Raw genomic sequence first — 54,919 nt, forward strand, 5'->3', positions numbered from 1 at the left:
GACTTCGTGCAGGTGCCGATCGAGGCCGCCATGGCGCGCAACAGCGAGGCGATCAAGCGCGTGACGTCGGCCGCGCAGCAGCTCGTCAACGCCGGGTTCGCGCCGAGCATCGAGTCGGCGACCAGGCTCGCCACGGCCGCCGGGGTCGACTTGTCCAAGGCGCTCGATGAGAACGGCACGATCTCGGCGTCGGCGGCCGCTCGGATCGCGACCTATTCGGCGTCGGTGGCCACGGCCAAAGACACGACGATCGTGCTCGCCGACGCCTGGTCGCGCGCCAAAGATGAGGCGCTCGGGCTGACGCTGCAGACGCAGGCGCTGCAGGAAGCGTTCGACCGGTTCCTGAACCCCTCGCTCGCGGTGCTCGATGCGACGAACCGGCTCAAGGAAGTGCAGAACGAGATTAACGCGGCGTTCAAGAAGGGGAACCTCACCAGCCTGCAGCGGCAGCAGTTCCTGTCGAAAGAGGTCACGGCGCTGCGCGACAAGCTCGTCGCCGAGCAGCGCGCCAAGGGCAGCACGGCCGAGACCACGGCCGAGACGCTCAAGCTGCTGCCCGCCCTGTCGCGTTTGGCCGGCAACAGCAAGGCGGGGCAGGCCGCCGTGTTCGCCCTGGCGCGCAGCCTCGATGGTGCCCGTGAGGACGCCAAGGGGGCTATCACGGTCGTCGATCGGCTCGGCAACCGGATCAAGGTGTTGCCCAATGGCAAGGTCATCAAGTTGAAGGCCGTCGCCGACACCTCGCCCGCCGAGTCGGCCGTTCAGCGGCTGATCAAGAACAGCAGCGGCAAGGTCATCGACGTTTTCGTACGCGTCAACGGCGGCCTGCAGGCCCACGCCGGGGCAACAGGCGGGCGATTCGATGCCGTGCGCGGGTTCCAGCGGTTCGCGGGTGGCGGCGGCATCTCGGGCCGACTCAGCGGGCCGGGAACGGGCACGTCCGACTCGATCCTCGCGCGCCTGTCGAACGGAGAGTTCGTCGTCAACGCCGCGGCCACCAAGCGGCACGAGCGGCTGCTACAGGCGATCAACAGCAATCGTTTCGCCTCGGGCGGGCTGGTCGGCGCGCTCCCCCGGTTCGCGCTCGGCGGGCCTGTGCAGCGCGCCCCCAAGGTCGACATCTCCGCTCTGCTCGGGGCGGCCCTGGCGGCCGGCCTGACGGGAAACCGGCGGGCCCTGGCCGCCGAGCTGGAGCGGCAGCGCAAGAACCTCGAAAAGCGGATCTTGGCGATCGCGCAGACCGTCGGCGTCGGGTTCGTCAAGAACATCACCGGCAGCCCATCGGAGATCGGCCGCGCGTTCACGTCCCTCGAAAGGCAGATCAGCAGGGCGTTCTCGGGGATCAAGACGAAGGTCGACGATCTGCTGATCAAGCGGCTTGAGGTCCTGAACGGGCGCCTGTCGACGCTGGCCAAGCAGCGCGACAAGATCACGGCGGCGATCGAGAATGCGCAGCAGCTCGCCACCTCGACGACCGACCAGGCGCGCACGTTCGCCGGCCTGTCGGGGTTCAGCGACGACGAGCGGGCGAGCGGGGCCTCGATCGAGAAGACGCTGCGCGACCGGCTCGCCAAGATCCGCCAATTCGCCCGCGACATTCAGGCCCTGGCCGGGCGGGGCCTGTCCAAGAGCCTGCTGCGGCAGATCATCGAGGGCGGGCCCGAGGAGGGCGGCGCCCTGGCGGCGACGCTGCGGAAGACGTCCAAGACCGCGCTGTTCCAGATCAACAAGACGCAGGCGCAGATCGACGCCGCGACGCGCAACCTCGGCCGCGACTCGGCCGACCTGCTGTTCGACGCCGGGCGGCAGGCGTCCAAGGGGTTCCTGACCGGGCTGCAGGCCGACCGCAAGAAGATCATCGCTTTGATGACCGAGATCGCCGAGTCGGTGTCGCTGACCGTCCGCAAGACCCTGAAGATCAAGAGCCCGTCACGGGTGCTCGACAAGGACGCCGAGAACACGATGCTCGGCTACATCCGGGGCCTGCAGCGGCTGCGCGCCCGAGTGCAGGCCGAGATCGCCGACACCGTACGGCCCGACCGGCAGGTCGAACGGGCGGCCGCGCTGCTGCCGCCGCGCGCCTCGGCCCTGACCGGCGGCCGCGGCGCGGCAGCCACGACCGGCACGGCGCGCTCGACCACGATCAACCAGACGAACAACATCAACAACGTCACGGACCCGCGCGCCGTGGTCGACATCATCGAGGGCCGCCTCGTCGCGGCCCTCCGATAGAGGGGGGCCGGCCATGGCCGCGCACGACTATCTCTGCCTGGCGGGCGTCGAGATCGCCAACTCCTGCCGGGCGACCAACTACGCCCGGCAGGGCCTCAAGCCGCACACGATGACCGTGAACGACTGCTGCTGCCCGGACCTGGCCGCGATGCTCGGCGACCAGGATTACCGGCGCCCGGACCTCGACGCGAACGTGCCGTGGGTTGACCCGGCCGAGCCCGAGTCGTATGAGTTCGGCGGGCTGCTCGTCAGCAGCATCACGGGTCTCGACGTGGCGCCGGTCGAGCGCAGCCGTACCGACCGGCTCGGCGACGGCGCGCTGATCGGCCGCCGCCGCCTCGGCCCGCGCACGATCGTCGTCCGCGGCCTGCTGCTCGGGTCGACGTGCTGCGGCATCGACTACGGCCTGCGCTGGCTCGCCTCGGCCCTCGACGGATCGCTCGCGTGCGGCACGAGCACGTGCGGCGGCGACGACCTGACATACCTCGCCTGCTGCCCCGAGGCGTGCGAGGACAGCCCGGAGTTCGAGACGTATCAGGAATGCCTGACGCCGCACCTGCGCACCCTGCGCGAGGTCGCCCTGATCGACGGCCCGAACGTCGTGTCGGAGATCGGCGGCGGCTGCAACTGCTGTACCGAGTGCCCGGCGAAAGAGGTCGAGTTCACGCTGCTCGCCGGGCGGCCGCACGCGCTGCGCCAACCGGTCACGGTGGCCACTGAACAGACGTGGGACCCCCTGGCCGTCACTCCGTGTATCGAGTGGTCGACCGACCCCGACTGCTTGAGTGAGGCCGAGGAGTGCGAGGCGCAGGAGGCGACGCCGTGCCCCCTCGACCCGGCCTGCCCGCCGGCCGTGGTGCCCGAGATCCCGATGCCGTCCAACCCGTGCAACTGCGATCCCCTCGCCGGGCGCAGCCGGTTGTGTATCGAGGTGCCCGCGGGGACGGCGCCGATCTGGGCTGACGCCGTCCCGATCATCGTGATCAAGGCGGGCCCGAACGGGCCCCTGCGCAGCGTGCGTATCCGCATGTACGCCAACCCGCTGAACCGGACGATCGAGCAGCTCGGCGAGTGCGGGTTCTGCGCCGAGGTCAACGTGTCGTTCGTTCCCGCCTCGGCGACGTACACCCTCGACGGGACGACCCGGCGCTCGATCGTGGCCTGCCCCGGCCGGGCCGAGACCTCGGGCGGCAGCGTGACGTTCGGGCCGCAGGGCGGGCCGCTGATCTGGCCGGTCCTTGAGTGCGGCATCCCGTACCTTGTCTGCGTCGAGGCCGACGCCGACACCATCACCGGGGCGACGGTCGCCCTGCAGACCGTCGTCAGGGAGCGCTGACCATGGCCGAACTCGGATGCCCCGACGGCTACACCGTGGCGTTGTTCGACCGCGGCGGCCGCGCGCAGCAGGGCGAGCTGTTCAACGCGGCGTCGCTCACCTGGTCGCGGGTCCTCGACGACACCAGCGAGGCGCAGGTCGTCGTGCCCTACCAGGGGCCCGACTGCTGCGATCTGCTCGGCGAGGCGTGGCCGTGGTGCAACGAGATCGGGCTGTACCGCGACGAGCTGCTCGTGTGGCAGGGCCCGATCGAGACGATCGTGTACGGCCGCGAGCAGACGACGATCACCGCCAAAGACATCACGGCGTGGCTGTCGCACCGCGTGATCCGCACGCTGATCGACTACTCGGCGACCGGGCTCGGGGCGGCCGACCTGACGACGATCGCCGAGACGCTCGTGCGCCAGGCCCTCGCGGTCGACGACCCCAACATCGAGCAATACCTGCTCTTGGTGATGAGCGGGGTCACGGGCGAGCGCAAGTACCCGGCCAACGGCTCGTACGTGTACGACGAACTCGCCGAGTTGGCGCGCACCGGGATCGACTTCACGACGATCGGGCGGCGGCTGATCATCGCGGGCGAGGTGCCGATCGCCCGGCTGTCAGGCCTGATCGACGAGCATTTCGCGGGCGAGCTGCAGGTCGTGAAAGACGGCCGGCTGTCGGCGACGGCCGCCGTGGTGGTGGGCAAGAACGTCACCGGAACCGCGGGCGGGGTCGGGACGTGCGGCCTGCTCGAAACGCTGGCCACCGAGCAGGAGATCCTCGACCAGCCCTCGGCGACGGCCGAGGCCGAGTCGATCGTGCAGGCCGGGACGTTCCCGATCACGCTGCAGGTGCCCGACGGGTCGCTGCTCGACCCGTCTGCGCCGGTCGGGATCAACGAGCTGATACCCGGCGTGATCATCCCGGTGACGTCGTCCGAGACGTGTTACGAACTGGCCGCCGATCTGCGGTTGAAGCGCCTGCAGGTGTCGTTCGACACCGAGGGCGAGCGCGTCGCCGTCTCCCTCGTTCCCGTCGGCGTAGAAGGGTAGGGCCCATGCCCAAGAGGACGATCAAGCCGCAGACCGACCGCGAGGTGATCCGTGATCTCGACGACCGGCTGCGGCGTCTGGAGACCAGGCCGTACGTGCAGGTCGGCGTGCCGCCGAACGCATTCGTGCTGCAGGTAGACGACGCCGGGCAGCTCGTCGCGACGTCGTCGGCGGGCACGGTGACCGTCCTGGCGCTACCCTGACACTGTGGGAAGGCCTTCAGCCCGTGGAGCGACAGACTGTAAGTAACCCGATCGCAAAGGATGATCTTGCTACGCTTTGGTACATGGAGCCTGACGGAGCGTTGCGGCTTGAGAACTCGCGAGTTGTGCACCTCGCGGGGACGAGCACCGATCACCGCGGCGACGAGCTGCCCGCCGCGGCCTGTCACGTCGGCGTCGCCGGGTGGGACGCCCGGCGCATGCACGCCTCGAACGCGCCGGTCACCTGTTGCCGCTGCCTGCGCCTACTCGCCGCCCGGCAGATCCCCGCGAGGATCGCTCAGACGGCCCTGTTCTAGCGATCAGCTCGTCGTACACCTCGCATGAGCAGCCGGCCGGGCAGCGTTCGTCGTCGCGCTCGCGGTTCGCGTGCACCAGCAGCAGGGCTAGGACCCCGGCCGACAGGACGACGACGGCCCATAGGCCGATCATGAGCGCGTGCACGCCTCGATCGTAGGGCCGCCCCGTACCCTGAACGGTGAATGCCGCTGGTGAGGGGGCCGGGCTGAACCCACGATCATGGGGGATGCCGTGGCGCGCTGCGGATGCTCTAACACGTGTTCGTGCTCGGTGACCGCCGGGCCGGGCGTAACGGTGACCGGCGTCGGGTCGACGACCGACCCGTATGTCGTCTCGGCCTCGGCCGGGGCGTTCAACGCGAGCGATACCTCGACCGTCGACCACACGCTGACCGGCTCGGGCACGCTCGCCGATCCGTACATCCTGACCTCGACCGTCAAGGTCTCACCGACGGCCGTCGGGAACCTGATCACGACCCTCGGTGACGGCCTGGCCGTCACGTGCGAGAGCGTGCAGGACTGCGTCGGGCAGGCCCTCGACGACGGCCTGATCTATGACGACGCCGCGAATCAGATGCGCGTGCGCCTGTCGACGGACGCCGGGAATCAAACGATCTTCGGGACGGACGGCGGCGTCTACACGGCCGCCGGGGGCGGCGGCGGCGGCCTGACCTCGGTCGCCACGACCGATACGAACTGCATCGACTTCAGCGGGAACGGCACGGTCGTTCAGCCGTTGTCGGCCGTGCCGATCATCGCGCCCGTGGCCGGGAACCTGTTGTCGTGTGCGGCTGGGGGCCTGCGGGCGCTGCTGACGGTCGGCGCGTGCGGCCTGACCGGCACCGGGGCCGTGGGCAGCCCGCTCGCGGTCAACACGGGCGCGTGGCCGTACCCCTGCAGCGTCGATACGTTCGGCGGGGTCGTGGCCTGTGACGCGACGGGCCGCCTGCGGTCCGAGCCCCGTGGCATGGCAAGCTTTTTCAGCTTCACCGAGGCCCGTGCCTACGCTGATTTGGCCGTGCCTGCCGGTTTCGATCAGCCGGGCGACTCGTTCGCCACGGCGACCGCCAACCCGGACACCTGCCGTTCGGCCCTCGTGGTGGTCGAGCGCGAGGCTGACGTCGATTTCATCCTGCCCGCGACGGCCGGCGCGGCCTACGGGCACAGCACCGACGAGACGTATTACACCCGCAATACGGGCACCACGACGATCAACGACGCCCACGTGCAGACGACCAAGGCGTTCGCCCTGGGCGCCATGGCCGCGCCTGGCGCGGCGATCCCGCTCACGTTCGACGTGACCCTCGGCCGGGGCACCGGCGGCGCGACCTACAACCGGATTCAGGTGTTCATCCGAGCCCTGATGATCAGCCTGTGAGCAGGGGGGAACCGATGGGGAAGACCAAGGCCGCGCACGCCGAGCTGACCGACGAGCAGCGGGCGCAGATCGAGTACGACGAGGCCGTCGCCGCGGCCGCGCTGCGCGGCGCGAAGGCACCCGGCGAGGCCACGGTGCACTACGTGCTGTACGAGGACGGCTCGGCCGGGCGGATCACCACGAGCGGCCTCGGCCTCGGCGAGCTGGCCAAGCCGGGCCGTGAGGTCACGCAGGCCGAGTACGAGACCGCTGTCGCCGAGCTGCACGCCGTGCGCGGCGAGCACCTCGACGAGCTGCAGGCGGCCGACGAGGCCCGGCTGCGCCGCCATTATGAGGCGCTGATCGGTGTCGGCGTGGCCGCCGACGTCGCCGGCGAGATGTCCGGCTACACCCCCGCGGGGGTGTGACATGGCAGTGTGCGTTGACGAGGGGTTTCAGGTCGACGAGCTCGGCCGCCTGTCGCACAAGCTGTGCGGCGACCCGGCCGATACCGCTTGGCCGTACACGTGCGCGTCGTCGGTCGGCAACCCGCTGCGGCTCGACCCGGCGTGCGGCCTGTGGGTGCCGCCCTCGGCGAAAGCGAGCACGACGTTCGCCGATGGGCAGACCTCGACGACGCTGCACACGGTGCCGGTCGCCGACGTCGAGGTCGAGACGGCCGACATCGTGGTGCAGAACCCATCGCCGTGCTTGTCGGCGATCGTGATCAGGTGGGTCAACGTGGATGTGACGTGGCGGCTGCCGCCGGGCACCGACTCGCGCGGTGCCGCCTCGATCGACGGCAACTCGTTCCAGTTGATCGAGAACCCGGCGCCGCCGGGGGCCGAGAACGGTACCGAGATGACCGATGTGCATTGGGAGTTCACGCAGCCCCTGATCGGCGGCGGCACGATTCCGCCCGGCGGGGCGCTGCTGTACTCGGCGTCGATCGCCGTCGGCAACGGTCAGGGCGGCGCGCAGTACGGGCAGATCAGGTGGACCGTGCGGGCACTCGCGCTCGCCATGCCGTGAGAGGGGCGGATGTGGATCACTACTTTCGGCGGCCCGACGGGCAGGTCGTACGACGCAGCCGGGCCGTGGCCGACGGCGAGATCAGCGAGCGGCCGCCGCCCGCGCCGGCGGGTGCTGTGGAGATCTCGGCCGAGGAAGGGATCGCGGCGTTCGCGGCGGCGGCCGAGGGGGTCGAGCAGGTGAGGTCGGCCGACCGCGCCGCGGCGAACGAGGCTCGCTGCGGCGTGTACGACGAGGCCATCGATCTGGGGTTCAGCGAGGCGGCTGCCTCGGCGATCTCCGGGTACCGGCCGGCGTGAACGAGGACCTGCCGGGGCGGCTCGCCGTGCTCGCCGCCCGGCAGGCCGATGACCACGAGCGGGTGAGCGACCACGAGGTGCGGCTGCGCCTGGTCGAGACGGCCGTCGTGTCGCTGTCAGCGCTGCCGCAGATCGTGACGGACCTCGAACAGCGGCAGCGGTCCGACGAGAAGTACCGGTACGCGCTGCCGCTGTCGGCGTTCGGCGCCGGGGCGGGCCTGGTCGCGACGCTCGTCGCGATGTTCGTCAAATAGAGGGGGAACCGTGGTCGACCTGGTCTCGCGCAAGGAATGGGACGCCCGCCCGCCCGAGCTGGTGACCCGGCTGCAGCACGCCCCGGCCGGGGTGAAGGTGCACTATCTCGCCGGCAAGGTCTCGCCGGGCCTGGTCGACGACCACGGCCTGTGCGTCGACCTCGTGCAGGAGGTGCAGCACTGGCACATGGATGACAACGGGTGGAACGACACCGCGTACTCGGGCCTGGTCTGTCCGCACCGGAAAGTGTTCGTCGGTCGCGGGCCGTGGGCGCTGCCCGCGGCCAACGGCGAGGGCCTCAACAGCGAGCACTACGCGCTCGCGTGCCTGCTCGGCGACAAGGGGCTGACGACGCCGCCCGACGGCATGCTGCTCGGCCTGGCCGATGGCATCCGGTGGCTAAGGTGCGAGGGCGGGGCGGGCGACGACATCGCCGGCCACCGCGACGGGTACGACACCGGCTGCCCGGGCGAGCCGCTGTACGCCGTGGTGAAGCGTTGGCGGCGCGAGGGCCTGCCCCTGCTGCCGGGCCCTGTGCGGCCGCCGTCGGTGCCGCCGTTCGCGCGGGTGCTGGCCTATCCGCCGATCATGCGGGGGGCCGACGTGCGGATGTGGCAGGCGCAGATGCGGCACCGGGGGTGGAACATCGCGGTCGACGGCGCGTTCGGGCCGCAGTCGCAGATGATCGCGGCCGAGTTCGCCGAGCGGAAGGGGATTGGTCAGGCGGGCGGGCGGGTGACCTGGCCCGTGTGGGATGCGGCCTGGTCGCTGCCGATCACGTAGGGCCGGCGCATGACGAGGGGGCCCCGACTTCGCGCGTCGGGGCCCCCTCGTCTGCCGCACAGGTGCCCGTGGAAAGTTCACCCTTTCGGCTTAGGCCGGCGGCGAATCTCCGCCTTCCACAGTCCGCGAGCATACCCGGCCGCCGGGTTCCTCGCGTGATGATCCTCATGGGTGTAGCGGTCATCACGCAAACCCTGTAGTGTTCATCATGCACGCCGCGAGTGAGGGGAGGTGGACATGATAAGCGGTGAAATCGACACGACCACGGTGCGGCTGATCGGCCTCGGCGGGATCGTTGACCTGTGGAAACAGCCCCGGCCGACGGTCTATAGCAAGTGGGCCCGCGGCAAGCTGACGGACCCCGATTGGGTCGTCGCGGTGCCCGCCGGCAAGAGCCTGAACGATGGGGTTCCGGTGTGGCTCGCCGGCAGGTTCACCGACGAGCCCGACGTGATCGACGAGAGCGTCGTCGCGAACCTGCCGCGATTGGTCGGCATGGATGAGATCGCTGTCTGCATGGATGTGCAGCGCAGAACGGTCGAGGCCATGCGCAGCAGGGGGCGGCAGGACGTTGCCGCGCCCGAGCCGTACGACCGGATCGGCAAGACGCCCGTATGGTGGGCGGCCGCTTGGAAGGACTTCGCGCGTCTGACCGGCCGGCCGTTCGACCTGAACCGACTGATCAAGCTCGATCGAGAACGCAGAAAGTAAGCATCACACCAGGTCATCCGCGATTCGTCGTGGGTGACTCATAGCCTCGGCTGTCATGGTCACGTTCGAGCGCGACTAGGCACCTAGGCCGCACAAGTCCCGTGGAAAGGATCATCAAGAATGCAGACCCTCAAGACCCGCCCGCCGACGTGCGTCGTGCCCTGGCCGCTGATCTTGGTCGAGGGCGGCGAGAAGTCCGGCAAGAGCTGGATGTTCGCCGAGCTGTCGGCCTCGCCGAGGGTGGGCCGCTGCGTGTGGCTCGACGCCGGGGAAGGCTCGGCCGACGAGTACGGCGACGCGATCACGGGCGAGATCACGTACGAGGTGATCGAGCACAACGGGTCGTGGGCCGAGATCATCGGGCAGGTACAGGCCGCGCACACCGAGGCCAAGCAGGCCCGCGCGGCGGGCAAGCCGCCCGTGTGCCTCGGGATCGACTCCATGACCCTGCTGTGGGAGATGCTCAAGGATTGGGCGGGTGCCCGCGCGGCGCAGTCGGAGTCGAACAAGCGCCGCCTGAAGGCCGACCCGACCGCCGAGATCAAGATCCCTAACCACATCTGGAACGACGTACACGCCCGTTGGCGCAAGCTGATGCGGCTGCTCATGACGTTCGAGGGCATCGCGGTCGTCACCGCGCGGGGCAAGGAAACGATCAAGATCGACAAGGCGACGGGCGAGCCCGTGCCTAAGCAGTTCGATTACAAGGTCGAGGCGCAGAGAAACCTGCAGTTCGACGCGACCGTATGGGTCCGCCTCTCCCGTGACGCGCACCCGCAGATCGTCGGCGCACGGTCCAAGCACCTGCGCATCCGGTACGGCAAGGATGAGGCGCGCGTCGTCGAGGGCATGACCCTCGAACACCTCGTGTTCGAGGGCCTGCGCTGCAGCATGGCCTCGCAGCCGCGCGACCTCGTACAGCTCGGCCGCGAGCGGCTGCCCGAGGAGATCCGCGACGAGGCCCTCGCCACCACCGACCGCGACGACCTGCTCGGCCTGCTCGCCGAGGCGTCGCACCCGCAGTTCGCAGGCGTCGCCGTCGAGAACGAGAACGGCGACGAGGAACTGCTCGTCGACCTGATCACCCGGCACGGCATCGAGGTGACCGGCGGCAAGAAGCCCGCCGCGCAGCAGGGGCGCCCCGCCTCGGCGCGGCCGCCCCTCAACCCCGACAACCGGTTCTACCGGGAGAAGCAGGCCCGCGCCGCGCAGGACGTGCCCGCCGCCCCCGACTCGGCCGGCGGCCCGGCCGACGAGCCCGCCCCCGCCGAGCTGCTCGACCGGCTCGGCGCGGCGCTGACCGCCTGCGGGTCGACATCGGCGCCCGCGCAGCTCGCCGTCGCCGCCGCGCTGGTCGGCCGCAAGCTGCGCCGCCCCGAGGACCTGACCCGCGCCGAGGCGGTCAAGGTCGGCCGCGCCGCGCAGGCGGCCCTCGCCACGGCCAAGACCGAGAGCAAGGCCCCCCGAGACGTCCTGTCCGCCATGGTCGGGCAGGCCCTCAAGCAGCGCCAGGCGGCCCCGGCCGCACAGCCCGCCACGCCCGGAAAGGCAGCCTGACATGACCGTGTGGACTCCCGAGATGGGCCCCGGCGGCTCGGCCGACGACTTCGGGTTCGGCGACCTCGACGACGAGACGGCCGCGCTGCTCGCGGCCGCCGCCGAGCAGGCCCCCGACCAGGAAGAACAGCAGCCCGATTCGGCGGCCGCCGACGAGCCGCAGGGCCCCGCCGAGGCGGCCGCCGAGCAGGAAGACCAGCCCGAGCCCGAGGCGGCCGAGCCGACCCCCGAGGCGCCCGCGCGCACCGCGCCCGACGTCGAGAGCGTGCGCGAGGCGGCCGAGGAGATCGCCATGCTCGACGCCCTCAAGTCGTGGGTTGAAGGCGAACTGAAGATCGCCAAGGCCAAGCACGCCCCCATGCACGCCGACGCTGCCAACGTCGGCGGGTCCAAGACGATCCCGCTCAAGCTCGACGGCGTCAAGATCGGCACGTACAACATCGCCGAGCCGACGATCAAGACCGTTTGGGACGACGAGGCTGTGCTCGCCTACGCCGAGGCCAACAGCCCGCAGAACGTGTACGAGACGGTCGACGGCACCACGGCCGCGCGGTACGACGACGTCGCCGAGTTCATCCGGCTCACGCACCCCGAGCTGATCAAGCGCGAGGTGCGGCCGGCGTTCCTGACCACGCTCGTCGACCAGCTCGACGACGAGTGCCGCCTGCTCGACGAGAAGACGGGCGAGCTGGTCACCCTGGCCAAGCGGCTGCCGGTCGAGTCGGACGGGTCGGGCCGCTGCGGGTGGGTCCGCCCCAAGGGCAAGCCAACCGGACGCGAGCAGCTCATCGCCGCGTGGCGCAGCGGGAAGTTCAAGCCGCGCGGGGCCCTGGCCAACCCGGCCGAACCGGCCCCGGCCGAGTCCGACGCTAAATAATCTGCCGCCTCGGCGGCCGCCGAGCCCGCGCTCTGGCGGCCGCCCCGCTCCTGCAAGCGCTACCCCCGAGGATGTAATCCGGTCATGTCGCTTCCCCCGCCGATGCCTTACTACGGGTCCAAAGGCACTCTGGCGCCCCGCATTGCGGCCCTGCTGCCTGCCCATCAACACTATGTCGAGCCGTATGGCGGCAGCCTCGCGGTACTACTGGCCAAGAAGCCCAGCGAGCAGGAGACGGTCAACGATCTGTCACGCGATCTCATGATCTTCTGGCGGGTCCTTCGCGACCGCCCTGCCGAATTGGCCCGCGTCTGCGCCTTGACCCCGCACAGCCGGGCCGAGCATGACGCTGCCTTCGAGCCCGCTCCTGCCGGCGATGAGATAGAAACCGCACGCCGCGTCTGGATCCGCCTCACCCAAGGCCGCTCCAACGCTCTGTACTGTCGCACGGGTTGGCGCTACCAGGTCGCCGCGAACGGGCTGTCGCTCCCGGGCTACCTCGACGCCTATCGCGACCGGCTCATCCCCGCGGCCGAGCGCCTCGCTGGTGTCTCCCTCGAATGCCTGCCCGCTCTCGATGTCATCGCTCGCTATGGCGCCGATGCCGGTGTCGCGTTCTACGTCGACCCTCCGTATGCGGCCAAAACGCGGAACAGCAGCCACTATCTGCACGAGATGAAGACCGACGACCAGCACCGCGAGCTCGCCCACGCGCTCAACGCCACCGCCGCGGCGGTGCTCCTGTCCGGCTACCACTCCCCGCTCTACGACGAGCTGTACGCCGGCTGGAACGTCCAGGAGATCCGAACCACTAACACCCAGGCCGGCGCCGCCTCGACGAGGGTCGAAGTCCTGTGGTCCAACCGGTCATTCCCGAACGTCGCCCCCTGTCTGTTCGAGCAGATCTAGATCATCCGAGAAGGGGCGCGACTTGCCCGCGTCCCTTCTCGGCATGCCCGCGGGGCCTCGGCGCCATTCCGGACACGATGCCCTTAGATCCCCGCCTTAGATGATGTACACGGAGTAGGGTTCCTGGTCAGGACATCTGATCGCGTTGTCAGCGTTCCCCGCCTGACCGGGGCCGCGATGCGCGGCCAAAGTCCCCCAAACATAAATAAGGCCCCTCACCCGGTGGCGACCGGGTTCGGGGCCAAAGCAGCAGACCAGTCTTGAAGGGACCGGTGGTCTACGTGCCGATTCTACCCTTGGCGTACCCGGCGACACAGGCGTTCGCGGTACACAAATCTGCCCAAGCTAACCCCCAGGTCGCGACCCCCATCAGGGGTGCCCGTGGCTGAGCGCGCCGCCGACGATCGCATCGAGATCAGCCGCCCGAGGAACGGGCGCGACCTGTGGTCGCAGATGTACCACGAGGTCTACGACGACCCCCGCCTCGACCGCAACGCGCACACCGTGTACATGGTGCTGATCCGGTACATCGACTTCACCTCGCGCACGACCCGCGAGGACGAGGTCATGTCGCGCGCCGAGCTGGCCAAGGCGGCGCACATCTCGGTCGACACGTTCGACCGGGGCCTGAACAAGCTGATCGAGTGCGGGTACGTCGAGAAGTTCTGCGAGTACGACCCCGCGACCAAGACGTATGGGAAATCTCGGTACGTAGTGTTCGACGAGCGGGGCACCCGAGAGGCCCGTCAGCGTGAGATCGCGGCAAAGGCCGAGTCATCCGATGACCCCCGAAACAGCAGGTCAGACCTAGCCGCTACCAGCGGCCAGGGGGGTAGCCGCAAAGAGCGGCCAGGGGGTAGCCGCTCACAGCGGCCAGGGCAGACCGGCACAGATCCGGCAGGGGTGGCCGCTCACAGCGGCCAGGGTGGCCGCTCACAGCGGCCAGGGGTGGCCGCTGTGAGCGGTCGTACTACTTCTATAGAGAGAGAAGCTTTTAGAGAGACAGGAGAGAACCCCTCCCCCTCCCCCCTCGCCGCGGACACGACCACGCCGAGCGGGCCGGGGTCCGAGGGGGAGGGGGAGGATTCCCCGATCCTCGAACTCGTGGCAGAGGTTCGCGCCCTGAGAGCCGGATGGGGCACGCGCTCGATCGTCCGAGTCCTGACGCACACCGACATAGCCGAGCGGCCGTGGCCGGTCGTGCGGCGGGCGATGCTCGCCGTCGCCGCCGACCCCGCCTCGCAGGCCCCCGGCCGTCTGCTCGCCGATGGGCCGTGGTGGAACCTGCCCGACCCCGCCGCCTCGTCGACCGCATCGTCGACCGGTTGGTGCGGCGAGTGCCGCGAGTCGACCCGCCGGGTCGAGCACCCCGACACCGGCGCCGACCTCGGCCCGTGCCCTGATTGCCACTACAGCCACAGGGCGGCGTCGTGATCCCGTTCGACCGCGAGCTGTCGCGCTGCAAGTGGCCTGACAACGGGTGCGGCCGCCGCATCTTCTGGACGATCACCGAGAGCGGCGCGCGGCAGGCCCTCGATGCCAAGCCGCACGACGAGGGGTCGGTCGCCGCATATCGCAGCGCGCCGCGCACATGGTCGTCGAGGGTCATCACCAAGGCCGGCGCCCTGCCCCCGTACCCGCACGAGGGCCTGTTCCGGCCGCACGCCGAGACCTGCCCCAAGCTGCGGGCCCGCTCGGCGGCGGCCGCCGAGGCGGCGACGCCCGAGATCCCCGGCCTGTTGCCCGGCGCGATCGTGGTCGACTTCGCGGCCGCGCGCCGCCGGCGAGCTGCGACGGCCAGATCGCGGCCGCCCTGATGTCGCGCCGCGCAAAGAGCCGGGCCCGCCCCCTACTCCCGGGGGGCGGGCCCGTTCTACGTTCCGGACATGGACGACGAGGAGAGGACGGCCCCGCGGCTGCCGTGGTGGGGCCTCATCATGTGCGTGATCTTGGTGGGTCACGTGTGGATGCCGTACGACCGGCCGGGCGAGCGGGTCGAGATCCGGTGCGACGACTGCGGCCGCCTGTGGCGGCGGCGGGCGCGGCGGCGACGGGTCGAGGGCCGGGGGCCGCGCGCCGTGGTGCTCGCCTGGCTGCTCGCCGCCGGACTCGTCGAGTGCTAGCCGAACCGCACGGCCAGGTTGGCGCCCGGCACGAGGCGCGTCAGCACGCCGGTTTCGATCCACTCGACGTCAGCCGCAGACAGGCCGCCGGGCGGCAGCTTGATCAGCGCGACGTCGAACGGCTCGGCGACGGGGGTGTGCAGCGTGACCTCGCGGGCGTACGTGATCGCCTCGTCGGTTCCGAGCCGCTCGCCGATACACGTCATGGCGAGGTCGTGCGCGGCCGTGCGGGTGCGGGCGATGGCAAGAAGTCTCATGCGCTGATCGTCTCGCGCGGGATTGTCGCTCGCGCAGGATTATTGACGCAGCAACAAAAACCTCGAGATGCTGGAGCCCCAACTACAGGGGCCGAGTCCGAGACATCCCCTCTGACCGCTCCGCCCCCGAACGCCCCTGTTTGTATACCCCCTAGGTCAAGCGGGGGTCAGTGCCTTAGATGATTCCGTAACGCTGGGGTTCCCGAAGGTCCTCATGGAGGCGTACCTGGGGCAGTTCTGCGGCTTCCTGGAGCGGCTCGAGAGGGAGCTGGACGTCGAGCTGCGGTTCGAGATCCAGGTCGAGGCGCCGCAGACCGTGCTGTTCCTGCGCGGGGAGCTGGCCGAGTCGTTCGGGGGGCGGCTGGCGGGCGCGCACTTCGGGGTGTTCGACTACACGGCGGCGCTCGGGCTGCCGCCGCACGAGCAGCGGCTCGACCATCCGGCCTGCGACCACGCGCGGCACGTGATGCAGACGGCGTTCGCGGGCACCGGGGTCGAGCTCTCCGACGGATCGCTGGCCGCCGCCCCCGCCTCCGGGTCGGCCGAGGACGTGCACGCGCTGTGGCGGCGGCACGCCGAGCTCGTCAGGCACTCGCTGGGGCACGGGTTCTACCAGGGCTGGGACATGCATCCCTCGCACCTGGTGAGCAGGTTCGCCACGGTTTACGCCTTCCATCTGGCGCGGTACGACTCCTACCGGGACCGGGTGCGGGCCTGGGAGGAGCGGCGCGCGGCCCGGGGCGGCGTCATGGACGAGCCCGCCACGATCAAGACGCTCGCCGCCGCGCTCCGCCGCGCCGACGCGGCGCTCACACTCCCAGACTGAGCCCGCCGCGGCCACCGAGGGCGATCGCCGACGCTGAGGGCGGTCGCGCGCGCTCTGGGCGCGCTGGGGTCAGTCGCGGTCGACGAGGGTGCGCCACTGGCGGACGCGGCGCTGGTCGACTGGCATGGACCAGTTCTCCCGTACGGCCGAGCCCACGTGGAACGCGCGGATGCCGTAGTCCAGCAGCGACGGCACGTAGGCGGGCTTGAGCCCGCCGCCCGCCAGGATGATGGACCCGTCGCCCGCGTCGGCCCGGCTCTTGAGCACCGGCAGCCCGGAGCGCACGCCGGCGGGCGAGCCCGCCGTGAGCACCGTGGCCAGGTTGGGCAGCAGCCGGACCGCACGCCACGACGCCTGGACGTCGGCCGCGTGGTCGACGGCCCGGTGAAAGGTCCACGGCAGCGGCGACGCCGCGTGGATCAGCGCCTCGGTGGCCGCCAGGTCGACGGCGCCCGCGTCGTCGAGGAAACCGAACACGAATCCCGCCGCACCCGCCTGGGCCAGCGCCTTGACGTCGAGGCGGAGCCGGTCGAGCACCTCGGGGCCGGCGGTGAAGGTCGCGTCGCAGCGCAGCATCACCATCTGGGGCAGCGGGCACTCCGCGGCGATCGCGGCGACCGTCTCCGGAGCAGGGGTCAGCCCGTCGGCACCCATGTCGGCGACGACCTCAAGACGGTCGGCTCCGCCCTGCTCAGCGGCCACGGCGTCGCGCACGTTCAGCGCGATCACCTCTAGGAGGGATCCGGTCATGCTGGAGAGGTTATATGGTGCTCTGCCCATTTCCGTGAGCGAAGAGGGATAAAAATCCCCACCGGCCGTGCCCCACTGGGGAGAAGCAGGGCACGGTCGTACCGGCAGGTACCGATCAGGTGCTCAGACGCCGATCAACTCGGCGACCGTGAGGTCGCGGAACGCCGTCGTCGCGGCCTCCTCCGCGGGCCGCTCGAAGAGGGCGCCCGAGGAGCGGTGCGGCAGATCGACCGTACGCAGGTGCCGGAAGCCGCGCCGCCGGTAGTAGTCCTGCAACTGCGGGTTGTTCTTGGCGCAGTCGAGCCGGAGCAACCGCGACCCGGAGGCGTGCGCCATGGAGCCCGCCCAGTCCAGCAGGGCGTCCCCGAGGCCGAAGCCCGACCAGGGCCGGGCGACGGCGAGCTTGTGCACGTACAGGGCGGCGCCCGGGTCGTCGGCCCGGCGCCAGAACTCCGGGTCGGCGTGGTCGTCGATGGCGATCGTGGCGACGGGCGGGGCCTCGTCATCCAGCTCGAGGTACCGGAGCTCGTCGTCCACGAGGTAGAGCACCCGCTCGGCGATGAGTGGCTCGATCCGCTCGGGCCCGAAGCCGCCCCGCGGCCACTGGCGCACTCCACGAGAGTGCAGCCATTCGGCCGTGTCGGCGAGGAGGGTCAGGACGCCCGGGAGATCGGCGGCGTCGGCGCGGCGGAGAGCGAGCGGGTGGAGCAGGGTGTTCGAAAGCACGGTTCAGCCCTTCATGACATCGGGTGTCCATGCGAACACAGAACGTGACTATTGGAGCGCGCGCTGGCTCGCACGGGGGGTTTGAGGCGACATCTATCGAGAAATCGCGCATCAAGGGAGTGCGCAGGACTCCCTTTGCCCAGCGAGGCGGGAGGCTCGTCTTAGGCGGCCGGTGGGATCACCCCCAACCGAGCTCGCTCAGCGGCTGTCGAGCTCGTATCTGATCAAGTGCTTGTCGGCGGGGAGCACCGACACGGCGACACGCACTGGCATGTCGCCGTTGTCGTAACCAACCCGGACGTAAACCATGACCGGTGTGCCGAGCTCCAATTGGAGACGCTCGGCTTCTTCCTGGTTGGGCATGCGCGCCCAGATGTCGTCCACCACCCGCACCTGCTCGTGTCCGAGCTCCTCCAGCACCCGGTTCGCCCCCCGCGGAATATCGCCCGGCCGGGCGATCTCCGTGCTGGCGACCAGGTCACGTGGAAAATAGGAATCATTGGTGTTGTACGGCTGGCCGTCGACGAACCGCAGGCGCCGTCGGACGACGGCCAATTCCCCTTCGGCCAGCTCGAGCCGGCTGGCGATCTCCTCGACCGGAGAGACGGTCAAGACCTCTATGTACTGGCTGGGCGCACGACCTTCCTGCGTCACGGCGAAGGCGAAAGCCTCGCGTAGTTCGCCGGACGGTTGCGGCTCCAGCTCGCGCTGCGGATAGATCAGCAGCGGCCTGCGGTCTCGGACGACCGTGCCACGCCGCGGGGTTCGCGTGACCAACCCTTCGTTGACCAGCTCCCCAAGGGCGAGTCGGACAGTGTTGCGACTCACCCCATGGTCTTCCATGAGCTGTGCCTCGGTCGGCAGCTGCGCCCCGGGTCCGAGTACACCGGAGTAGATGGCTCTCCTCAGCTCCGAGGCCACCAGCTGGTACAGGACCGACCTTGCCACTTTCACCCCTTTTGTTCCAACAATTTAGACGATCTGGTTCTAACAGGCCACAACCCCTTGACCAATGGCCATTGCCAGCCGCATCATCCAATCGTTGGTACAAATCCATCGAAAGGTCGGTGAAGGGGGTGAGGGCCGGTGTTACCGGTCCACGCGGGTACGCCGTACCTGCCCTGGCAAGACCCTCGTGAAGCAACACGTTTACTGCGTTACGCGTTGCTTCGCCAGAGCCTCTGTTACACCTACCAGAGCAATGGGAACGGCTCGACCGAGTTGACGGTGTGGAGCAAGGACGGTTCCTTCATCTGGAATGAGGAAGGCGCCACCGTCTCACATCCCATCGATGACCCCGTCGGTGCGGCCCAACGCATCGTCGACCACTACCGACATCCGGAGTCCTCGAAAGAGGGTCGCTCCCCATGAACTCCGTGTGCGAACACTCGGCCTAGGACTCCATCCCTCGCCGGAGTCCTGGTGTCGCCGCACACGGGGCAGGAAGCGCGTCCTGGCGGGTCCCCCACGCCCGCCAGGGCGCGCATTCCTCCTTTTCCATAACATTTGTGGCGCTTCGCGCCTTTTGCCACCATTCTTTGCGCCCAGCCAGGCCCGCGCCATACACCCAGCCCGGTCGAACCCTGCCCCGGAGGCGGGCGCCCGGCGTGCGTGGCCGGCCGTGGTGAGGAGACGGCCAGACCGGGATTGGCTTTCAGGCCCATTACTACCTATCGTTCCCGACTTGGTGGCGCCGCGAAGGATTTCCCGGGGATGCGTGCTACTCAGCTGGCCGCCAATTGAGCAGTGCCAGGTCATCGCCCATGTCCGCGTACACCCCCAGGACCGCCTGACCGTACTCGGGCTCGCGATCGCCGTCCCACCCGCCGTGAATCAGGCAGCCGGGCACGGCGGCGAGCCTCACCAGCACCACGACGTACGGCTCGGTCGAGCCGGGCATGAACGGCCGGCGGTTGACGATCCAGCTCTCCACCGTGCCCTCCGGCGCGACCGCCTCCCAATGCCACCTCTCGGTACGGCAGGCCGGGCAGAAGGCCCTGGCCGGGAAGCGGGGGGTGTGACAGGTGTCACAGCGCTGGACCGTGAACTCGTGGCCGGCGAGCCGCTCCCACCAGTCCTTGGAGTCCCGATCAGGGGTCGGCCGCACGCCTCGGGGCGGCCTGCCGTACCGGTCAGGCATGGGTCAGCCCTTTCTGAGCAGGAGGGCCGAGGTGGCGGGCAGGATGTAGCCGGGCTGGGCGGTCGACAGAGCCACCTCGGCGCCGGCGACCTGCCGGTCACCCGCGTCCCCGCGTAGCTGGGAGACGGCCTCGGCTATGTGGTTGATGCCGTGCACGTAGCCCTCCGACAGGAAGCCGCCGTGCGTGTTGACCGGGAGCGGGCCGCCGAGGGCTGTCGCGCCGGAAGCGACGTACGGGCCGCCCTCGCCTTTGGCGCAGAAGCCGTAGTCCTCCAACTGGACGATCACCGAGTAGGTGAAGCAGTCGTACAGCTCCGCCACGTCGATGTCGGCCGGGCCGAGTCCGGCCTGGGCGTACAGGCGCGGGGCCAGCGCGGCGGCGGCCGTGGTGGTGGGGTCGGCCCGGCCGCCGGACAGGTGCGAGTCGCCACCGCCCCAGGCCGCGCCCGAGATCAGCACCGGCGGGCGGCGCAGCGAGCGGGCGCGCTCGGCGGTCGTGACGACCAGCGCGCACGCGCCGTCGGTCTCCAGGCAGCAGTCCAGCAGGCGGAACGGCTCGGCGATCCACCTGCTGGCCAGGTAGTCGTCGAGGGTGATGGGGGTGCGCATGAGAGCGCGCGGATTCTTGACGGCATTCGCCCGCTGAGTGACGGCCAGTCGCCCGAAATGCTCCGCTTTAGTGCCGTATTTCTGCATATGGGCTTTTGCGTACATCGCATATTGCTGTGGTGGCGCGAAATAGCCGTATGGCGCTTGATATTGCACCTCGGGGCTCACCGGAAGGCCCCGCCCGGTGCCGCCCATGCGGAACTCCGACCGGGCGTTGATCGCGCGATAACAGACGACGGTCTCGGCCATGCCGGCCGCCACGGCCAGCGCCGCCTGCGCCACGACCGCGTGCGAGACGCTGCCGCCGCCGAACTGGTCGAGGTACCAGGTCGGATCGGCCATGCCGAGCGCGGGGCCCACCAGGGACGGGGCCGCCGAGTCGCCCACGCGATGGGTGGCCAGGCCCTCGACGTCGCCGGGGCCGAGGCCGGCGTCGTCGAGGGCGGCCATGATCGCGCGACAGGCCAGGGTGAGCGTGCTGACCCCCGAGTCCTTGGTGAAGGGCGTGTAACCGACTCCCACCACGGCCGTACGATCCCGGAACTCAAGCAAGCGCTTGGCCATCCTGAAACGCTAGGCCCGACCGTCCACATATGTCAACGGGGAGGTATGCCTGGCACGCCAACCTGCGCCGCATTTCGCTTGACACCTTTTCCGCCGCACGCCTACCGTCCAAGCAAGCGCTTGGTAAGATACGATGCAAGCGGCGATGAGGAGGAGACCATGAGCACACACGCTGCCCGGCTGATCACGCCGGACGGCTGTGGCGGCCCCCCGGCGCCGTACCAGCGCAGGACTCTCAACGGAGCCTCGATGTCGAACGGCCAGTCCCACGAGAGCGGCAACGGCCAGCTCGACAGCCGGAGGTTCAGGTCGGTGCTGGGCAGGTTCGCCACCGGTGTGGTGGCGATCACCGCGCTCGACCCGATGAACCGCGAGCCGTGCGGTCTGGCGGCCAACTCCTTCACCTCGGTGTCGCTCGACCCGCCGCTGGTGGCGTTCTGCGTGGCGCACACCAGCACGAGCTGGCCCAAGGTGCGCGGCGCCAAGGTCATCACCGTGAACGTGCTCGCCGAACACCAGCAGCACGTCTGCGCCCAGCTCGCGAGCAGGGGCGGCGACAAGTTCGCCGGGCTGCGGTGGACCGGTTCGCCCGGCGGCAACCCGGTGATCGAGGGCGCCTTGGCCTGGCTCGACTGCGCGATCGAGGCCGAGCACATGGCGGGCGATCACATGATCGTGGTGGCCCGGGTGCTCCAGCTCGACACGCACGCGGACGGCGGCCCGCTGCTGTTCTTCCGCGGCGGCTACGGCGGCTTCGTTGAGCCCGGCTGATCTCGCCGAGCCAGGAGGCCTGCGTTGAGCCTGCGTGAGGAGGCGCGTGCCTGGCTGGCCGAGAACCTCACCGGTGACTTCGCGCACGCCCGCGGCCTTGGCGGTCCCGGGCGCGAGCACGAGGGCCACGAGGTGCGGCTGGCCTGGGAGCGCCACCTCGGCAAGGCGGGCTGGACCTGCCTGGGCTGGCCCGTCGAGTACGGCGGGCGCGACGCCTCGCTCGCCGACCAGGTGGCCTTCCACGAGGAGTACGCCCTGGCGGACGCCCCCGCCCGCGTGGGCCTCATCGGTGAGGGGCTGATCGGGCCGACGATCCTGGAGTTCGGCACCGAGACGCAGAAAGCCCGGTTCCTGCCACCGATCCAGCGTGGCGACGAGCTGTGGTGCCAGGGCTACTCCGAGCCGGAGGCGGGTTCCGATCTGGCCAACGTCCAGACGAAGGCGTACCTGTCAGGCGACGAGTGGGTCATCACGGGGCAGAAGGTGTGGACGTCGCTGGCCCACGTGTCCGGCTGGTGCTTCGCGCTCTGCCGTACGGAAGCGGGCTCCCAGCGGCACCGTGGCCTGTCGTACCTGCTCGTGCCCATGGACCAGCCCGGCGTCGAGGTGCGGCCGATCGTGCAGATGACCGGGACGTCCGAGTTCAACGAGGTGTTCTTCGACGGGGCCAGGACCGCGGCCGGCAACGTGCTCGGCGCGCCCGGCGACGGGTGGCGCGTCGCGATGGCCACGCTCGGCTACGAGCGGGGCGTCTCCACGCTGGGGCAGCAGATCGGGTTCCGGCGGGAGCTGGCCCGGGTGATCGAGGTCGCCCGGCGCACGGGCGCGGCCGACGATCCGGTGCTGCGCGACCGGCTGGTGCGCTCGTGGCTGGAGCTGGAGATCATGCGGCTCAACGCGCTGCGGGCCGATCCGGGGCCGGTGGCGTCGATCGCCAAGCTGTACTGGTCGGAGTGGCATCGCAGGCTGGGCGAGCTGGCGCAGGCCGTACAGCACAAGTCCGGACTTGTCGCCCGCGACGGCGAGCTCAACGACCTTCAGCGGCTGTATCTGTTCAGCCGGGCGGACACGATCTATGCGGGTTCGAGCGAAATCCAGCGGAACATCATCGCCGAGCGCACCCTTGGACTCCCTCGCTGAACTCCCCCGCCGAACTCCCCCGCCGAACTCCCCCGCTGAAACTCCCCCCGCTGATTGGAGCACGATGGCACTCCCCTATCCGAAGGCGCACGGGCTGCTCGACGGCAAGGTCACGCTGGTCACGGCGGCGGCGGGGGCCGGGATCGGGTACGCGACGGCCAAGCGCTGCGCCGAGGAGGGCGCCACGATCGTCATCTCGGACCGGCATGAGCGCCGCCTGTCCGCCGCGGCCGACTCGCTGACCGAGCTCACCGGCGTCAAGCCGCTGGCGGTGCCGTGCGACGTGACGTCGGAGGCCCAGGTGCTGGCGCTGTTCGACGCGGTAGTGGAGGCGCACGGCCGGCTGGACGTGGTGGTCAACAACGCCGGGCTCGGTGGTACGGCGTCGCTGGCCGAGATGACCGACGACCAGTGGCACACCGTCATCGACGTGACCCTGAACGGCACCATGCGCTGCACCAGGGCCGCGCTGAAGCAGATGATCGCGCAGGGCTCCGGGGTGATCGTGAACAACGCCTCCGTGATCGGCTGGCGGGCACAGCGGGGGCAGTCGCACTACGCGGCGGCCAAGGCCGGGGTGATGGCGCTGACCAGGTGCGTCGCCCTGGAGGTGGCCGAGCACGGCGTGCGGGTCAACGCGGTGGCGCCTTCGCTGGCCGTACACCCGTTCCTGGCGAAGGTGACGAGTGAGGAGCTGCTGGCGGAGCTGGCTGCGGCGGAGGCGTTCAAGCGCTCGGCGGAGCCGTGGGAGGTGGCCAACGTGATCGTCTTCCTGGCCAGCGACTACTCCTCGTACATGACCGGCGAGATCGTCTCCGTCTCCTCGCAGCACCCGTGACCATATCCTGAGAGACAGGATATAGTGCGAGGGTGAATATAACGGAGCCCATGTTCCTGGCGCTCACCGCGCTGGTGGACGAGCCGCGGCACGGCTACGGGATCGTCCAGGAGGTCGATCGGCTGTCCGGCGGGCGGGTGCAGCTCAAGATCGGCTCCCTGTACGGCGTGCTGGACCGGCTGGCCGGGGAAGGGCTGGTGGCGCTCGACCGGGAAGAGGTGGCGCAGGGCCGGTTGCGCCGCTACTACCGGCTGACCGACTCCGGGGCCGGGGCGCTGGAGGAGGAGGCGGGCCGCCTGGCGGCCAACGCCCGCGCGGCGACCGCCCGGCTCCGGGAACGCACCGCCCGCCTGCACCCCGGAACAGCCACCGCCACCACCCTCTCCCGCTTCCTCGCTGAGAACGTCTTGTTCACGCGGCGGTCCCACGGCGGCGCGGTCGCCGATGCCGGAGGTGCCAGGTGAACGAGTTGAACGAGTTGCTCGAACAGCGCTACCGCACCGTCCTGCGGCTGCTCCCCCGTTCGTACCGGGCCGAGCGGGAGGAGGAGATGGTGGCCGCGTTCATGGAGGGCGGCGAGGTGCCCGACGAGGAGAACCCCCGGCCCGGCTGGGGGGAGATCGCCAGCGTGCTCGCCCTCTCGACACGCGTACGGCTCGGCGGAGCGGGCGCGACACCCCGGTTCGTCGCCTGGGGCGCGGCCGTCAGGCTGGTGGCGACACTGGGGCTCGCCTTCCACGCGGCGGCCGGCGCCTTCACCCTCACCTCCCTCGCCTTCACGGCGCCCGGCTCGATGACACGGCCACTCGGCGTGCTCGCGGCGGCTCTCTGGGCGGCGGCGTTCGTGCTGCTGATGCGCGGGCACGTCCGGACGGCCAAGCCGGTGGCGCTCGCGGCCGGCGCGGCAGCCCTGGTCGAGCTCGCCGCCTGGCAGATCGCAGGCGGCCTGTTCGTGCCTCTGGACGTGGTGTCACCGGTCCTGAACGTCGTGGTGCCGCTGGCGGCCCTGTTCGCCGGCTTCCACAGCGACGTCCCGCCAGTGCGGCGAGCGTGGCTACCGACCGTCCTGCCGCTGGCCGCCGGGCTGGTGCTGAGGGCCGTCGTCCTCGCCCTGCTGGCGCCTGCGCTGGGGAAGGTGCCGCTGTTGTGGCCGTGGGTGGACCTGATGGGTCTGGCCACGGTGGCGCTCGTGGCGGCCGGGATCGTCTGCCTCGCGCGCAACCTGCCCGCGTACGTGCCGCTCGCGCTGGCGATCCTCGGGACGCTGATGCTGCCGTCGCGGCTGTCGGTGGTGGACGACAGCTACCTGAGCTCGGGACCGGCAGTGCTGTGGGCGTCCAGCGTGGGCCAGTGCGTGGCGCTGGTCGTCATGGTGGTGCTGCTCGCGGTCGCAGGCTTGCGCGGGTTGCCGGCCACACGACAGAGCCGGGCGACCGTCTGAAGATCGGCGGGGCTCCACCCTGACAGGGAAAGACCAGGGTAGGCGGGCGAGCTGGGAAGACTTAGTGTCCGAGACATGGGCACACGCGCTTCCCACCTGCTAGATGTCCTCATGATGGAGTTCGGCGAGTCGATCAAGCGAGACCCCGCGGCATTCAGGCGGAAATTTCGGAAGATGGCGGCATCCCCTTTTGCGTTCTACCGGGGCAGCGCCTGCCTGTTCTACGCGGACCTCGCCGAAGGATTCGCGGACCAGTCATACCTTGACGAAGCAACCAGCCGCGTATGGATCCACGGCGATCTGCACGCCGAGAACTTCGGCACCTACATGAACGCCTCAGGGGTACTGGTCTTCAACGTCAACGACTTCGACGAGGCGTACGTGGGGCCGTACGTCTGGGACCTCAAGCGGTTCGCCGCGAGCGTGGCGCTGATCGGGTACGCCAAGGCCCTGTCGGACGACGCGATCAGCGGGCTCGTGAGTGACTTCGGGAGCGCGTACCTGGCCGAACTGAGCGGCATCGCACACGGCGGGGACGACGCGATCGGGTCGCTCACGCTCGACACCACCGGCGGCGTGCTGCACCGGGTGCTGCAGACGGCCCGGCTGAGCACGCGGGTGGCGATGCTGGACGTCGAGACCGTGATCGACGACTACGACCGGCGGTTCGCGTTCATGGACGGGCGAGAGCCCGTCGACGCGGCGACGCGGGACGCCGTGCTGGCCGCGTTCGAGGACTACCTGACGACCCTGCCCACGCAGTCGAACCCGGTCGAGCACGTGATCAAGGACGTGGCGCTGCGCAAGGGCGTGGGGATCGGGTCCGCGGGGCTGCCGTCGTACAACCTGCTGCTGGAGGGGCGCTCGCAGGCGCTGGAGAACGACGTCATCCTCTACATGAAGCAGGCGCAGGTGCCCGCGGTGGCTCGCCACATTCCCGACGAGAAGGTCGCGCGTTACTTCCACCACCAGGGGCATCGGACCGCGGAGTCGCAGCGGGCGTTGCAGGCGTACGCCGATCCGTGGCTGGGGTACACGACGCTGAACGGGGTGGGGCAACTGGTGGCGGAGGTCTCGCCGTACTCCGCCGACCTGGGTTGGGACGACGTCAACGAGCCGGCGGAGCTGCGGTCGATCATGCGCGATCTGGGACGGGCCGTGGCGCGCATGCACTCGGTGGCGGACGACGAGTCCAGCCACGACCTGGTGAACTTCTCGACGGAGGAGTCCATCGTGGACGTGGTAAATGGCGACAGACCCGGATTTATAGGGATGCTGGTGGATTTTGCGCACCGTTATGGGGCACAGGCCCGGGAAGACCACCAACGGTTCGTCGACCTCTTCCGCAACGGCCGCCTTCCGGGAGTGTGACTGCCTGGTCCCCGCGGCGTGCGGGTGACCGCCGACGCTCCGGCGCGGTCCCGACGGAAGGAGCATCATGCGGCATCTGGTGGGGTTGCTGCTGGGGACGGAAGAGGACTGGCCGTCGGCGTTCGAGACGGTGCTGCGGCGGCTGGGGCCGGTCAAAGGGGTCGGCGAGTTCGATGTGGAGCGCATCACGATCGAGCCGTTCGACCTGCGCGATCAGCCCCGGCACGATCTGGTGATCGACCGGCTGGCGTACTGGTACTACCACCCGCGCGAGTGGCTCAAGAAGATCGCCATGATGGACGACGTCTATCTGCTGAACAGCCCGTTCACCTTCCAGTCGATGGAGAAGCACGCCGCCTACTGCGCCATGATGCGACTCGGGTTGAAGGTCCCGAAGACGGTGCTCGTGCCGTACAAGAATCCGCCCGACAACACCAAGTACGCCTACACGGCGGCCCGCTACAACCAGCCGTTCGATCTTGACACGGTCGCGGAGGGGATCGGGTATCCGCTGTTCATGAAGCCCTATGACGGCGGGGCGTGGCGCGGGGTGTCGCTGGTGCGCAACCCCGACGAACTCCATCGGGCCTACGACCAGAGCGGCGAGATGCTCATGCATCTGCAGAAGGCGGTCGAGGGGTACGACGCGTTCGCCCGGTCTCTGTCGATCGGGGCGGAGACCATGGTGATGCGGTTCCGGCCCGAAGAGCCGATGCACGCACGGTACGTCGTGGACCACGAGTTCCTCGCCCCGAGTGTGGGCGAGGAGGTGGTCACGATCGGCCGGCTGGTGAACGCGTTCTTCCGATGGGAGTTCAACTCCTGCGAGACGCTGGTCAAGGGCGCGGAGGTGCACCCGATCGACTACGCCAACGCCTGCCCGGATGTCGCGCTGACGAGCCTGCACTACTACTTCCCCTGGGCGATCAAGGCGCTGGTCCGGTGGAGTGTGTTCTGCGTGGGCACCGGGCGGCGGCCCCGGCTCGATCTGGACACGCGGGAGTATTTCGCGGTCACCGGGTCGTACGAGGAGCGGCTGGCGGCCTATCGGCGGCTGGCCGACGACTACTTCGAGACCGACCGCTACCAGGACTTCTGCGACAGCCGGCTGCGCCACCTCGATGAGATCGTGCTGGATTGGGTGGCGGGGCCGGACTTCGACCGGCTGCTCGTCGACACGGTGACGGCCACGTATCCCGCGCACGAGAGAGACCGCTTCGTGGAGCATTTCCGCGGTCTGCTCGGGTTGTGGGTGAAGGACTCCGGCTGAGCGGCGGCGCTGGCTACCGACCAGTTGGTATGGCATGCTTCCGGAACATGACGCTGTTCTCGGTAGAAGGCAAGACCGTCGTCGTCACCGGTGGGTCCCGGGGCATCGGGCGCATGATCGCGACCGGATTCGTCGAGGCCGGGGCGACCGTGTACATCTCCGCCCGCAAAGCGGCCGCGGTGGAGCAGACCGCCAAGGAGCTGGGATGTGTCGCCGTACCGGCTGATCTGTCCACGCCCGAGGGAGTGGACACGCTGGTGGCGGCGGTGGACGGGCCGCTGGACGTGCTGGTGAACAACGCGGGCGCGGCCTGGGGCGCGCCGCTGGAGGAGTATCCGGAGCACGCCTTCGACAAGCTCTGGAACATCAACGTCAAAGGAGTCTTCTTCCTGACCCAGCGGTTCCTGCCGCAGTTGCGGGCGGCGGCCCGCGCGGAGGACCCGGCGCGGGTGATCAACATCGGGTCGATCGACGGGATCAGGGTGCCGTCGGTGGAGAACTACGCCTACTCGGCGTCGAAGGCCGGCGTGCACATGCTGACCCGGCACCTGGCCAGGCAACTGGCGCGCGAGCACATCACGGTGAACGCGATCGCGCCGGGGCCATTCGAGTCGAAGATGATGGCGTTCGCGCTGGATGACCCGGCCATCCGGGAGACCGTCGCGTCCAGTGTGCCGCTGGGGCGCATCGGCCGCCCCGACGACATGGCCGGGGCGGCGATCTATCTGTCCTCGCGCGCCGGCGCCTACCTCACGGGGGCCGTCATTCCGGTTGACGGCGGCATTTCCTGCTAGTCCCGCACAGCCTGCAACGTACTGGGGGATCTCAGAGCAGCTCGCGCAGCGCGGTGGCGAGGTTGGCGGCAGCGCGGGGCTCGTAGCGCAGGTAGAGGTACGGCTCCGTGAGCTCGACCTCCATGACCACCGGGCTGCCGTCGGGGAGCCGGACCAGGTCGATCCTGGCGTATAGAAGGGCCTGGGGGATGGCGGCAAGCACCTTCTTGGCAAGTTCGACCTGGTCCGGGGCCGGTGTGCGCGGATCCGCCCTAACCTGGTCCGCGCCCGTCTTTCCCGGGGTGAGCATGGGAGTGCGCCGGACCGCATGGCTGAACCGGCGGTTGAAGTACAGCAGCGAGGTCTCGCCCTCCGACTCGACCATGTCGAGGTAGGGCTGGACCATGGGGACGCGCCCGGCGGCTGCCAGCGCGGCGGCGTGCGCCTCGGCCTGGCTCCGGTCGGTGGTCCTGATCGTGTCTCGGGCACCCGCCGAGATGGCGGGCTTGACGACGTACTCCTTCCAGTGCGGCATACGCTCCGGAGACCAGTGGGTCGGCACGATGGGCACCCCCAGCTCCCGGAGATAGGTCTTGTCGGTATTGGATTCGAGCACGGCGGCCGGGTTGAGCAGCTTGGTCTCGCGCTCCACACGGCGGGCCCAGGCGAGGAAGTCGGCCCGGCGGTCGAGGTAGTCCCAGACCGACCGGACCACCACCGCGTCGTAGGCGCTCCAGTCGACCGTCGGATCGTCCCATTGCTCGGCACGGCCCTCGATGCCCGCCTCGCGCCACGCGGCCAGAACCCCGTCACGCTCATCATCGTGGTCGTCAGGATTGTCAAACATCGCATACGCACAGATAGGCACCCGGAGATGGTAATGCTCCGCGAGTCAGGCCATTCCTGGCCCGACCTGTCACCTTGACAGCGGATCCACCGCCGGTGCTCATCCTCGGCCTCTAGTCGGAGGTGGTGCTCACGCCTACACCGCTGCGGCCGGTGGCCGTGGCGGCGTTGCCGTTGACGTTGGTGACGTTGGTGCTGGAACCGCTACCGGCGTTTCTGACCTGGACGTTGCCAAAGGTGTTGCCCGACTGCGCGGACGCGGAGTTGGAGCTGCGGGTGTCGGTGTCGGCATGGGCGGGAGCGGCCATCAGGACCGTGCCCGCGGCGACGACGATTCCGGTGGCGCAGAGCTTCTTGATCATTTCGACTTCCTTCCGGAGGATTCTCGTGGGCTCGGGTCTCCGTCGGCCGATGGAGACCGGTGTGCGAGGAAGGGGATCGGGGTCAGTAGAAGATGTACGTCACCGTGGTGCCGCCGTTGGACGCCGTGGTGGCTATGCCGTTGATGTTGTTGACGTTGGTCGCGCTGCCGGCGCCCTCGTTGAGCGCCGCGATGTCGCCGAAGCCGTTTCCGGACTGGGACGAGTAGGTGTTGCCGCTCCAGTTGTCGGTCCAGCCGTCTGCCTGAGCGGGTGCGGCCGGCAGGGTGACGCCGACGGCCGCCGCCATCACGGCACCGGTGACACGCAACTTCTTGATCACTTCAGTGACTTTCTTTGACGTTGTGGGATCAAAGCCAAAGCGATCATATACGAAGCGTAGTAGTTATGTAGCTGTAGGTAATCAGAATATTCTTCTGGCCCATTCCTGCTGACAGTTGATGTCAGTTGTCCGCTCGTAGCATCCCCGCATGATTTATGAGTTCCGGAACTACACGCTGCGTCCCGGCCGACGCGACACGTTGATCGAGCTGTTCGAACGGGAGTTCATCGAGGGGCAGGAGGCAGCCGGGATGGGGGTGGTCGGCCAGTTCCGGGATCTGGACGATCCGAACATGTATCCGTGGATGCGGAAATTTCCGGATATGGAGGCTCGGCGAGCGGCGCTCACGGCCTTCTACGACGGCCCCATCTGGAAGGCCAACCGGGACTCGGCCAACGCGACGATGCTCGACTCCGACAACGTGCTGCTGCTACGCCCGGCACCCGTCCCCTCCTCCGGCTCTTCCGCCGACCCCTCCCCCGGGCCCGCACCCGGCCCCTCCCACGGGCCCGCGCCGCGGCACGCTCTCCGGCCCGCTCCTGATCCCTTTCCGGGTACGGCGCGACCGCCCGTCGGTGCCACCGTCCTGCCCGAGTCGCTGTACGTCGCGATGATCTACCACGTCGGGGACGAGTTCGCCGAGTTCTTCGCCCGGGAGGCCGTACCCGTGCTCAAGGAAGCCGGGGTGCCGCCGATGGCGTGCTTCGAGACCGAGCCCGCCGAGAACACCTTCCCCGCGCTCCCCGTACGTACAGGGGAGCAGGTGTTCATATGGTTCGCCCGGTTCGACCGGCCCTCGGAAGAGCGTGACGTGGCGCTGCCCGGACTGGAGTCCCGGCTGACCGCTCCCCCGCAGCGCCTCCGCCTGGCCCCAACGGCCCGGTCAGCACTCCGCTGAGGGGCCATCGGGCCACCGGCTCGCGTTCAGCACCAGCCGCCACCGTCTACGGATGAACTCATGCGCACATAGAACATGTCCGGCTTGTCCATTGAAACCGACAGATCGACGTCCTTGTCGGCGATGGCTTTGGTGAAACAGAACCAGCCCGCGTCCTCCTCCTCGGTCGAGGGCTGCCACCCGTCCCTCACGGCAACCTCGCGGTAGAAATCGAACACGTCGTCCCCCGCGTCGGGAAGGCGATAGACCTGCTCGACATCCACGATCCGGTCATCCACGTCACAGCTCGCCGTCCGCTCGCCTTGTGGTCGGGCGCCGGACGGGCGCTGGGCGAAGATGCCGTGCGCCGCGAGGGACTGGGCCAACCGGTCCTCGCCGCTGCCGCAGCCATGAGAGGCGAAGAACGAAAGGGCGCCCCCACCGATCCCCATGACACCCAGCACGGCGACGAGAACGACGAAGGCCAAGACAGCGGCCAAAGGTTTCATACACACCGCGATTCATTGGAGCGCGCCGTGGGAGACGTATCGGCTCAATGATGTCGGAGGACCGCTTCCCCGCCCGGCCACCACGGTCCGTAGCGGTGGTCGTGTCTGGATTTCGACTCCGGGAAAGGGCTTTTGAGGTGATCTGGCAGGCGGGTATGGGGTGGGCGTGACGCCTGGCGGACCTCGCACCCAAGACGCCCGCGCGCTGAAGACGGGCCTCAGATCGACGACGCCCGGCGGACCTCACTCTGAAGACGGCCGTGCGCCAGGGACGGGCCTCACGCCGTGGACGGCCGAGCACCGCAGACGGGCCTCAGACGCGCGAAGACCCTCATGCCGAAGACGGCCGAGCACCATAGGCGGGTAGTGGGTCGGGGGCCTCTTCGAGGAGCTTCGTGACGGCGTCGCCCACCTCGGCGGGGGACCAGCGGGCGCCGCGATCGGCGCGTGGGCCGTGGGTCCAGCCGGTGGCGAGCGAGATCACTCCGCCCTCCACCTCGAACACCCGCCCTGTCACCGCCTCCGACGCCACCGAGCCGAGCCAGACCACCAGCGGTGACACGTTCGCCGGGTGCATCGGGTCGAAGCCCGACACGGGCGCGGCCATGGTCTCGGCGAAGACCTCCTCGGTCATGCGGGTGCGGGCGGCGGGGGCGATGGCGTTCACCGTCACGCCGTAGCGGCCCAGTTCGGCGGCGGCCACCTGGGTCAGTGCGACGATGCCCGCCTTGGCGGCCGAGTAGTTGGCCTGGCCGACGCTGCCGAGCAGGCCCGCGCCCGACGAGGTGTTGATCACGCGGGCGGCTGCGGGTGCGCCGGACTTGGCTCGTTCGCGCCAGTACGCGCCCGCGTGCCGCAGCGGCAGGAAGTGGCCCTTGAGATGGACCCGGATCACCTCGTCCCAGTCGTCCTCGCCCATGGAGACCAGCATCCGGTCGCGGACGAACCCGGCGTTGTTCACCAGCACGTCGAGCCCGCCGTACGCGCTGACGGCGGTCTTCACCAGCCGGGCCGCGCCGTTCCAGTCGGCCACGTCGTCGCTGCTGGCCACAGCTTGGCCGCCGAGCGCATGGATCTCCTCGGCCACCCAGCGCGGGACCGCCGGATCTGCCGTCGCCGTCGCGGCCGGTGCCCAGGTCGTTGACCACCACACGGGCGCCCTGCCTGGCGAACTCCAGCGCGTGCTCCCTCCCGATGCCCCGCCCGGCGCCGGTCACGATCACGACGCGGCCGTCACAGATTCCCACACGGACCTCCCAGAAGATCAGGCAGAGATATCAGGAAATATCGTCGGAAGCCAGGTTTTGCCAGGCGGGGATCTCCCCGCCTCCGTGCACGTGTACCTGCGCCCCGGTCACGTACCCGGGCGCGGCCAGCCACAGGCAGACCGAGGCCACGTCGGCAGGCGTCGCCATCCGCCCGGCCGGGATGGCGGTCCCCACGTCCTTTCCGCCGTAGTGATCGAGGGAGTCCTCGGTGGCGGCCAGGCCGACGACGACCGTGTTGACCCGTACGCCGGGGGCCCACTCGGCGGCCAGGCAGTTCGCCAGGTGATGGAGTCCCGCCTTGGCCGCACCGTACGCCGAGGTGCCCGGCGAGGGCCGCACGCCGCTGGAGCTGCCGATCATCACCACGGAGCCGCCCGAGGCGGCGAGCAGCGGGTACGCGCGCTGCGCGACGAGCAGCGGGGCGATCAGGTTGAGCTCGACGATGCGCGTGTGCAGGCGCGGTGACGTGCCCTCCAGCGGCGCGTACGGCGACCCGCCCGCGTTGTTGACGACCACGTCGAGCCGGTCGAGCCCGGAGAACAGCCGCTCCAGGTCGTCGGCGTCCCGCACATCGGCCCGCACGAACCGCACCCCGGTGCCCGCCGAGTGGGGAGGGGGACTCGGCGGCGACACCGGGGGCGGAGGTTCGGGATCGTGGCGGGCGCAGACGATCACTTCGGCTCCGGCGGTGGCGAAGGCGGTGGCGATGCCCGCGCCGATCCCCTTGGTCCCACCGGTCACCAGGACGACCTTGCCCGTGTAGTCGTAAGTCACCGTCACGGGTGCTACCGTACCAAGCAAGCGTTAGGTGCAACCAGGGAGCGGGATGGGAATCACGCTGCGGGACGGCCCGATCGCCGAGGTCGTCGTGGACGTCCCACCGGTGAACGCGCTGCCGGCGCGAGCCTGGCACGAGCTGGCCGGAGCCGTGACGGACGCCGGGCAGGACGAGAAGACCAGGGTCGTCGTGCTGCGAGCCGAGGGCCGGGGCTTCAACGCCGGCGTGGACATCAAGGAGATGCAGGCCACAGAGGGCCACACTGCCCTGATAAATGCGAATAAAGGATGCTTTGCGGCGTTCGCGGCCGTCTACGACTGCCCGGTGCCGGTGATCGTCGCCGTGCACGGCCACTGCGTCGGCGGTGGGGTCGGGCTGGTGGGCAATGCGGACATCGTGCTGGCCAGCGAGGACGCCTACTTCGGCCTGCCGGAGGTGGACCGGGGCGCGCTCGGCGCCGCCACCCACCTGGCCCGGCTGGTACCCCAGCATCTGATGCGCGCCATGGTCTACACGTGCCGGAACGTGACGGCCGCCGAGCTGCACGCGTTCGGCTCGGTGCTGGAGGTGGTGCCACGCGACAAGCTGCGGGACGCGGCGCTGGAGGTGGCGGGCCAGATCGCGGACAAGGACCCGTACGTGATCCGCCGCGCCAAGGAGTCGCTCAACGGCATCGACCCCGTGGACGTGAAGCGCTCCTACCGCTTCGAGCAGGGCTTCACGTTCGAGCTGAACCTGATGGGCGCGGGCGACAGGCACCGGGACCGTTTCGTGGAGGGCTCGTGAGTCTCGTGAGCAAGGTCATGTCCGTCGAGGAGGTCGTGGCCGAGGTCGAGAGCGGCATGACGGTCGGCATCGGCGGCTGGGGCTCGCGGCGCAAGCCGATGGCCCTGGTCGGCGGCCTGCTGCGATCGGACGTCCGGGACCTCACCCTCATCTCGTACGGCGGCCCGGACGTCGGCATGCTCTGCGCCGCCGGGAAGGTGCGCAGGGTGGTGGCCCCGTTCGTCACGCTGGACTCCATCCCGCTCGAACCGCACTTCAGGCGGGCCAGGCAGGGCGGCACGATCGAGTTCACCGAGTACGACGAGGGCATGTTCATGTTCGGGCTGCTGGCGGCGGCGCACCGGCTGCCGTTCCTGCCCACGCGGGCCGGGCTCGGCTCCGACGTCATGCGGGTCAACCCGGGCCTGCGCACGATCCGTTCTCCGTACGAGGACGGGGAGGAGCTGGTCGCCGTGCCCGCGCTGACCATGGACGTCGCGCTGGTGCACCTCAACCGGGCGGACCGGCGCGGCAACGCGCAGTATCTGGGCCCCGACCCGTACTTCGACGACCTCTACGCCAAGGCGGCGGCCCGCTGTTACGTGTCGTGCGAGCGGCTGGTGGACACCGCCGACCTGCTGAAGGAGGGGCCGGTGCAGTCGCTGCTGATCAGCCGGTCGATGGTGACCGGCGTGGTCGAGACCCCGGGCGGCGCGGGCTTCACCGCGTGCGAACCCGACTACGGCCGCGACGAGCGGGAGCAGCGGCGGTACGTGGACACGCCGTGGGAGGAGTTCCATGAGCAGGGCTGACGTGTGCGTGGTCGCCTGCGCGGAGGCGTTCAGGGGTGACGGGGAGATCCTCGCGGCGGGGATCGGCGGGGCGGTCACCGTGCTGGCGGCCCGGCTGGCCAGGCTGACGTTCGAGCCCGAGCTGCTCACACATGACGGCGTCTGCCTGCTGACGGGCGACGTGCCCGCGCTGGGCGAGCGGCCCGAGGTGGTGGAGGGCTGGCTGCCGTTCCGCGAGCACCTGTGGCTGGTGCTGAACGGCCGGCGGCACGTGATGCTCGGCGCGAGCCAGATCGACCGCTTCGGCAACTCGAACATCTCCTGCATCGGCGACTGGGCGCGGCCCAAGGCGCAGCTCCTCGGCGTGCGCGGCGCGCCGGGCAACACGCGCTGCGATCCGACGAGCTACTGGATCCCCCGGCACTCCCCCAAGGTGTTCGTGCCTCAGGTGGACCTGGTCAGCGGTCTCGGCACCGACGCAGGGGCGTACGACCTGCGGCGGGTGGTGACGAACCTGGCCGTGCTCGACTTCCGCACGCCGGACGGGTCGATGCGGCTGGCCTCGGTGCATCCGGGGGTGAGCGTCGCGGAGGTGGTCGCGGCGACCGGGTTCGAGCTGGTGATCCCCGGGGACGTACCCGAGACGCGGGAGCCGACCGCCGAGGAGAGCCGGCTGCTGAAGGAGGTGCTCGACCCGCATGGGTCCCGCGAGCGCGAGGTGGCGGCGTGAAGACCGCGCTGACGGAGCTGGTGGGGTGCCGGTATCCGATCGTGCAGACCGGGATGGGGTACGTCGCGGGCGCGCGGCTCGCGGCGGCCACGTCCGAGGCGGGCGGGCTCGGGATCATCGCCGCCGCGACGATGTCCGTCGGTGAGATGGCCGAGGCGATCAACAGCGTGCGGGAACGCACGGACGCCCCCTTCGGGGTCAACATCCGTTCCGATGCCGACGACGCGGCCGAACGGGTCGAGGTGATGATCCGCGCGGGCGTGCGCGTGGCGTCGTTCGCGCTGGCGCCGCGGCGGGAGCTGATCGACCGGTTGAAGGACGCGGGCGTGGTCACGATCCCGTCGGTGGGCGCGCGCCGGCACGCGGAGAAGGTCGCCGCCTGGGGCGTGGACGCGGTGATCGTGCAGGGCGGCGAGGGCGGCGGGCACACCGGGGCGGTCGCGACGACGCTGCTGCTGCCCCAGGTGGTGGACGCGGTGGACATCCCGGTGATCGCCGCGGGCGGCTTCTTCGACGGGCGTGGGCTGGTGGCCGCGCTGGCGTACGGGGCGTGCGGCATCGCGATGGGCACCCGGTTCCTGCTGACGAGCGACTCGCCGGTGCCGGACGAGGTGAAGAAGGTTTACCTGGCGACGGCCGACACGCTGGTCACCACCAAGGTCGACGGTGTGCCGCACCGGGTGCTCAGGACGCCGTTCGTGGAGTCGCTGGAGCGTTCGCGGCTGCTCAGGGCCGTGGTCAACGGGGCCAGGTTCAAGCGGTTGTCGGGGCTGACGTGGGCCCAGATGCTCCGTGAGGGGCGCCGGATGCGGCACGGCCGCGAGTTGACCTGGGCGCAGGTGCTGCAGGCGGCCAACACGCCGGTGCTGCTGCGGGCCGCGATGGTCGAGGGGCGGGCCGACCTGGGGGTGATGGCCTCCGGGCAGGTGGTCGGGGTGCTCGACGACCTGCCGTCCTGCCGGGAGCTGATCGACCGCGTCATGTCCGAGGCGGCGGCCGTACTGGACCGGCTGACGCCACTGTAAAGCGAGCGGCTGACACCACCGTGAAGCGCTCAGAGCACGGTGATGCCGCGGGCGGCCAGGATGGCCGCCGCCTGGGCCTGGTTGATGATCGCTCCCTCGTACGCCCGCAGCTTGGCGTCGTCGGGCTCGCCCAGGTCGGCGCCGCGCAGATCGGCCTTGGCAAACTTGGTCTGGAGCAGCTTGGTCCCGCGCAACCGGCAGTCGCTGAACGTCGCCTCGGTGAAGTCGCAGCCCGACAGGTCGGCGTCGTCGAAGCGGACGCCCTCGATGAACTCCCCGCGCAGCGAGCAGCCGCCGAGGTTGGCCATGGTCAGGTTGGACCGGGAGACCTTGAAGCCGGTGCCCCGCGCCCCGGTGAGCGAGGCGCCGATCATGCGGCACCCGGTGAAGGTCACGTCGGTCACCAGCGCCCCGCCGAACTGCGCGGAGGACAGGTCGACGTCGGTGAACGCCACGTCGATGAGCTCGGCGTCGTTGAACCTGATCCGCATCCCGCCACCGCCCGAGAACACCGCGCTGTCGAGGTCGGCCCGGCGGAAGTCGGCCTGGTCCAGCACGCACGACTCGAAGCGCGCGTAGGCCAGCGGCGCCCGCCGGAGGTCGGCCTCGGTCAGGTCGCAGTTGCGGAAGACGTGGGTCTCGTCCGGGGCAAGCCGGTCGGTCAGCGTGGTGTGGGAGAGGTCCTCGTCTTCGAAGTTCACGGTGTCAAAGGGTACCGGTGATCACCTCGGCGGCGGCCTGTCCGCAGACCCGGGCCGAGCCGTACGTGGCGATGTGCACGGCGCCCAGGTCGGAGCGGGCGGGCAGGCCCATCTCGACCACCACGATGTCGGGACGGGCGCTGAGCAGGTGCCGTAACGCCTCGCTCTGCCAGGGGTGGCGGTGCGCGTCGCGGACCACGACGACGAGGGGGCGTCCGTCGGCGCCGGCGATGAGCCGCTCGATCGCGGCCCCGGTCGCCTCGCCGGCCGTCAGCCGGGTCACGGCGGTGCTGGGCAGCAGCCTGCCCAGCGGCTCGCCGACCCCCCAGGGGGTGCCCTTGTCGATGGCCAGGTTCATCTCGGGGGTCAGCTCCACCACGTGGGGCGCGGCGGTCAGCGGCAGGATGGGGGCGTTCGTGCGGCGGGTGACCCTGATCGCGCGGCGGGCCGCGGTGAGGCCGAGGTAGCCGTCCTCGGGCACCGGGGCGCCGGCGGAGGCGGTCCAGGCGGCCAGCTCGCCGACCCGGCGCGCGGCGTCGGCCAGGCGTTCCTCCGGCAGCAGCCCGTCGTGTACGGCCTGGGCGATGACCTGGCGTACCTCGACGGCGGTCGCCTCGCCGGCGTGCTCCCCGCCGACGCAGATGGCGTCGGCTCCGGCGGCGATCGCCCGTGCGGCGGCGCCCCCGATGCCGTACGGCCCGGAGACGGCGGCCATCTCGATGGCATCGGTGATGATCAGGCCGTCGAAGCCCAGTTCCTCACGGAGCAGCCCCGTGAGGACCTTGGGGCTCAGCGTGGCGGGCAGGACGGCGTCGTAGGCGGGCACCAGCAGGTGGCCCGTCATGACGGCCTTGACGCCCTCCCTGATCGCGGCGCGGAAAGGGCCCAGCGCGGATTCGATCCCGTCGGTGGCGACCATGGGCATGCCGTGGTGGGAGTCCATCGAGGTGTCGCCGTGGCCGGGGAAGTGCTTGGCGCAGGCGGCCACCCCGGCGGACTGCAGGCCGCGGACGAACGCCCGGGTGTGCCGGGCGACCAGGGCGGCGTCGGCGCCGAAGGAGCGCAGGCCGATGACCGGGTTGTCGGGGTTGGAGTTCACGTCGGCCGAGGGGGCGAAGTCGATGGTGATGCCCGCGGCGGCCAGCTCGCCGCCGAGGTCCCTGGCCAGGGCCTCGGTCAGCGTCACGTCGTCCACGACGCCGAGCGCGTGGGCGCCGGGACGGCTGCTGCCGGTGGCGACCTCCAGCCTGGTCACCTCGCCCGACTCCTCGTCGGTGCCGACCAGCACGGCCGGGTTCTCCGCGCGCAGGGCGGCGGTCAGCTCGGCGACCTGGGCCGCTCCCGTGATGTTGCGGGAGAACAGCACCACCCCGGCCAGCCCCTCCCCCAGCCGGCGGCGGACCCAGTCGGGCGGGGTCCGCCCCTCGAATCCGGGCAGGAGTACGGCATCGGCGAGGCGCAGCAGGTCACCGCTCTTGAGCATGACCCGCAATCTAATAGGAAAGTTTCCTATTTGCTAGTGGCGTCTTCGGACGTCATAGGCGTTCGATGATGGTGACGTTCGCCTGGCCGCCTCCCTCGCACATCGTCTGCAGGCCGTACCTGCCGCCGGTCCGCTCCAGTTCGTGCAGCAGCTTCACGGCCAGGACCGCGCCGGTCGCGCCGAGCGGGTGACCGAGCGCGATGGCGCCGCCGTTCGGGTTGACCCTGGCGGGGTCGGCGCCGCTCTCCTTCAGCCAGGCGAGCACGACCGAGGCGAACGCCTCATTGATCTCCACGACGTCGATGTCGCCGATCACCATCCCGGCCTTGCGCAGCGCGTGCTCCGTGGCGGGGATCGGCGCCGAGAGCATCATGATCGGGTCGCCGCCGCGTACCGACAGGTGGTGCACGCGGGCGCGCGGGCGCAGCCCATGATCGTGGACGGCGCGCGGCGACGCGATGAGCAGGGCGGCGGCGCCGTCGGAGATCTGCGAGGCCAGGGCCGCGGTGAGGCGCCCGTCGGCGACCAGGGGCTTGAGCCCGGCCATCCTGGCCGGAGTGGTGTCGCGGCGCGGCCCCTCGTCGGCGGTGACGCCCTCGTAGGGGGTGAGCTGGTCGGCGAAGCGGCCGTCGTCGATGGCGGCGATGGCCCGGCGGTGCGATTCGTAGGCGAACGCCTCCATGTCCTGCCGGGAGATGTCCCACTTGGCGGCGATCTGTTCGGCTCCGGTGAACTGGGAGACCTCCTGCGCTCCGTACCGGGAGAGCCAGCCCTTGGAGCCGCCGAAGGGGGTGTCGTGGCCGAGGGCGCGCCCGGCGAGCATCGCCGAGGAGATGGGGATCATGCTCATGTTCTGTACGCCGCCCGCCACCACGAGATCGCTCGTGCCCGACAGCACGGCCTGGGCGGCGAAGTGCAGCGCCTGCTGGGAGGAACCGCACTGGCGGTCGATCGTGACGCCGGGCACCTCCTCCGGCAGCCCGGCGGCCAGCCAGCAGGTGCGGGCGATGTCTCCGGCCTGCGGTCCGATGGTGTCGACGCAGCCGAACACCACGTCCTCGACGGCCGCCGGATCGGCGCCCGTGCGGGTCATCAGCTCTTCGAGTACGCGCGCGCCGAGGTCGGCGGGGTGGGCCCGGGCGAGGCCGCCGTTCTTGCGCCCGACCGGGGTCCTGACCGCGCCGACGATGTATGCCTCGTTCACTCCCGCATCGTAGCAAGCGCTTGGTCGCATGCGGAACGCCGGGTGAGCTGGGCGGGTTCGGTGAACAAGCGATTGTCTGAGGGCTCATAATGGAAGACGTGACAACGCGAAAGAACTCCGGGCAGAGCACGACCGCCCCGGCGAAGCGTCAGCGCGCGACATCGTCGGGGCCGGCGTCGGAGCGCCGTGACCACCTCGTCAAGCTCGCCGCGGAACTCTTCGCCCGCAAGGGATTCCAGGCCACGACCGTACGCGAGATCGCCGATGAGGCGGGCATCCTCTCGGGAAGTCTCTATCATCATTTCGACTCCAAGGAGACGATCGTCGACGAGGTGCTCTCCACCTTCCTCGACGACCTGGTCGCCCGCTACCGCACGGCGATCGGCTCGGGCGCGGACCCGCGCTCGATCCTGTCGGAGATGGTGCGGATCGGTTTCGGCACGCTGGAGCCGCACCGCGCCGCGATCACCGTGATGCAGAACGACTGGAACTATCTGCGGCAGTTCGAGCGGTTCAACTACCTGGTCAAAGCCGAGGACGAGGTCGAGCAGATCTGGGTCGCGCAGATCAAGGCGGGCCAGGCGGCCGGGCAGTTCCGCGCCGACGTCGACCCGAAGCTCACCTACCGGATGATCCGCGACACGATCTGGGTGGCGGTGCGCTGGTTCCGCCCCGGCGGCCGGCTCAACACGACCGGCCTGGCCGAGCACTACATCACCGTGCTCTTCGACGGCCTGGCCACGGGTGAGCGGACCACTCAGCAGGCATGAGCCTTGGTACGGCGGTGCGAAGAGCACTGCGAGAGGCGGCGGAGCCCGCGAAGGCCGCCACGATGCGGGCGTACATGAAGTCCGACATGCCGTTCCTCGGCGTCCAGGCGGTGCGGAGACGGGCCGCGCTGCGGCGGGTGTTCGCGGAGCACCGCATCGGCACGGCGCCGGAGTGGCGCCGGGCGGTGCTCGACCTGTGGCGTGCGGCCGAATACCGCGAGGAGCGCTATGCGGCGATCGAGCTGACCGGCTATCACCTCTACCGGGAGTTCCAGACGCTCTACACGCTGCCGATGTACGAGGAGATGATCGTCAGCGGCGCCTGGTGGGACCTGGTCGACGAGCTGGCCACGCACCGGATCGGCGGCCTGCTCACCGCGTTCCCCGACTCGATGCGCCCGCTCATGCTGGACTGGGCGCGCGACGGCGACCTGTGGAAACGCCGCACCGCGATCCTGTCCCAGAACAGGTTCAAGGCCCGCACCGACACGGCGCTGCTCTACGCCTGCATCGAGCCGAGCCTGTCGGACAACGACTTCTTCGCCCGCAAGGCGATCGGCTGGGCGCTGCGCGAATACGCCAAGACCAACCCGGCCGAGGTCATCCGCTATGTGCGGACCAAGGGCATCTCGGGTCTGAGCCGCCGCGAGGCGCTGCGCAACCTACCCACTACGTAGTCCAACCTACGTAGTCCACCTACCTGGTCCACAGAGCATCCTGTACGGCCTGCACCAGGGCCATCAGCTCCGGCGTGACGCGCTCCCTCGCCCACGCCAGCGCGTACGTGATGCGCAGGTCACCCGCGTCGAGCGGGACGAACCTCAGATCGTCGCGGCGGATCGTCCTGGCCAGCAGTTGCGGGATCGGCAGCACCCCGGCCCCCGCCGCGACCAGGTCGAGCGCGGCGGCGAAGTCGTCGTCGGCCACCATGCGCGAGCGCCCCGGCAGCCCGGCCCACGCCCGGCTGCCCGGCGTGAGCAGCACCTGCCCGGCGAGGTCACCGGGGACGACCTTGACCCTCGGCTCCAGTGCGTGCCCGAGCGGCACCGCGAGCTGGTCCACGGAGACGTGGAACCTGGCGGCGGTGACGAACCGCGCCGGGGCGGGCGTGGTGAGGATCGCCGCCGACACCTCCCCCCGATCCAGCGCGCCGGACGCCACCCCGCGTCCGGCGACGGTGAGCTCCACGCCGATGGCCGGGGTACGGCCCGCCAGCCGCCGGGCGACCCGGGCCGCCAGCGCACCGACGAGCGGTGGATAAGCGAGATGAATGGTCGGCCGAGCCAGCCGGGCCGCCTCGGCCGCGAACGCGGTGGCGGCGGCCAGCAGCTCGTCGGCGTGCGGGAGCAGGGCCTTGCCCTCGGCGGTGAGCCGCACCGCGCGGGCGGTCCGGTCGAACAGCCTGGTCCCGGTGGCCCGCTCCAACCTGGTGATGGCCTGGCTCATGGCGGGCTGGGACATGCCCAGGTCCGCGGCGGCCACCGAGAAGCTGAGCCGGGCGGCCACGCGGGCGAAGCACTGGACCTCCTTGAGCATAAGCAGCACGAATACAGGATGCACCAGGGATGGCGGGTGTGGTGAATTCTCCGCGTTCGATCACGTCGTTTATGCAGGGAGCAACCTGATGCCGTCATTTCCCCGATCCACCGTGCTCGGATATCCGCGGATCGGCCCGCGAAGGGAGCTGAAGCGGGCGCTGGAGTCGTACTGGGACGGCCGCTCGACCCGCGCGGAGCTGGAGGAGACGGGCGCCGAGCTGCGGGAGCGGACCTGGCGGCGGCTCGCCGAGCTGGGCCTGGCCGGGCTGCCGTCCAACACCTTCTCGCTCTATGACCAGGTGCTGGACACGGCCGTGCTGCTCGGCGCGGTGCCCCGGCGCTACCAGGAGGCCGAGGACCCTTATTTCGCGATGGCCCGAGGCACCGCCGGGCTGGCGCCGCTGCGGATGACGAAGTGGTTCGACACGAACTACCACTACATCGTGCCGGAGGTCGACGCCGAGACCGTGTTCAAGCTCGACGCCGCCAAGCCGCTGGCCGAGCTGCGGCAGGCTCGGGAGCTGGGCTTCGAGACGCGGCCCGTGGTGATAGGTCCGGTGACGTTCCTGCTGCTGGCCGGCGCGCTGGAGCGGCTGGATGAGGTGCTCGGCTGCTACGAGGAGCTGCTGGCGCTCCTGGCGGCCGAGGGCGTGGAGTGGGTGCAGCTCGACGAGCCCGCGCTGGTGGCCGATCGGACGCCTGAGGAGCTGGCCGCCGTCACGGCCGCCTACGAGCGGCTCGGGTCCGCTCCGTCGCGCCCGGGGCTGTTCGTCGCCTCCTACTTCGGCGATCTGGGCGAGGCGCTGCCCGTCCTGGCCGCGACGCCGGTGGAGGCGATCGGGGTGGACCTGGTGCGCGGCGGCGTGGACCGGCTCGCGGCGCTGGCGGGCAAGACCGTGGTGGCGGGCGTGGTGTCCGGGCGGGACGTGTGGCGTACCGCTCCGGGGCGGGCGCTGAGCCTGCTGCGCGCGGTGCGGGAGCACGCGGCGGACGTGGTGGTCAGCACGTCGTGCTCGCTCCTGCACGTGCCGTACGACGTGGCGGGGGAAGACGGGCTCGACCCGGCGTTGCGGGCGCGGCTGGCCTTCGCCGAGCAGAAGGTGGCCGAGGTGGTCGAGCTGGCGCGCGCCGACTTCCGTGGCGCCGAGGCCCCGGCGGCGTCGGTGGCGCTGGCGGACCCGGTCGTGTTCGAGGGGCGCGGGCCCTACGCGGAGCGCGCCGCGGCGCAGGCCGCGCACCTGCGGCTGCCCGCGCTGCCGATCACCACGATCGGGTCGTTCCCGCAGACCGGCGAGCTGCGCGCGGCCCGCGCGGCCGTGGTGGCGGGCACGCTGGACGAGGCCGGCTACGACCGGCGGGTCGAGGCGGAGATCGAGCGGGTCATCCGGCTGCAGGAGCGGCTCGGGCTCGACGTCCTCGTGCACGGCGAGCCCGAGCGCAACGACATGGTCCAATACTTCGCCGAGCACCTCGACGGCTTCGCGGTCACCGGCAACGGCTGGGTCCAGTCGTACGGCTCGCGCTGCACCAGGCCGCCGATCCTGCACGGCGACGTCGGGCGGCCCGCGCCGATCACCGTGCGGTGGGCCCGCCACGCGCAGTCGCTGACGGACAAGCCGGTCAAGGGCATGCTCACCGGACCGGTCACGATCGTCGCCTGGTCGTTCGTCCGTGACGACCTGCCGCTGCGCGACGTCGTGTTCCAGGTGGCCGACGCGGTCAGGGACGAGGTACGCGACCTGGAGGAGGCGGGCGTGCCGATCATCCAGGTGGACGAGCCGGCGCTGCGCGAGCTGCTGCCGCTCAGGCGGGCCTCGCAGGCCGACTACCTGGAGTGGGCCGTGGCCGCTTACCGGAGGGCCACCTCGGGCGCGAGTGACCGCATCCAGATCCACACGCACCTGTGCTATTCGGACGCCGACCAGATACTCGCGGCGATCGACGGGCTGGACGCCGACGTCACCACGATCGAGTCGGCCCGGTCCGGGGCCCGGATCCTGGGGGCGGTGGGGTCCTTCGGGCGCGGGCTCGGGCCCGGCGTCTACGACATCCACTCGCCACGGGTGCCGGGCGAGGCCGAGGTGGAGGGGCTGCTGCGCGAGACGCTGAAGGTGCTGCCCGCCGAGCGGGTCTGGGTGAACCCGGACTGTGGGCTGAAGACCCGTACCTATGAGCAGGTGGAGGCGGCGCTGGCGAACGTGGTCGGCGCGACCAGGCGCCTGCGCGACGAGCTCGACGCCACGTGATCGGCGCTAGGTGATCGGCGCTATGTGATCAGCTGAAGGTCCGGGCGAGGTGGGCCAGGGCGGCGTCGGCGTAGTGGCGCGGGCCGGTGCTCAGGCCGTACGCGAGGTCCTCGATGAGGGCGCATCTGGCGTAGAACAGGGCCCTGGCCCGGTCTGCCTCGTCGAAGTCGCGGTCGTAGTGCGAGACGGTCTGTTCGAAGACCGCGGGACCCAGGTCGCGGTAGATGAGCGCGAAGTCGTGCGCCGGGTCGGTGACGGCGGCGTCGGTCCAGTCGATGACGCCCGTCAGCGTGCTGGTCGCGACGTCGACCAGGAGATGTTCGCCGCCCAGGTCGTTGTGGCAGAAGCGCAGGGAGCGCGGCTCGTCGGGCGGCCTGCCGCGTAAGAACTTCTCCACCAGCGGCCGCTGTTCGTCCGGCACGTGCCGCTCGACGTCGCGGTAGTCGAGCCCGGCGTCCGCCAGCAGGGTGGGCGCCGGGTAGAGGTCGGGCGGCGCCAGCTCGCGCAGCTCTCCCGGCTCGGCGCCGTGCAGGGCGCTGAGCAGGCGGCCCAGCGGGGCGGCCAGCAGCGCGGGGTCCGGCACCGGGTGCAGGTTGACCGGCTCGCCCGGCAGCTTGCGGTAGGCGATCACGCCCTGCTCGTCGTCGGCGAAGACCACCTCGGGCACCGCCACGGTGGCCAGGTCGCGGACCGCGGCCAGCAGCTCGACCTCGCGCCGCGTGGCCACCGGATCGACGGCCCTGCTGCCTCGGACGATCAACTCCCCGTTGACCTCGTACACCTCGTTGTCCAGGCCCTGCCCGGACTCGGTGATGGAGCGCACCTCGATGTCGGGGAGGTGGCGGGCCAGCAACGCGCGGATGTCGCCGATCACACTCCGCAGCTTAGATCCGCCGCGACCGGCGCGCGAGGGGGTATTTACTTGAGCGCTCCCGCGGTCAGCCCCGACTGGATCTGGCGCTGGAAGACCGTGTAGACGACCAGCATGGGCAGGATCGCCAGCGTCAGCGCGGCGAACAGGGCGGACCAGTCCTGGTCGTAGCCGGCGGCCGTCGAGATGTCGGCGATGCCCTGTGTGAGCACCCACTTGTCGCGCTCCTGCAGCAGCACCAGGGGGAGCTGGTACTGGTTCCACTGGCCGAGGATGTTGAAGATCGTGATGCTCACCAGGCCCGGCCTGGCCATGGGCAGCATGATCTGGAAGAAGACGCGGGTGTGCGAGGCGCCGTCGACCATGGCCGCCTCCGCCACCGCCGTGGGCAGCGTACGGAAGAAGGCCGCCAGGAAGAACACGGTGAACGGCATCGAGTAGGCGATGTAGACCAGCACGAGGCCCGCGTGGGTGTTCAGGCCGATGAGCGGGCCGATCAGCGGGACGTTGCCCATGTTCTGCACGACGAAGAACAGCGGCGTCAGCGCCATGTAGACCGGGAAGGCCAGGCCCGACACGAACAGCAGGTAGACGGCCCGGTTGCCGCGAAAGGGATAGCGCGCCAGCACGTACGCGGCCATCGAGCCGACCAGCATCGTGCCGAACACGCTGAAGGTGACCACGATGACGCTGTTGAGCATGTACTGGCCGATGTGCGCCTGCTCCCAGGCCCTGGCGAAGTTGTCCCAGCGCAGGGTGGACGGCAGCGACCAGGCGTCGCCGAAGATCTCGTCCTCGCTCTTGACCGAGGCCAGGAACGTCCACAGGATCGGCACCACCGTGAGCAGGGTCCACAGCAGCAGCGCCACGTGCGACAGGATCGCCATGGGCCCGAGCCGCCTGCGGCTCTCCTGGCGGGCCAGCTTGCGGGAGTTCGCCACCGTCCACGCGGTCGTCGCTGTCATCAGTACTCGATTCGTTCGCGCCGCGTGAGGCGCAGCGAAAGGATCGCGAACCCGACGGTGAAGAAGAACATCACGACGCCCAGGGCCGAGGCGTATCCGAAGCGGAAGTATTGGAAGGCGTTGCGGTAGATCTCGGCCGCCATGACCGTGGTCGACCAGTCGGGGCCGCCGTGCTGGTCGGTCATCACCCACACGATCGCGAACACGTCGAGGGCGATGATGCCGAGATAGACCCAGGCCACCTGGACGGTGTCCCAGAGCAGCGGCAGCGTGATGCGGAAGAACAGGCTCAGCCGCCCGGCGCCGTCGATCTGCGCCGCCTCGAACATGTCGTTCGGGATGGAGGCGAGCCCGGCGGAGAACAGCACCACGTAGAACCCGACCGCCTGCCAGACCATGACGCCGAGCACCGACCAGAACGCGACGTTCGGATCCGACAGGAAGCCGATCGGCCTGGCGCCCAGCGCCATCAGCGGCGCGTTCAGCATGCCGCTGCCGTCCGGCCGGAACACCTGCTGGAACAGCACCGCCACCACCGCGACGGCCAGCACCTGCGGGAAGAAGAACACCACCCGGTAGAACTTGGAACCCCTGATCCCGCCCACGGCCCGCCCGCCGCCGCCCACATTGAGGAGGAAGGCGAAGAACAGCGCGATGACGATCGTGAACAGGGGCAGCAGGACGAGCAGCCCGGCGTTGTGCGTGACCGCCTTCCAGAAGGTCTCATCTCCCAGAAGCCGGCCGAAGTTCTCCAGCCCGATGAAGGTCGGCGTGGCCGTGACGCCGCGCCAGTCCGTCATCGCGATGTAGAACGCCTGGATGTACGGCGAGATCACGTAAACCAGATAGAGGGTCACCGGGGCTGCCAGGAACGCGGTGATGAACAGCCCTCGGCGATACCTGTTGAACAGCATCAGCGCTTGTACTTCTTGATCGAGGAGTCGTTCTTGATCTCGTCGGCCTTCTTCTGCAGGCGCTCCAGGTACTTGTCGGGCGTGAGGCCGCCGGTCATGAGCTGGCCGGTGGCGGCGATGGCCTCGTCCTTGAGCTGGGCGTACCAGGTCTGCCAGCGGTAGTAGACGATGTTCGGGCCGGCGGCGGTGTAGGCCTTGGTCGCGCTCGCGGCGCCCGGCGACAACTGCCGGCCCTCGCCCGCGCCCTTGACCGTCGAGACGGTCTTGACCATCTCGCTGAAGTCGCCCGACGCCTTCTTCGACAGCATGGCGCGCAGGTACTCCATGCCGCCCTGCGGGTTGGCGCCCTTGGCGGGGACGATGAAGTTCTCGCTCGGCTGGCTGTGGAGCGTGCCGTACGGCATCTTGTCGGAGCTGGTGAAGTCGGGGACGGGGAACATGCCGTACTCGAAGTCGGGCGGGGTCGTGGTCTTCTGCTCGTTCTCCAGCCAGGAGCCGGAGGGCAGCATGGCGACCTTGTACTTGTTCTGGGCGGTCTGGGTCTGCACGTGGTCGAGGCCGGCGGTGCCCTCCATGAGGTACTTCGCGCCGATCTCGGCCCAGGCCGTGGCGGAGGTCTTCATGGCCTCGCTCTTCCAGGCGCCGTCCTCGAGGTTGTCGATGTTGACGAGGACCTCGTTGCCGCCGATCTTCGCGGCCATGGTGAGCAGCACTTCGTACAGATATTGCGGGAATTTTCCGGCGTAGGTGAAGGGGGCCATCTTGCCGGACTTTTTGATTGCTTCGTTGAGCTTGAGGAACTCGTCCCAGGTCTTCGGGGGCACCCAGCCGTTGTCCTTGAACGCCTTCTGCGAGTACCAGATGCCGAAGATGTAGTTCACGTAGCCGAGCACGCTGAACGTGCCGTCATAGGTGCCGATGTCGATGACGGCCTGGTCGATGGTGTCCCTGACCTTGGTGCCGGGGTCGTCCCACGAGGGCGCGTCGAGCAGCGGGGTGAGGTCCTGGAGCTGGCCGTCCTGGGCGAGCGCGCCGAAGTCCATGGCGTTGGCGCCCGAGTTGTCGATCACGTCGGGCGGGTTGCCGCCGGCGAACCTCGGCTGGAGGACCTTGGTGATCTCCTTGGTGGCGTTGTGCTTGATCTCCACCTTCGGATACTTCGACTTGAACAGCGGCTGGTGGATGTTCTTGGCGTAGTCCTGGCCGAAACCGCCGTCGAAGATCCACACTTCCAGCGGCTTGCTGTCCGACACGCCGAACGGGTTGGCCGCGCTGGTCGCGACCGGGGCGGCCGACGAGGCCGACGGCTTCGCGGCCGGGGTCGCGCACGCGGCGAGCGCGCCCGCCACGGGGACCAGAGCGGCGCTCCGGAGGAGCTCGCGCCTGGTGAAACGGGGGGTGTTCGGCATTGTCCCTACTCCTGACTGGTCATGCTCCACGTCGGATCCGCCCTGCGTAGCGGCTCTCCAGGGCCTTGTTGTGCTCGTCGCCGCCGGCCACGTTGACCGACAGGTAGATGGGCGGCGTCTCGCCGAGCGCCATGAGCCCGTCCACCGCCTCGGTGACCACCATCTGCGCGAGCAACGCCGAGGTGACCGTCGAGATCGCGCCGTAGCCGCCACCGCCCGGCAGTTCGAGGATCGCGTCCCCGTACGGCGCGCCGTTGTCGAGCACGACGTCGGCCAGGTCGAGCAGCTTGCGGCCCGACGGGTGGCGCGAGGTCATCTGGCTGCTGTGCTTGACCGAGGTCAGCGCGATCAGGGGATGGCCGCGGTCCTTGACGATCGTGGCCAGCTCGACCACGGCGCCGTTGATGCCCGAGCTGGAGATCAGCACGAACACGTCCTGCGGCGCGACGGGCGCCAGCTCATAGATCCGGTGGGCGATCTCCGGATCGCGTTCGAGCTCCGGGGTGAGCACGCTCGGCGGCTGCCCGCCGTACAGGACGAGGTCGCGTGGGGTGAGCCGGTTGCTCGGCACCAGGCCGCCGGCCCGTCCGGCGATCTCCATCGCGATGGCCTCCGAATGCCCGGATCCGAACGCGTTGACCACGCCGCGGGCCCTGAGCGAGGTGACGAGCAGCGCGGCGGCGCGGCGCACCGGCTCCGCCTGCGACTCCACAACCTGGCGTGCCAGCTCCAGGGCCTTCGTTGCGAACGTCATTCAACCTCTCTCCACCCGATGGCTCTCCACGGCACTGATCGTGAGCCCGAACGCCTGGTTCGTACGCTCATAAGTTCGTTGGGCCACCGCCACATACACGACGTCAAGCACGAACAACTGCGAGTGAACAGCCGCCAGCCCCCCGAGCCGGAACGTGGTCTCCCTGCTGGCGGTGGTGAGCACCAGATCGGCCAGCTCGGCCAGCGGCGAGCGGGCGAAGGAGGTGACCGCGACCGTGGTGGCGTCGTGGCTGCCGGCCTCGGCCAGTGCCTCCATGACCTCGCGGGTCCGCCCCCGGTGGCTGATCCCGATCGCGACGTCGCTCGAACCGAGCAGCGCGGCGTCCGACAGCGCGACGTGCGCGTCGCCCGCGCTCCAGCACGGGATGCCGATGCGCCGGAACCGGCCTTCGTACATGGTGGCGACGTTTCCACTGGTGGAGACGCCGACGAGGAGGACCCGCGGCGCGGCGACGATCGCGTCGGCCACCTGGGCGACGATCTCCGAGTCGAGCTGGGCGGCGGTGTCCTGGATGAGCCGGGCGTCGGCCGCGGCCATCACCTCGATCGCCGCGTCGAGCGGGTCGTCGGGCCCGATCTCGTGCCCCACGCCCGCACCCCAGCCCGCCTGCGCGGCCCGGCCGGTCTCGGTGGCCAGCGCCACCCGCAGCTCCGCGTAGCCGGAGAAGCCGAAGGCCCGGCAGAACCTGGTCACGGTCGCGGGCGAGCTGCCCGCGCGCTCGGCCAGCGCGATGATGGTCGACCGGGCCGCCTCGGCGGGATCACCGAGGATCACCTCGCCGACCCGGCGCAACGCCTCCGGCAAACCGGGTAGTTCTGTTTCCACACGCCCGAGGGCACCTGAAGTCACGAATATTCCTTCCGGATACCCGGTCTTCCGCCGAAAATTATTCTTGCTTCTCCGTTGAGTCAAGTCCCACAATCGGACCGTGACCAATTCGCTCGTCATCGGAGTCGACGCCGGGGCCACCTCCACCCGCGTCGCGGTGCACGCACTCGACGGCACCCGCGTCGGTTATGCCAGGGCGGGTGCGGGCAATCCGAGCGCCCACGGCCTGGTCAGTGCGGTGGCCGCGATCGACGACGCGCTCGGCCGGGCGCTGGCCGGGCTGGACGCGTCGTCGGTCGCCGCCTCGCTGTCCGGAGTCTCCGGGGTCGTCGACGCGATGGAGCCGGAGCTGGGCAAGGTGTGGGCGGGGCACGGCATCGCCTCGGGGCCGCGTCTCATGGGCGACGTGGTGATCGCGTATGTCGCGGGCTCGCCCGAGCCGGACGGCTCGCTGCTGCTCTCGGGGACGGGGGCGGTGGCGGCCAGGATCGCCGGCTACGAGCTGGACGCGATCGCCGACGGGCTGGGGTGGTTGCTGGCGGACGCGGGGTCGGGCTTCTGGATCGGGCGCGCGGGCGCCAAGGCTGTCATCGCCGCGCTGGATCGCGGCGCGTCGGGAGGTGTGCTGGTCGAGCTCGTCGTGGAGCACTTCCTGGGGGCTGAGCGCGGACCGACGCCGCGTAAAGAGGCCGATCGGATCGTCCGGCTCGCGCAGTCCGACCACATGCGCCTGGCCGCCCTGTCGGCGCTGGTCAGCCAGGCCGCCGAAGCGGGTGACCCGCTCGCGCTCGGCATCACCCGTCAGGCCGCCGAGCACCTGGTCGCCACGGTCCGGCGGGTGCACCGGTCAGGGCCGGTGGTGCTCGCCGGGAGTGTGCTGACGAGCGAAGGGCCGGTAGGGCAGACCGTACGAGAGCTGCTGGGCGGGGAGACCGTGGCCACGGCGCGGGACACGGCGGGGGCGGCGGCCTGGCTGGCGGCGCGCGACCTGCTGCCCGAGGCCGACCGGCGGGCGCCGCACGCGGCGTTCACGCGCAGCCCTTGACCGCGGAACGACGACAGCCAACCGGCCCGGCGGTTCAGCCCACCAGCAGCGCCGCGCTGCCATAGCTGCCGCCGAAGCCCGTCACCAGTGCCACCTCTCGGCCGCCCCGTACTTCCCGGACGGCCTGTGCCACGTTGTTCAGGCCGTGTACGTAGCCCTCTGACAGCAGGCCGCCGTGCGGGTTGAGCCAGGCGTGCCGGCGTTCCAGGAGGTACGGGCCCAGGTCCTCGCGACGGACCAGGCCGAAGTCCGCCAACTGGCGTGGGACCAGCCATGAATAGGCGTCGTACGGCAGTGCCGTGTCCACGTCGGACGGGCGCATGCCGGACGCCTCCCACAGCATGGGGGCCACGTACTCGGAGAAGATGGCGGTCACGTCCGGGGCCCGGTCCATCGAGGAGCAGCCGGGGCCGCCGCCGCGTACCACGGCCTGGATGCGCGGGCCGCCGAGCACGCCGCTGACCAGCAGCGCGCACGCGCCGTCGGTCTCCTGGCAGCAGTCGACGGTACGGAGTGGCGTGCAGACGTACGGTCTGGCCAGGTAGTCCTCGAACGACAGTGGCTCGCGGCGCAGCGCCCGGGGGTTGGTCTTGGCGTTGTCCCTGGACTGGGCGACGACGGCGTGGAGGTGTTCGGGGCCGAGGCCGGTGTCGTGCAGGTAGCGGGTCGCGGCCAGGGCGAAGAGCGGGATCGGGCCGGCCATGCCGTACGTGAACTGCTCCTGCGGGCCGGTGGAGACGGTGTTCATGCGCTTGCCTGAGCGGCCGTTCAGCGCCCGGTAGATCAGGATATTTCTGGCTAAACCGGCGTGGATCAGCATGGCCGCGTCGCCCAGGATCGAGGCCGCCTGGGTGCCGCCTCCGGCTATGTCGTTGTGCCAGCCCAGGCGGTCGATGTGGAGTGCGCGGGCGACCTGGGTCACGGGGGCCGAGTCGTTCAGGTGGTAGCTCAGCATCGCGTCCACCTCCGCCGGTGAGATGCCCGCGTCGGCGCACGCCGTACGGCAGGCCTCGACCGCCAGGTCCAGCTCGGTGCGGCCGGACTCTCGGGTCAGCGCGGTCATGCCGACACCGGCCACCGCCGCCCTGCCGGCGAAGGGCTGCATGCCCACCTCCTGCCAGGCCCTCACGGACGAATGGACGGACGGGTTCGTTGTCACGGGTGCTGAGTCACTCGCCGGGGCAGGGCGCGATCCACCCCGGCGGGTGACGCATGTGGTGCTCGCCCGACACGCTAACGCGACGGCGGCTCATACACAAGCGCTTGCTCGGCATGAATGCACGGCGGTGTCACCCCGCGGCAACTGAACCCCTTCACAGCAGATAGTCCGTTTTGTAATACGGAGGTGCGATCATCCGATAGCCCATCCCCATCACCCCGAGGTGAGCGATGGATCTACGCCACGTACGCAACGCGATCACCATCGCCCGCGCGGGCAGCCTGCGCCGCGCCTCCGCCGTGCTCCACCTCGCCCAGCCCACCCTGTCCGAGCAGCTCAGGGCGCTGGAGAAGGAGATCGGCGTGGAGTTGTTCACCCGCTCGTCCAGCGGGATGCGGCTCACCGAGGCGGGTGAGGTGTTCCTGGCCCAGGCCACGGTGGCGGTCGACGCCTTCGAACGGGCCGTGACCGCCGCCCGGGGCAAGGGGCAGACGGTACGCCTGGGGGTCGCCGACGGACTGGGGGACGTGGTGGCCCGTCTCCTGTCGCAGGTTCAGGGCGCGCGGTTGCGGGTGGCGCCCATGTGCACGGCCGAGCAGATCATCTCCATCATGGACGGAACCCTTCAGGCCGGGCTGGGGTACGCTCCCGGCTCGCTGCCCAGGGGTGTGGCCCGCATGCTCGTCCAGCGGGCCCCCGTACTCGCGCTGCTCCCCCGCGATCACCGGCTGGCCTCGTCCGGGAGGCTGCGGCTCGCCGATCTGGCGACGGAGCCGCTCGTCATGCCGGAGTCGGACGCGGTGGCGGGCGCGCGCCGGTTCCTTGAGGGGTTCGTCCGGCTCGGCCTGCATCCTCGCCTCGGGCCCGGGGCGGCCACCCACGACGCGGCCGTCGCCCTGGTCGAGTCGGGCGCCGGCTACACGCTCTGCGTGCGCGGCGGTCTGCCCGTGCCGGAACGCCTCATGTTCATCCCCGTCGCCGAAGAGGTCCCGCCCCTTGAGGTGGTGTTCCTCTGGAACCGTCAGGCCGACGTGGACGACCTGGTGCACGCGGCCCGGCATCTCGCGCGATCTGGATAGCGCTATTATCTAGCGATGCGCGTTTCGGAGCTGAGTGTCGAGTCCGGTGTGGCGATCGCGACGATCAAGTACTACCTCCGCGAGGGCCTGCTGCACCAGGGCCGGCAGATCGCGGCCACCAGAGCCGAGTACGACGATTCCCACCTGCGCAGGCTCCGCCTCATCCGGGCGCTGCTCGAGGTGGGCCGGCTGCCCGTCGCCTCCATCAAGAAGGTCATCGAGGCGGTGGACGACGAGTCGCTCTCGGTGCACCTCATGCTCGGCACCGCCCAGTACGCCCTCGGTCCCACCATCGAGCCGGAGCCCGGTGACGAGTGGGAGGCGGCGCGCGGCCAGGTCGACCTGCTCATCGCGGAGCTGGGCTGGGACGTCAGCCCCGATGCCCCCACGCGGGACGAGCTCACCCAGACCATCGTCAGGATGGGCCAGCTCGGCATGTCCACCGACCTGATGGTCTATGCCCAGACGGCCCAGAAGCTGGTGACCGAGGTGGAGATGGACACGGTGCCGTTCGACGGGCCGCGCGAGGCCGCCGTCGAGGCGCTGGTGCTGGGCACGGTCCTGTACGGGAGAGCGTTCGACGCCCTCCGCCGCCTGGCGCACGAGTCGGAGTCGGCGCGCCGGGTCGGCGGCTCGGACGACACCTCCAGAAAAGAACCGAGTGGAAGTGATCAGGCCACATAGGCGACCGGCTCAGTCGGTCACGGCCACCGGGCGTTTCAACAGCCACAGGGCGGACCGCTGCAATAACGTGCGGTGGATCTCGTTCTCGTACGACCTGACGTCGTGCCCCAGCGCGTCGTACACGACCCGCCCGCACCGGCCGCGCCCACACCAATGGCTGCCCGGAGGCCGACGACGCGAGCGGCTGTACGTCCGGCAGCACGTCGAGGTCGCTGTAGACCTCGTCCACCAGGTCGAAGTCGCGCAGCCCGTCCACGATCGGGTGGCCGCCGTGCACGCGTACCCCGGTCCAGCCCAGCGGCGGGTGGTGGGACTTGGGCCAGGTCCAGCAGCCGCCCAGCACGCGCGGCCACCCCTGCCAGTCGTCGAAGCAGATCGACGCCGAGTGCATGCAGAGCAGCCCGCCACCCCGGTCGAGGTGGTCGAGCAGGGTGGTGCGGGCCTGGGCGGGCA

General features: G+C 70.1%; 60 protein-coding genes and 2 pseudogenes (2 of these 62 running past the window's edge). 38 read left to right on the forward strand and 24 right to left on the reverse strand.

Translation table 11 applies throughout. The features are described 5' to 3' along the window. The 18 genes from AB0F17_RS28805 to AB0F17_RS28890 all read left to right on the forward strand — a co-directional run. Nucleotides 1–2,232, forward strand: partial view of a hypothetical protein gene (locus AB0F17_RS28805; protein ID WP_358028853.1) — the 3' portion only. Its footprint begins 1,656 nt before the window's first position; only the last 2,232 of its 3,888 coding nucleotides appear in the window; the start codon falls outside the window, past its left edge; the stop codon is at nucleotides 2,230–2,232. Between the two features lie 13 nt (nucleotides 2,233–2,245). After that, complete coding sequence (locus AB0F17_RS28810; RefSeq protein WP_358028856.1) at nucleotides 2,246–3,568, forward strand: hypothetical protein; 1,323 nt, start codon at nucleotides 2,246–2,248, stop codon at nucleotides 3,566–3,568. A gap of 2 nt (nucleotides 3,569–3,570) precedes the next feature. Next, a complete protein-coding gene (locus AB0F17_RS28815; RefSeq protein ID WP_358028858.1) occupies nucleotides 3,571–4,605 on the forward strand; it encodes a hypothetical protein in 1,035 nt (344 codons plus the stop codon). Between the two features lie 5 nt (nucleotides 4,606–4,610). After that, a complete protein-coding gene (locus AB0F17_RS28820) occupies nucleotides 4,611–4,808 on the forward strand; it encodes a hypothetical protein (RefSeq protein ID WP_358028860.1) in 198 nt (65 codons plus the stop codon). An 83-nt stretch (nucleotides 4,809–4,891) separates the two neighbouring features. Beyond that, a complete protein-coding gene (locus tag AB0F17_RS28825; protein WP_358028862.1) occupies nucleotides 4,892–5,125 on the forward strand; it encodes a hypothetical protein in 234 nt (77 codons plus the stop codon). A 295-nt stretch (nucleotides 5,126–5,420) separates the two neighbouring features. Then, nucleotides 5,421–6,503: a hypothetical protein gene (locus AB0F17_RS28830; protein ID WP_358028865.1), complete on the forward strand. Its 1,083-nt coding sequence runs from the start codon at nucleotides 5,421–5,423 to the stop codon at nucleotides 6,501–6,503. A gap of 14 nt (nucleotides 6,504–6,517) precedes the next feature. Next, nucleotides 6,518–6,910 carry a hypothetical protein gene (locus tag AB0F17_RS28835; protein WP_358028867.1) on the forward strand — a complete coding sequence of 131 codons (393 nt, stop codon included), beginning with the start codon at nucleotides 6,518–6,520 and terminating at the stop codon, nucleotides 6,908–6,910. Nucleotide 6,911: 1 nt separating this feature from the next. Beyond that, complete coding sequence (locus AB0F17_RS28840) at nucleotides 6,912–7,514, forward strand: hypothetical protein (RefSeq protein WP_358028869.1); 603 nt, start codon at nucleotides 6,912–6,914, stop codon at nucleotides 7,512–7,514. A gap of 11 nt (nucleotides 7,515–7,525) precedes the next feature. Then, nucleotides 7,526–7,813 carry a hypothetical protein gene (locus AB0F17_RS28845; RefSeq protein WP_358028871.1) on the forward strand — a complete coding sequence of 96 codons (288 nt, stop codon included), beginning with the start codon at nucleotides 7,526–7,528 and terminating at the stop codon, nucleotides 7,811–7,813. Beyond that, on the forward strand, nucleotides 7,810–8,067 hold the full coding sequence (locus tag AB0F17_RS28850; RefSeq protein ID WP_358028873.1) for a hypothetical protein: 258 nt from the start codon (nucleotides 7,810–7,812) through the stop codon (nucleotides 8,065–8,067). The genes AB0F17_RS28845 and AB0F17_RS28850 overlap by 4 nt, the downstream gene beginning before the upstream one ends. 10 nt (nucleotides 8,068–8,077) lie before the next feature. Further along, complete coding sequence (locus AB0F17_RS28855) at nucleotides 8,078–8,851, forward strand: N-acetylmuramoyl-L-alanine amidase (RefSeq protein WP_358028875.1); 774 nt, start codon at nucleotides 8,078–8,080, stop codon at nucleotides 8,849–8,851. Nucleotides 8,852–9,082: 231 nt separating this feature from the next. Then, nucleotides 9,083–9,562: a hypothetical protein gene (locus AB0F17_RS28860; RefSeq protein ID WP_358028878.1), complete on the forward strand. Its 480-nt coding sequence runs from the start codon at nucleotides 9,083–9,085 to the stop codon at nucleotides 9,560–9,562. Nucleotides 9,563–9,682: 120 nt separating this feature from the next. Next, a complete protein-coding gene (locus tag AB0F17_RS28865; RefSeq protein ID WP_358028881.1) occupies nucleotides 9,683–11,119 on the forward strand; it encodes a hypothetical protein in 1,437 nt (478 codons plus the stop codon). A 1-nt stretch (nucleotide 11,120) separates the two neighbouring features. Next, on the forward strand, nucleotides 11,121–11,996 hold the full coding sequence (locus AB0F17_RS28870; protein WP_358028884.1) for a hypothetical protein: 876 nt from the start codon (nucleotides 11,121–11,123) through the stop codon (nucleotides 11,994–11,996). 84 nt (nucleotides 11,997–12,080) lie between these two features. Further along, nucleotides 12,081–12,905 (forward strand): DNA adenine methylase, encoded by an 825-nt coding sequence (locus AB0F17_RS28875; RefSeq protein ID WP_358028887.1) that lies wholly within the window; start codon nucleotides 12,081–12,083, stop codon nucleotides 12,903–12,905. Between the two features lie 381 nt (nucleotides 12,906–13,286). Continuing rightward, nucleotides 13,287–14,339: a hypothetical protein gene (locus tag AB0F17_RS28880; RefSeq protein ID WP_358028890.1), complete on the forward strand. Its 1,053-nt coding sequence runs from the start codon at nucleotides 13,287–13,289 to the stop codon at nucleotides 14,337–14,339. Continuing rightward, complete coding sequence (locus AB0F17_RS28885; RefSeq protein ID WP_358028893.1) at nucleotides 14,336–14,722, forward strand: hypothetical protein; 387 nt, start codon at nucleotides 14,336–14,338, stop codon at nucleotides 14,720–14,722. The genes AB0F17_RS28880 and AB0F17_RS28885 overlap by 4 nt, the downstream gene beginning before the upstream one ends. Before the next feature lie 69 nt (nucleotides 14,723–14,791). After that, nucleotides 14,792–15,028 carry a hypothetical protein gene (locus tag AB0F17_RS28890; RefSeq protein WP_358028895.1) on the forward strand — a complete coding sequence of 79 codons (237 nt, stop codon included), beginning with the start codon at nucleotides 14,792–14,794 and terminating at the stop codon, nucleotides 15,026–15,028. Here AB0F17_RS28890 and AB0F17_RS28895 read toward each other — a convergent pair. Further along, on the reverse strand, nucleotides 15,025–15,285 hold the full coding sequence (locus tag AB0F17_RS28895; protein ID WP_358028897.1) for a hypothetical protein: 261 nt from the start codon (nucleotides 15,283–15,285) through the stop codon (nucleotides 15,025–15,027). The genes AB0F17_RS28890 and AB0F17_RS28895 overlap by 4 nt on opposite strands. Nucleotides 15,286–15,499: 214 nt before the next feature. Here AB0F17_RS28895 and AB0F17_RS28900 point away from each other — a divergent pair, with 214 nt between their 5' ends. Next, nucleotides 15,500–16,111 (forward strand): hypothetical protein, encoded by a 612-nt coding sequence (locus AB0F17_RS28900; protein WP_358028900.1) that lies wholly within the window; start codon nucleotides 15,500–15,502, stop codon nucleotides 16,109–16,111. A 69-nt stretch (nucleotides 16,112–16,180) separates the two neighbouring features. On the opposite strand, the gene AB0F17_RS28905 is transcribed toward AB0F17_RS28900, so the two are convergent. The 5 genes from AB0F17_RS28905 to AB0F17_RS28925 form a co-directional block, all read right to left on the reverse strand. Beyond that, nucleotides 16,181–16,861, reverse strand: a complete 681-nt coding sequence (locus tag AB0F17_RS28905) for a copper homeostasis protein CutC (protein ID WP_358028902.1) — start codon at nucleotides 16,859–16,861, stop codon at nucleotides 16,181–16,183. 123 nt (nucleotides 16,862–16,984) lie between these two features. Next, nucleotides 16,985–17,587 (reverse strand): GNAT family N-acetyltransferase, encoded by a 603-nt coding sequence (locus tag AB0F17_RS28910; protein WP_358028905.1) that lies wholly within the window; start codon nucleotides 17,585–17,587, stop codon nucleotides 16,985–16,987. A gap of 198 nt (nucleotides 17,588–17,785) precedes the next feature. After that, nucleotides 17,786–18,535 (reverse strand): GntR family transcriptional regulator, encoded by a 750-nt coding sequence (locus AB0F17_RS28915; protein WP_214642998.1) that lies wholly within the window; start codon nucleotides 18,533–18,535, stop codon nucleotides 17,786–17,788. Nucleotides 18,536–19,307: 772 nt separating this feature from the next. Further along, entirely contained in the window at nucleotides 19,308–19,727 is a 420-nt protein-coding gene (locus AB0F17_RS28920; protein ID WP_358028908.1) for an OB-fold domain-containing protein, read from the reverse strand. Between the two features lie 3 nt (nucleotides 19,728–19,730). Continuing rightward, entirely contained in the window at nucleotides 19,731–20,900 is a 1,170-nt protein-coding gene (locus tag AB0F17_RS28925) for an acetyl-CoA acetyltransferase (RefSeq protein WP_358028910.1), read from the reverse strand. Nucleotides 20,901–21,149: 249 nt separating this feature from the next. Here AB0F17_RS28925 and AB0F17_RS28930 point away from each other — a divergent pair, with 249 nt between their 5' ends. The 8 genes from AB0F17_RS28930 (at nucleotide 21,150) to AB0F17_RS28965 (ending at nucleotide 28,525) form a co-directional block, all read left to right on the forward strand. Further along, a complete protein-coding gene (locus AB0F17_RS28930; RefSeq protein ID WP_358029246.1) occupies nucleotides 21,150–21,671 on the forward strand; it encodes a flavin reductase family protein in 522 nt (173 codons plus the stop codon). A 24-nt stretch (nucleotides 21,672–21,695) separates the two neighbouring features. Continuing rightward, nucleotides 21,696–22,811, forward strand: coding sequence for an acyl-CoA dehydrogenase family protein (locus AB0F17_RS28935; RefSeq protein ID WP_358028912.1), 1,116 nt, complete (start codon nucleotides 21,696–21,698; stop codon nucleotides 22,809–22,811). Between the two features lie 64 nt (nucleotides 22,812–22,875). Continuing rightward, nucleotides 22,876–23,649, forward strand: a complete 774-nt coding sequence (locus tag AB0F17_RS28940; RefSeq protein WP_358028914.1) for an SDR family oxidoreductase — start codon at nucleotides 22,876–22,878, stop codon at nucleotides 23,647–23,649. A gap of 32 nt (nucleotides 23,650–23,681) precedes the next feature. Then, nucleotides 23,682–24,113: a PadR family transcriptional regulator gene (locus AB0F17_RS28945; RefSeq protein WP_358028915.1), complete on the forward strand. Its 432-nt coding sequence runs from the start codon at nucleotides 23,682–23,684 to the stop codon at nucleotides 24,111–24,113. Continuing rightward, nucleotides 24,110–25,090 carry a hypothetical protein gene (locus tag AB0F17_RS28950; RefSeq protein ID WP_358028918.1) on the forward strand — a complete coding sequence of 327 codons (981 nt, stop codon included), beginning with the start codon at nucleotides 24,110–24,112 and terminating at the stop codon, nucleotides 25,088–25,090. Before AB0F17_RS28945 ends, AB0F17_RS28950 begins: the two co-directional genes overlap by 4 nt. Nucleotides 25,091–25,165: 75 nt before the next feature. Next, entirely contained in the window at nucleotides 25,166–26,461 is a 1,296-nt protein-coding gene (locus AB0F17_RS28955) for a DUF2252 domain-containing protein (protein WP_358028921.1), read from the forward strand. Between the two features lie 67 nt (nucleotides 26,462–26,528). Next, nucleotides 26,529–27,731 carry a hypothetical protein gene (locus tag AB0F17_RS28960; protein WP_358028924.1) on the forward strand — a complete coding sequence of 401 codons (1,203 nt, stop codon included), beginning with the start codon at nucleotides 26,529–26,531 and terminating at the stop codon, nucleotides 27,729–27,731. A gap of 47 nt (nucleotides 27,732–27,778) precedes the next feature. Further along, a complete protein-coding gene (locus AB0F17_RS28965; protein ID WP_358028927.1) occupies nucleotides 27,779–28,525 on the forward strand; it encodes an SDR family oxidoreductase in 747 nt (248 codons plus the stop codon). A gap of 31 nt (nucleotides 28,526–28,556) precedes the next feature. On the opposite strand, the gene AB0F17_RS28970 is transcribed toward AB0F17_RS28965, so the two are convergent. From AB0F17_RS28970 to AB0F17_RS28980, 3 genes are all read right to left on the reverse strand, one after another. Continuing rightward, complete coding sequence (locus tag AB0F17_RS28970; RefSeq protein ID WP_358028930.1) at nucleotides 28,557–29,351, reverse strand: hypothetical protein; 795 nt, start codon at nucleotides 29,349–29,351, stop codon at nucleotides 28,557–28,559. Between the two features lie 112 nt (nucleotides 29,352–29,463). Next, complete coding sequence (locus tag AB0F17_RS28975; RefSeq protein WP_358028932.1) at nucleotides 29,464–29,712, reverse strand: hypothetical protein; 249 nt, start codon at nucleotides 29,710–29,712, stop codon at nucleotides 29,464–29,466. Between the two features lie 82 nt (nucleotides 29,713–29,794). Beyond that, nucleotides 29,795–30,052 (reverse strand): hypothetical protein, encoded by a 258-nt coding sequence (locus tag AB0F17_RS28980; protein ID WP_358028935.1) that lies wholly within the window; start codon nucleotides 30,050–30,052, stop codon nucleotides 29,795–29,797. A 148-nt stretch (nucleotides 30,053–30,200) separates the two neighbouring features. Between AB0F17_RS28980 and AB0F17_RS28985 the strand changes: the two genes are divergently transcribed. Further along, nucleotides 30,201–30,950, forward strand: a complete 750-nt coding sequence (locus AB0F17_RS28985; protein ID WP_358028938.1) for an NIPSNAP family protein — start codon at nucleotides 30,201–30,203, stop codon at nucleotides 30,948–30,950. 26 nt (nucleotides 30,951–30,976) lie between these two features. Here AB0F17_RS28985 and AB0F17_RS28990 read toward each other — a convergent pair whose 3' ends face one another. From AB0F17_RS28990 to AB0F17_RS29000, 3 genes and pseudogenes are all read right to left on the reverse strand, one after another. Beyond that, nucleotides 30,977–31,438 (reverse strand): hypothetical protein, encoded by a 462-nt coding sequence (locus AB0F17_RS28990; protein ID WP_358028941.1) that lies wholly within the window; start codon nucleotides 31,436–31,438, stop codon nucleotides 30,977–30,979. A 331-nt stretch (nucleotides 31,439–31,769) separates the two neighbouring features. After that, nucleotides 31,770–32,685, reverse strand: a pseudogene (locus AB0F17_RS28995) (SDR family oxidoreductase). 30 nt (nucleotides 32,686–32,715) lie between these two features. Further along, complete coding sequence (locus tag AB0F17_RS29000) at nucleotides 32,716–33,486, reverse strand: SDR family oxidoreductase (RefSeq protein WP_358028943.1); 771 nt, start codon at nucleotides 33,484–33,486, stop codon at nucleotides 32,716–32,718. Between the two features lie 46 nt (nucleotides 33,487–33,532). On the opposite strand from AB0F17_RS29000, the gene AB0F17_RS29005 reads away from it, so the two are divergent. Genes AB0F17_RS29005 through AB0F17_RS29020 form a run of 4 tightly spaced genes read left to right on the forward strand, consistent with a single transcriptional unit; the run spans nucleotide 33,533 to nucleotide 36,795 of the window. Beyond that, on the forward strand, nucleotides 33,533–34,270 hold the full coding sequence (locus AB0F17_RS29005) for an enoyl-CoA hydratase family protein (RefSeq protein ID WP_358028946.1): 738 nt from the start codon (nucleotides 33,533–33,535) through the stop codon (nucleotides 34,268–34,270). Between the two features lie 17 nt (nucleotides 34,271–34,287). Next, the gene (locus tag AB0F17_RS29010; protein ID WP_358029249.1) at nucleotides 34,288–35,061 is read left to right on the forward strand and encodes a CoA-transferase; all 774 of its coding nucleotides are present in this window, start codon (nucleotides 34,288–34,290) and stop codon (nucleotides 35,059–35,061) included. Then, nucleotides 35,048–35,770, forward strand: a complete 723-nt coding sequence (locus AB0F17_RS29015) for a CoA-transferase (protein WP_358028948.1) — start codon at nucleotides 35,048–35,050, stop codon at nucleotides 35,768–35,770. The genes AB0F17_RS29010 and AB0F17_RS29015 overlap by 14 nt, the downstream gene beginning before the upstream one ends. Further along, nucleotides 35,767–36,795, forward strand: a complete 1,029-nt coding sequence (locus tag AB0F17_RS29020) for a nitronate monooxygenase (RefSeq protein ID WP_358028950.1) — start codon at nucleotides 35,767–35,769, stop codon at nucleotides 36,793–36,795. Before AB0F17_RS29015 ends, AB0F17_RS29020 begins: the two co-directional genes overlap by 4 nt. A gap of 29 nt (nucleotides 36,796–36,824) precedes the next feature. Here AB0F17_RS29020 and AB0F17_RS29025 read toward each other — a convergent pair whose 3' ends face one another. Genes AB0F17_RS29025 through AB0F17_RS29035 form a run of 3 tightly spaced genes read right to left on the reverse strand, consistent with a single transcriptional unit; the run spans nucleotide 36,825 to nucleotide 40,183 of the window. Next, entirely contained in the window at nucleotides 36,825–37,496 is a 672-nt protein-coding gene (locus AB0F17_RS29025) for a pentapeptide repeat-containing protein (protein ID WP_358028952.1), read from the reverse strand. Nucleotides 37,497–37,500: 4 nt separating this feature from the next. After that, nucleotides 37,501–38,979, reverse strand: coding sequence for a glycoside hydrolase family 3 N-terminal domain-containing protein (locus AB0F17_RS29030; RefSeq protein ID WP_358028954.1), 1,479 nt, complete (start codon nucleotides 38,977–38,979; stop codon nucleotides 37,501–37,503). Between the two features lie 52 nt (nucleotides 38,980–39,031). Next, on the reverse strand, nucleotides 39,032–40,183 hold the full coding sequence (locus AB0F17_RS29035; RefSeq protein ID WP_358028956.1) for an acetyl-CoA C-acetyltransferase: 1,152 nt from the start codon (nucleotides 40,181–40,183) through the stop codon (nucleotides 39,032–39,034). 98 nt (nucleotides 40,184–40,281) lie between these two features. Here AB0F17_RS29035 and AB0F17_RS29040 point away from each other — a divergent pair, with 98 nt between their 5' ends. Together AB0F17_RS29040 and AB0F17_RS29045 are read left to right on the forward strand one after the other, a co-directional pair. Further along, the gene (locus AB0F17_RS29040; RefSeq protein ID WP_214643022.1) at nucleotides 40,282–40,953 is read left to right on the forward strand and encodes a TetR/AcrR family transcriptional regulator; all 672 of its coding nucleotides are present in this window, start codon (nucleotides 40,282–40,284) and stop codon (nucleotides 40,951–40,953) included. Then, nucleotides 40,950–41,630, forward strand: a complete 681-nt coding sequence (locus AB0F17_RS29045) for a DNA alkylation repair protein (protein ID WP_358028958.1) — start codon at nucleotides 40,950–40,952, stop codon at nucleotides 41,628–41,630. Before AB0F17_RS29040 ends, AB0F17_RS29045 begins: the two co-directional genes overlap by 4 nt. 19 nt (nucleotides 41,631–41,649) lie before the next feature. Here AB0F17_RS29045 and AB0F17_RS29050 read toward each other — a convergent pair whose 3' ends face one another. Further along, nucleotides 41,650–42,489: a LysR family transcriptional regulator gene (locus AB0F17_RS29050; RefSeq protein ID WP_358029251.1), complete on the reverse strand. Its 840-nt coding sequence runs from the start codon at nucleotides 42,487–42,489 to the stop codon at nucleotides 41,650–41,652. Between the two features lie 88 nt (nucleotides 42,490–42,577). Here AB0F17_RS29050 and metE point away from each other — a divergent pair, with 88 nt between their 5' ends. Then, entirely contained in the window at nucleotides 42,578–44,737 is a 2,160-nt protein-coding gene (metE, locus tag AB0F17_RS29055; RefSeq protein ID WP_358028961.1) for a 5-methyltetrahydropteroyltriglutamate--homocysteine S-methyltransferase, read from the forward strand. A 28-nt stretch (nucleotides 44,738–44,765) separates the two neighbouring features. Here the strand turns inward: metE and AB0F17_RS29060 are convergent, their stop codons facing one another. From AB0F17_RS29060 to AB0F17_RS29085, 6 genes are read right to left on the reverse strand one after another with little or no spacing between them, the layout of a single operon-like run. Beyond that, a complete protein-coding gene (locus AB0F17_RS29060) occupies nucleotides 44,766–45,611 on the reverse strand; it encodes a phosphotransferase (RefSeq protein WP_358028963.1) in 846 nt (281 codons plus the stop codon). 44 nt (nucleotides 45,612–45,655) lie between these two features. Beyond that, nucleotides 45,656–46,573: a carbohydrate ABC transporter permease gene (locus AB0F17_RS29065; RefSeq protein WP_358028965.1), complete on the reverse strand. Its 918-nt coding sequence runs from the start codon at nucleotides 46,571–46,573 to the stop codon at nucleotides 45,656–45,658. Continuing rightward, complete coding sequence (locus AB0F17_RS29070; protein ID WP_358028967.1) at nucleotides 46,573–47,487, reverse strand: sugar ABC transporter permease; 915 nt, start codon at nucleotides 47,485–47,487, stop codon at nucleotides 46,573–46,575. The genes AB0F17_RS29065 and AB0F17_RS29070 overlap by 1 nt, the downstream gene beginning before the upstream one ends. Beyond that, nucleotides 47,487–48,896, reverse strand: coding sequence for an N-acetylglucosamine/diacetylchitobiose ABC transporter substrate-binding protein (gene ngcE, locus AB0F17_RS29075; RefSeq protein WP_358028972.1), 1,410 nt, complete (start codon nucleotides 48,894–48,896; stop codon nucleotides 47,487–47,489). Before ngcE ends, AB0F17_RS29070 begins: the two co-directional genes overlap by 1 nt. A 19-nt stretch (nucleotides 48,897–48,915) precedes the next feature. Further along, nucleotides 48,916–49,650: an SIS domain-containing protein gene (locus tag AB0F17_RS29080; protein WP_358028975.1), complete on the reverse strand. Its 735-nt coding sequence runs from the start codon at nucleotides 49,648–49,650 to the stop codon at nucleotides 48,916–48,918. Beyond that, the gene (locus tag AB0F17_RS29085; RefSeq protein WP_358028978.1) at nucleotides 49,651–50,496 is read right to left on the reverse strand and encodes a MurR/RpiR family transcriptional regulator; all 846 of its coding nucleotides are present in this window, start codon (nucleotides 50,494–50,496) and stop codon (nucleotides 49,651–49,653) included. Between the two features lie 103 nt (nucleotides 50,497–50,599). Here AB0F17_RS29085 and AB0F17_RS29090 point away from each other — a divergent pair, with 103 nt between their 5' ends. Next, nucleotides 50,600–51,544: a BadF/BadG/BcrA/BcrD ATPase family protein gene (locus tag AB0F17_RS29090; RefSeq protein WP_358028981.1), complete on the forward strand. Its 945-nt coding sequence runs from the start codon at nucleotides 50,600–50,602 to the stop codon at nucleotides 51,542–51,544. Nucleotides 51,545–51,578: 34 nt separating this feature from the next. On the opposite strand, the gene AB0F17_RS29095 is transcribed toward AB0F17_RS29090, so the two are convergent. Next, nucleotides 51,579–52,649, reverse strand: coding sequence for an acetyl-CoA acetyltransferase (locus tag AB0F17_RS29095; protein ID WP_358028984.1), 1,071 nt, complete (start codon nucleotides 52,647–52,649; stop codon nucleotides 51,579–51,581). Nucleotides 52,650–52,933: 284 nt separating this feature from the next. Here AB0F17_RS29095 and AB0F17_RS29100 point away from each other — a divergent pair, with 284 nt between their 5' ends. Then, nucleotides 52,934–53,782 (forward strand): LysR family transcriptional regulator, encoded by an 849-nt coding sequence (locus AB0F17_RS29100; RefSeq protein ID WP_358028987.1) that lies wholly within the window; start codon nucleotides 52,934–52,936, stop codon nucleotides 53,780–53,782. Nucleotides 53,783–53,797: 15 nt separating this feature from the next. Further along, complete coding sequence (locus AB0F17_RS29105; RefSeq protein ID WP_358028990.1) at nucleotides 53,798–54,466, forward strand: MerR family transcriptional regulator; 669 nt, start codon at nucleotides 53,798–53,800, stop codon at nucleotides 54,464–54,466. Between the two features lie 130 nt (nucleotides 54,467–54,596). Here the strand turns inward: AB0F17_RS29105 and AB0F17_RS29110 are convergent. Beyond that, nucleotides 54,597–54,919, reverse strand: a pseudogene (locus tag AB0F17_RS29110) (ThuA domain-containing protein) (its annotated part continues 229 nt past the right edge of the window); the annotation flags it as partial.

The organism is Nonomuraea sp. NPDC026600, assembly GCF_040638335.1.
GTDB lineage: Bacteria > Actinomycetota > Actinomycetes > Streptosporangiales > Streptosporangiaceae > Nonomuraea.

Excerpts from the sequence above, each read along its gene's own strand:
- AB0F17_RS28905 (WP_358028902.1), bottom strand. The coding sequence starts at position 16,861 with ATGACCGGATCCCTCCTAGAGGTGATCGCGCTGAACGTGCGCGACGCC.
- AB0F17_RS28890 (WP_358028895.1), top strand. The coding sequence starts at position 14,792 with ATGGACGACGAGGAGAGGACGGCCCCGCGGCTGCCGTGGTGGGGCCTC.
- AB0F17_RS29005 (WP_358028946.1), top strand. The coding sequence starts at position 33,533 with ATGGGAATCACGCTGCGGGACGGCCCGATCGCCGAGGTCGTCGTGGAC.
- AB0F17_RS28875 (WP_358028887.1), top strand. The coding sequence starts at position 12,081 with ATGTCGCTTCCCCCGCCGATGCCTTACTACGGGTCCAAAGGCACTCTG.
- AB0F17_RS28960 (WP_358028924.1), top strand. The coding sequence starts at position 26,529 with ATGCGGCATCTGGTGGGGTTGCTGCTGGGGACGGAAGAGGACTGGCCG.
- AB0F17_RS28840 (WP_358028869.1), top strand. The coding sequence starts at position 6,912 with ATGGCAGTGTGCGTTGACGAGGGGTTTCAGGTCGACGAGCTCGGCCGC.
- AB0F17_RS28815 (WP_358028858.1), top strand. The coding sequence starts at position 3,571 with ATGGCCGAACTCGGATGCCCCGACGGCTACACCGTGGCGTTGTTCGAC.
- AB0F17_RS29045 (WP_358028958.1), top strand. The coding sequence starts at position 40,950 with ATGAGCCTTGGTACGGCGGTGCGAAGAGCACTGCGAGAGGCGGCGGAG.
- AB0F17_RS29065 (WP_358028965.1), bottom strand. The coding sequence starts at position 46,573 with ATGACAGCGACGACCGCGTGGACGGTGGCGAACTCCCGCAAGCTGGCC.
- AB0F17_RS28940 (WP_358028914.1), top strand. The coding sequence starts at position 22,876 with ATGGCACTCCCCTATCCGAAGGCGCACGGGCTGCTCGACGGCAAGGTC.
- AB0F17_RS28970 (WP_358028930.1), bottom strand. The coding sequence starts at position 29,351 with ATGTTTGACAATCCTGACGACCACGATGATGAGCGTGACGGGGTTCTG.
- AB0F17_RS28865 (WP_358028881.1), top strand. The coding sequence starts at position 9,683 with ATGCAGACCCTCAAGACCCGCCCGCCGACGTGCGTCGTGCCCTGGCCG.
- AB0F17_RS28895 (WP_358028897.1), bottom strand. The coding sequence starts at position 15,285 with ATGAGACTTCTTGCCATCGCCCGCACCCGCACGGCCGCGCACGACCTC.
- ngcE (WP_358028972.1), bottom strand. The coding sequence starts at position 48,896 with ATGCCGAACACCCCCCGTTTCACCAGGCGCGAGCTCCTCCGGAGCGCC.
- AB0F17_RS29070 (WP_358028967.1), bottom strand. The coding sequence starts at position 47,487 with ATGCTGTTCAACAGGTATCGCCGAGGGCTGTTCATCACCGCGTTCCTG.
- AB0F17_RS28810 (WP_358028856.1), top strand. The coding sequence starts at position 2,246 with ATGGCCGCGCACGACTATCTCTGCCTGGCGGGCGTCGAGATCGCCAAC.
- AB0F17_RS28975 (WP_358028932.1), bottom strand. The coding sequence starts at position 29,712 with ATGATCAAGAAGCTCTGCGCCACCGGAATCGTCGTCGCCGCGGGCACG.
- AB0F17_RS28870 (WP_358028884.1), top strand. The coding sequence starts at position 11,121 with ATGACCGTGTGGACTCCCGAGATGGGCCCCGGCGGCTCGGCCGACGAC.
- AB0F17_RS29015 (WP_358028948.1), top strand. The coding sequence starts at position 35,048 with ATGAGCAGGGCTGACGTGTGCGTGGTCGCCTGCGCGGAGGCGTTCAGG.
- AB0F17_RS29095 (WP_358028984.1), bottom strand. The coding sequence starts at position 52,649 with ATGCAGCCCTTCGCCGGCAGGGCGGCGGTGGCCGGTGTCGGCATGACC.
- AB0F17_RS28930 (WP_358029246.1), top strand. The coding sequence starts at position 21,150 with ATGTCGAACGGCCAGTCCCACGAGAGCGGCAACGGCCAGCTCGACAGC.
- AB0F17_RS29105 (WP_358028990.1), top strand. The coding sequence starts at position 53,798 with ATGCGCGTTTCGGAGCTGAGTGTCGAGTCCGGTGTGGCGATCGCGACG.
- AB0F17_RS28965 (WP_358028927.1), top strand. The coding sequence starts at position 27,779 with ATGACGCTGTTCTCGGTAGAAGGCAAGACCGTCGTCGTCACCGGTGGG.
- metE (WP_358028961.1), top strand. The coding sequence starts at position 42,578 with ATGCCGTCATTTCCCCGATCCACCGTGCTCGGATATCCGCGGATCGGC.
- AB0F17_RS28825 (WP_358028862.1), top strand. The coding sequence starts at position 4,892 with ATGGAGCCTGACGGAGCGTTGCGGCTTGAGAACTCGCGAGTTGTGCAC.
- AB0F17_RS28985 (WP_358028938.1), top strand. The coding sequence starts at position 30,201 with ATGATTTATGAGTTCCGGAACTACACGCTGCGTCCCGGCCGACGCGAC.
- AB0F17_RS28835 (WP_358028867.1), top strand. The coding sequence starts at position 6,518 with ATGGGGAAGACCAAGGCCGCGCACGCCGAGCTGACCGACGAGCAGCGG.
- AB0F17_RS28955 (WP_358028921.1), top strand. The coding sequence starts at position 25,166 with ATGGGCACACGCGCTTCCCACCTGCTAGATGTCCTCATGATGGAGTTC.
- AB0F17_RS29100 (WP_358028987.1), top strand. The coding sequence starts at position 52,934 with ATGGATCTACGCCACGTACGCAACGCGATCACCATCGCCCGCGCGGGC.
- AB0F17_RS28900 (WP_358028900.1), top strand. The coding sequence starts at position 15,500 with ATGGAGGCGTACCTGGGGCAGTTCTGCGGCTTCCTGGAGCGGCTCGAG.
- AB0F17_RS28820 (WP_358028860.1), top strand. The coding sequence starts at position 4,611 with ATGCCCAAGAGGACGATCAAGCCGCAGACCGACCGCGAGGTGATCCGT.
- AB0F17_RS29080 (WP_358028975.1), bottom strand. The coding sequence starts at position 49,650 with ATGACGTTCGCAACGAAGGCCCTGGAGCTGGCACGCCAGGTTGTGGAG.
- AB0F17_RS28920 (WP_358028908.1), bottom strand. The coding sequence starts at position 19,727 with ATGCCTGACCGGTACGGCAGGCCGCCCCGAGGCGTGCGGCCGACCCCT.
- AB0F17_RS29010 (WP_358029249.1), top strand. The coding sequence starts at position 34,288 with ATGTCCGTCGAGGAGGTCGTGGCCGAGGTCGAGAGCGGCATGACGGTC.
- AB0F17_RS29050 (WP_358029251.1), bottom strand. The coding sequence starts at position 42,489 with ATGCTCAAGGAGGTCCAGTGCTTCGCCCGCGTGGCCGCCCGGCTCAGC.
- AB0F17_RS29030 (WP_358028954.1), bottom strand. The coding sequence starts at position 38,979 with ATGCTCAAGAGCGGTGACCTGCTGCGCCTCGCCGATGCCGTACTCCTG.
- AB0F17_RS28925 (WP_358028910.1), bottom strand. The coding sequence starts at position 20,900 with ATGGCCAAGCGCTTGCTTGAGTTCCGGGATCGTACGGCCGTGGTGGGA.
- AB0F17_RS28990 (WP_358028941.1), bottom strand. The coding sequence starts at position 31,438 with ATGAAACCTTTGGCCGCTGTCTTGGCCTTCGTCGTTCTCGTCGCCGTG.